Origin of the sequence: Streptomyces sp. (assembly GCF_035645055.1) — a bacterium.
GTDB lineage: Bacteria > Actinomycetota > Actinomycetes > Streptomycetales > Streptomycetaceae > Streptomyces.
The window spans coordinates 1-49,803 of sequence record NZ_DASQNH010000071.1 but is presented as its reverse complement, the minus strand read 5'-3'; the positions used below and the strand labels follow the sequence as shown (position 1 = coordinate 49,803).

The 49,803-nt window shown below is 72.2% G+C and carries 40 protein-coding genes, 1 tRNA gene and 1 pseudogene; 19 read left to right on the top strand and 23 right to left on the bottom strand.

Translation table 11 applies throughout. The features are described from left to right. The 3 genes from VE614_RS23360 to VE614_RS23350 all read right to left on the bottom strand — a co-directional run. The coding region (locus tag VE614_RS23360; protein WP_324940514.1) for a transcription-repair coupling factor at nt 1-2,570 on the bottom strand (2,570 nt) is incomplete at its 3' end. Nucleotides 2,571-2,845: 275 nt separating this feature from the next. Continuing rightward, nucleotides 2,846-5,425: an ABC transporter permease gene (locus tag VE614_RS23355; RefSeq protein WP_324940511.1), complete on the bottom strand. Its 2,580-nt coding sequence runs from the start codon at nt 5,423-5,425 to the stop codon at nt 2,846-2,848. Then, nucleotides 5,422-6,210: an ABC transporter ATP-binding protein gene (locus VE614_RS23350; protein WP_324940508.1), complete on the bottom strand. Its 789-nt coding sequence runs from the start codon at nt 6,208-6,210 to the stop codon at nt 5,422-5,424. Before VE614_RS23350 ends, VE614_RS23355 begins: the two co-directional genes overlap by 4 nt. A gap of 410 nt (nt 6,211-6,620) precedes the next feature. Here VE614_RS23350 and VE614_RS23345 point away from each other — a divergent pair, with 410 nt between their 5' ends. Together VE614_RS23345 and VE614_RS23340 are read left to right on the top strand one after the other, a co-directional pair. Beyond that, the gene (locus tag VE614_RS23345; RefSeq protein ID WP_414719631.1) at nt 6,621-8,180 is read left to right on the top strand and encodes an MFS transporter; all 1,560 of its coding nucleotides are present in this window, start codon (nt 6,621-6,623) and stop codon (nt 8,178-8,180) included. 65 nt (nt 8,181-8,245) lie between these two features. Beyond that, on the top strand, nt 8,246-8,746 hold the full coding sequence (locus VE614_RS23340) for a GNAT family N-acetyltransferase (RefSeq protein WP_324940503.1): 501 nt from the start codon (nt 8,246-8,248) through the stop codon (nt 8,744-8,746). Between the two features lie 165 nt (nt 8,747-8,911). Here VE614_RS23340 and VE614_RS23335 read toward each other — a convergent pair whose 3' ends face one another. The 3 genes from VE614_RS23335 to VE614_RS23325 all read right to left on the bottom strand — a co-directional run bounded on the left by VE614_RS23335 (nt 8,912) and on the right by VE614_RS23325 (nt 13,886). Next, nucleotides 8,912-9,802 (bottom strand): cellulose-binding protein, encoded by an 891-nt coding sequence (locus VE614_RS23335; protein WP_324940499.1) that lies wholly within the window; start codon nt 9,800-9,802, stop codon nt 8,912-8,914. A gap of 221 nt (nt 9,803-10,023) precedes the next feature. Next, nucleotides 10,024-12,864: an SUKH-4 family immunity protein gene (locus VE614_RS23330; RefSeq protein WP_324940497.1), complete on the bottom strand. Its 2,841-nt coding sequence runs from the start codon at nt 12,862-12,864 to the stop codon at nt 10,024-10,026. 8 nt (nt 12,865-12,872) lie between these two features. Beyond that, nucleotides 12,873-13,886 (bottom strand): SMI1/KNR4 family protein, encoded by a 1,014-nt coding sequence (locus VE614_RS23325; protein WP_324940495.1) that lies wholly within the window; start codon nt 13,884-13,886, stop codon nt 12,873-12,875. Between the two features lie 419 nt (nt 13,887-14,305). Between VE614_RS23325 and VE614_RS23320 the strand changes: the two genes are divergently transcribed. Together VE614_RS23320 and VE614_RS23315 are read left to right on the top strand one after the other, a co-directional pair. Then, nucleotides 14,306-14,821, top strand: coding sequence for a YwqJ-related putative deaminase (locus VE614_RS23320; protein ID WP_324940493.1), 516 nt, complete (start codon nt 14,306-14,308; stop codon nt 14,819-14,821). A 41-nt stretch (nt 14,822-14,862) separates the two neighbouring features. Next, nucleotides 14,863-15,357, top strand: a complete 495-nt coding sequence (locus VE614_RS23315) for an SUKH-3 domain-containing protein (protein ID WP_324940491.1) — start codon at nt 14,863-14,865, stop codon at nt 15,355-15,357. Nucleotides 15,358-15,361: 4 nt separating this feature from the next. Here VE614_RS23315 and VE614_RS23310 read toward each other — a convergent pair whose 3' ends face one another. Further along, a complete protein-coding gene (locus VE614_RS23310) occupies nt 15,362-16,678 on the bottom strand; it encodes a sensor histidine kinase (RefSeq protein ID WP_324940488.1) in 1,317 nt (438 codons plus the stop codon). Between VE614_RS23310 and VE614_RS23305 the strand changes: the two genes are divergently transcribed. From VE614_RS23305 to VE614_RS23270, 8 genes are all read left to right on the top strand, one after another. Next, entirely contained in the window at nt 16,677-17,177 is a 501-nt protein-coding gene (locus tag VE614_RS23305; protein WP_324940487.1) for a hypothetical protein, read from the top strand. The genes VE614_RS23310 and VE614_RS23305 overlap by 2 nt on opposite strands. 14 nt (nt 17,178-17,191) lie before the next feature. Beyond that, nucleotides 17,192-17,267 (top strand) — tRNA-Gln (locus VE614_RS23300). A 122-nt stretch (nt 17,268-17,389) separates the two neighbouring features. Beyond that, nucleotides 17,390-18,838 carry a bifunctional UDP-N-acetylglucosamine diphosphorylase/glucosamine-1-phosphate N-acetyltransferase GlmU gene (gene glmU / locus VE614_RS23295; RefSeq protein ID WP_324940485.1) on the top strand — a complete coding sequence of 483 codons (1,449 nt, stop codon included), beginning with the start codon at nt 17,390-17,392 and terminating at the stop codon, nt 18,836-18,838. Nucleotides 18,839-18,977: 139 nt separating this feature from the next. Further along, complete coding sequence (locus VE614_RS23290; protein ID WP_324940483.1) at nt 18,978-19,958, top strand: ribose-phosphate diphosphokinase; 981 nt, start codon at nt 18,978-18,980, stop codon at nt 19,956-19,958. Nucleotides 19,959-20,166: 208 nt separating this feature from the next. Next, on the top strand, nt 20,167-20,766 hold the full coding sequence (locus VE614_RS23285; RefSeq protein WP_324940480.1) for a 50S ribosomal protein L25/general stress protein Ctc: 600 nt from the start codon (nt 20,167-20,169) through the stop codon (nt 20,764-20,766). Nucleotides 20,767-20,846: 80 nt separating this feature from the next. Then, the gene (gene pth / locus VE614_RS23280) at nt 20,847-21,449 is read left to right on the top strand and encodes an aminoacyl-tRNA hydrolase (protein WP_324940477.1); all 603 of its coding nucleotides are present in this window, start codon (nt 20,847-20,849) and stop codon (nt 21,447-21,449) included. A 54-nt stretch (nt 21,450-21,503) separates the two neighbouring features. Continuing rightward, nucleotides 21,504-21,992: a hypothetical protein gene (locus VE614_RS23275; protein WP_324940474.1), complete on the top strand. Its 489-nt coding sequence runs from the start codon at nt 21,504-21,506 to the stop codon at nt 21,990-21,992. Nucleotides 21,993-22,164: 172 nt separating this feature from the next. Beyond that, nucleotides 22,165-22,905 (top strand): LPXTG cell wall anchor domain-containing protein, encoded by a 741-nt coding sequence (locus VE614_RS23270; RefSeq protein WP_324940471.1) that lies wholly within the window; start codon nt 22,165-22,167, stop codon nt 22,903-22,905. A gap of 103 nt (nt 22,906-23,008) precedes the next feature. On the opposite strand, the gene ppc is transcribed toward VE614_RS23270, so the two are convergent. Continuing rightward, nucleotides 23,009-25,741 carry a phosphoenolpyruvate carboxylase gene (gene ppc / locus VE614_RS23265; RefSeq protein WP_324940468.1) on the bottom strand — a complete coding sequence of 911 codons (2,733 nt, stop codon included), beginning with the start codon at nt 25,739-25,741 and terminating at the stop codon, nt 23,009-23,011. 290 nt (nt 25,742-26,031) lie between these two features. Between ppc and VE614_RS23260 the strand changes: the two genes are divergently transcribed. Beyond that, nucleotides 26,032-27,045 carry an acyl-CoA desaturase gene (locus VE614_RS23260; RefSeq protein ID WP_324940465.1) on the top strand — a complete coding sequence of 338 codons (1,014 nt, stop codon included), beginning with the start codon at nt 26,032-26,034 and terminating at the stop codon, nt 27,043-27,045. Further along, the gene (locus tag VE614_RS23255; RefSeq protein WP_324940462.1) at nt 27,042-27,719 is read left to right on the top strand and encodes a TetR/AcrR family transcriptional regulator; all 678 of its coding nucleotides are present in this window, start codon (nt 27,042-27,044) and stop codon (nt 27,717-27,719) included. Before VE614_RS23260 ends, VE614_RS23255 begins: the two co-directional genes overlap by 4 nt. On the opposite strand, the gene VE614_RS23250 is transcribed toward VE614_RS23255, so the two are convergent. After that, nucleotides 27,716-28,531: a trans-aconitate 2-methyltransferase gene (locus VE614_RS23250; protein WP_324940459.1), complete on the bottom strand. Its 816-nt coding sequence runs from the start codon at nt 28,529-28,531 to the stop codon at nt 27,716-27,718. The two genes, VE614_RS23255 and VE614_RS23250, sit on opposite strands and share 4 nt — an antisense overlap. Before the next feature lie 95 nt (nt 28,532-28,626). On the opposite strand from VE614_RS23250, the gene tamR reads away from it, so the two are divergent. After that, the gene (tamR, locus tag VE614_RS23245; RefSeq protein ID WP_086171256.1) at nt 28,627-29,124 is read left to right on the top strand and encodes a MarR family transcriptional regulator TamR; all 498 of its coding nucleotides are present in this window, start codon (nt 28,627-28,629) and stop codon (nt 29,122-29,124) included. Here the strand turns inward: tamR and VE614_RS23240 are convergent. Then, nucleotides 29,083-29,862 (bottom strand): response regulator transcription factor, encoded by a 780-nt coding sequence (locus VE614_RS23240; protein WP_324940456.1) that lies wholly within the window; start codon nt 29,860-29,862, stop codon nt 29,083-29,085. The two genes, tamR and VE614_RS23240, sit on opposite strands and share 42 nt — an antisense overlap. Before the next feature lie 257 nt (nt 29,863-30,119). Between VE614_RS23240 and VE614_RS23235 the strand changes: the two genes are divergently transcribed. Next, complete coding sequence (locus tag VE614_RS23235) at nt 30,120-30,617, top strand: GNAT family N-acetyltransferase (RefSeq protein WP_324940453.1); 498 nt, start codon at nt 30,120-30,122, stop codon at nt 30,615-30,617. On the opposite strand, the gene galK is transcribed toward VE614_RS23235, so the two are convergent. Genes galK through galT form a run of 3 tightly spaced genes read right to left on the bottom strand, consistent with a single transcriptional unit; the run spans nt 30,614 to nt 33,830 of the window. Continuing rightward, on the bottom strand, nt 30,614-31,768 hold the full coding sequence (galK, locus tag VE614_RS23230) for a galactokinase (RefSeq protein ID WP_324940450.1): 1,155 nt from the start codon (nt 31,766-31,768) through the stop codon (nt 30,614-30,616). The genes VE614_RS23235 and galK overlap by 4 nt on opposite strands. Before the next feature lie 2 nt (nt 31,769-31,770). Then, nucleotides 31,771-32,748: a UDP-glucose 4-epimerase GalE gene (gene galE / locus VE614_RS23225; RefSeq protein WP_324940449.1), complete on the bottom strand. Its 978-nt coding sequence runs from the start codon at nt 32,746-32,748 to the stop codon at nt 31,771-31,773. Next, nucleotides 32,748-33,830 (bottom strand): galactose-1-phosphate uridylyltransferase, encoded by a 1,083-nt coding sequence (galT, locus tag VE614_RS23220; RefSeq protein WP_324940447.1) that lies wholly within the window; start codon nt 33,828-33,830, stop codon nt 32,748-32,750. The genes galE and galT overlap by 1 nt, the downstream gene beginning before the upstream one ends. Nucleotides 33,831-33,951: 121 nt before the next feature. Here galT and VE614_RS23215 point away from each other — a divergent pair, with 121 nt between their 5' ends. Together VE614_RS23215 and VE614_RS23210 are read left to right on the top strand one after the other, a co-directional pair. Beyond that, nucleotides 33,952-35,640 (top strand): sodium:solute symporter family protein, encoded by a 1,689-nt coding sequence (locus VE614_RS23215; RefSeq protein WP_324940444.1) that lies wholly within the window; start codon nt 33,952-33,954, stop codon nt 35,638-35,640. Nucleotides 35,641-35,660: 20 nt separating this feature from the next. After that, nucleotides 35,661-35,999, top strand: a complete 339-nt coding sequence (locus VE614_RS23210; RefSeq protein WP_324940441.1) for a hypothetical protein — start codon at nt 35,661-35,663, stop codon at nt 35,997-35,999. A 56-nt stretch (nt 36,000-36,055) separates the two neighbouring features. Here the strand turns inward: VE614_RS23210 and VE614_RS23205 are convergent, their stop codons facing one another. The 10 genes and pseudogenes from VE614_RS23205 to rsmI form a co-directional block, all read right to left on the bottom strand. Then, nucleotides 36,056-36,763: a helix-turn-helix transcriptional regulator gene (locus tag VE614_RS23205; protein WP_324940517.1), complete on the bottom strand. Its 708-nt coding sequence runs from the start codon at nt 36,761-36,763 to the stop codon at nt 36,056-36,058. 299 nt (nt 36,764-37,062) lie between these two features. Further along, nucleotides 37,063-38,973 (bottom strand): PQQ-binding-like beta-propeller repeat protein, encoded by a 1,911-nt coding sequence (locus VE614_RS23200; protein WP_324940438.1) that lies wholly within the window; start codon nt 38,971-38,973, stop codon nt 37,063-37,065. A 55-nt stretch (nt 38,974-39,028) separates the two neighbouring features. After that, complete coding sequence (locus VE614_RS23195; protein WP_324940436.1) at nt 39,029-40,864, bottom strand: PQQ-binding-like beta-propeller repeat protein; 1,836 nt, start codon at nt 40,862-40,864, stop codon at nt 39,029-39,031. A gap of 272 nt (nt 40,865-41,136) precedes the next feature. Beyond that, the gene (locus tag VE614_RS23190) at nt 41,137-42,942 is read right to left on the bottom strand and encodes an ABC-F family ATP-binding cassette domain-containing protein (RefSeq protein WP_324940433.1); all 1,806 of its coding nucleotides are present in this window, start codon (nt 42,940-42,942) and stop codon (nt 41,137-41,139) included. A gap of 269 nt (nt 42,943-43,211) precedes the next feature. Beyond that, nucleotides 43,212-44,108, bottom strand: a complete 897-nt coding sequence (locus VE614_RS23185) for a 4-(cytidine 5'-diphospho)-2-C-methyl-D-erythritol kinase (RefSeq protein ID WP_324940430.1) — start codon at nt 44,106-44,108, stop codon at nt 43,212-43,214. Continuing rightward, the gene (gene rsmA / locus VE614_RS23180) at nt 44,109-44,975 is read right to left on the bottom strand and encodes a 16S rRNA (adenine(1518)-N(6)/adenine(1519)-N(6))-dimethyltransferase RsmA (RefSeq protein WP_324940427.1); all 867 of its coding nucleotides are present in this window, start codon (nt 44,973-44,975) and stop codon (nt 44,109-44,111) included. It lies immediately after the preceding gene. Between the two features lie 139 nt (nt 44,976-45,114). Then, on the bottom strand, nt 45,115-46,566 hold the full coding sequence (locus VE614_RS23175) for a ubiquitin-like domain-containing protein (RefSeq protein ID WP_324940424.1): 1,452 nt from the start codon (nt 46,564-46,566) through the stop codon (nt 45,115-45,117). A gap of 163 nt (nt 46,567-46,729) precedes the next feature. Beyond that, nucleotides 46,730-47,599, bottom strand: a complete 870-nt coding sequence (locus VE614_RS23170; RefSeq protein ID WP_324940421.1) for a TatD family hydrolase — start codon at nt 47,597-47,599, stop codon at nt 46,730-46,732. A gap of 42 nt (nt 47,600-47,641) precedes the next feature. Continuing rightward, nucleotides 47,642-47,931, bottom strand: a pseudogene (locus tag VE614_RS23165) (hypothetical protein). Between the two features lie 178 nt (nt 47,932-48,109). After that, nucleotides 48,110-48,952 (bottom strand): 16S rRNA (cytidine(1402)-2'-O)-methyltransferase, encoded by an 843-nt coding sequence (rsmI, locus tag VE614_RS23160; protein ID WP_324940418.1) that lies wholly within the window; start codon nt 48,950-48,952, stop codon nt 48,110-48,112. Nucleotides 48,953-48,971: 19 nt separating this feature from the next. Here rsmI and VE614_RS23155 point away from each other — a divergent pair. After that, the coding region (locus VE614_RS23155; protein ID WP_324940415.1) for a phospholipid carrier-dependent glycosyltransferase at nt 48,972-49,803 on the top strand (832 nt) is incomplete at its 3' end.

Below are 49,803 nucleotides of genomic sequence, written 5' to 3'. Positions count from 1 at the left end.
CGCAGCCGGGCCGCCGCGCGGTCGATCGACTCGACCCGGTTGTGGATGTAGAAGACCTGGCCCTCGCGCAGCAGCTCACGGCGGATGGCGGCGCCGATCTGCTTCTCCTCGTACGGCCCGACGAAGGTGAGCACCGGGTGCCGCTCCTCCGGCGGGGTCGTGATCGTGGACATCTCGCGGATGCCGGTCACGGCCATCTCCAGGGTGCGCGGGATCGGCGTCGCCGACATCGTCAGCACGTCCACGTTGGCCCGCAGCTTCTTCAGCTGCTCCTTGTGCTCGACGCCGAAGCGCTGCTCCTCGTCGACGATGACCAGGCCGAGGTCCTTGAACTTGGTCTCCGAGGAGAACAGCCGGTGGGTGCCGATGACCACGTCCACCGAGCCGTCCTTCAGGCCCTCCAGGACCGCCTTGGCCTCGGTGTCGGTCTGGAAGCGGGAGAGGGCCTTCACCTTCACCGGGAACTGCGCGTACCGCTCGCTGAAGGTGCCGTAGTGCTGCTGCACCAGCAGCGTGGTCGGCACCAGTACCGCGACCTGCTTGCCGTCCTGGACGGCCTTGAAGGCGGCGCGGACGGCGATCTCCGTCTTGCCGTAGCCGACGTCGCCGCAGATCAGGCGGTCCATGGGGATGGTCTTCTCCATGTCCTCCTTGACCTCGGCGATGGTGGTGAGCTGGTCGGGGGTCTCCGCGTACGGGAAGGCGTCCTCCAGCTCGCGCTGCCAGGGGGTGTCCGGCGCGAAGGAGTGCCCGGGGGCGGCCATCCGGGCGCTGTAGAGCTTGATCAGGTCGGCGGCGATCTCCTTGACCGCCTTCTTGGCGCGCGCCTTGGTCTTGGTCCAGTCGGCGCCGCCCAGGCGGTGCAGGGTGGGTGCCTCGCCGCCCACGTACTTGGTGATCTGCTCCAGCTGGTCGGTCGGGATGTACAGCCGGTCGCCGGGCTGGCCGCGCTTGGCGGGGGCGTACTCCACCACCAGGTACTCGCGGGTGGCGCCCTGCACGGTGCGCTGGACCATCTCGATGTAGCGGCCGACGCCGTGCTGCTCGTGGACGATGTAGTCGCCCGGCTCCAGGGTGAGCGGGTCGATCGTCTTGCGGCGCCGCGCGGGCATGCGGGCGCCGTCCCGGCCGGCCGCCTTCTGCCCGGACAGGTCGGTCTCGGTGAGCACCGCGAGCCGGAGGCGGGGGTCGACGAAGCCGTGGTCGATCGAGCCGCACGCCACGTGCACGACCGACGGGGTGATCTCGGTGAGGTCCCCGTCCAGGCGCGCGGCGATGCCCTCACCGCCCAGTACCTCGGTGGTGCGGGCGGCCGGGCCGTGGCCCTCGGTGACGTAGACGGTCCGCCAGCCGTCGGCGAGCCAGCCCTTGGTGTCGGCGAGTGCCTTCGCGGTGTCCCCGCGGTAGGTCTCGGGGGCGCGCATGCCGAGCTTGAGGGTGTCGGCCTCCTCCGCCTCGTCGTCCGCGGCGAACGGCGACACCGACCACCACATGATGTCCAGCTCGCGCGCGCGCTCGCGGACGTCGGCGATGGACCACAGGGAGGCCGCGCCGACGTCGATGGGTGCCTCGCCGCCACCGGCGGTGGCCGCCCAGGACGCCTGGAGGAACTCCTGCGAGGTCGCGACGAGGTCGGAGGCACGGGTGCGCACCCGCTCGGGGTCGCAGACGACGGCCATCGAGCCCTTGGGCAGCACGTCGAGCAGCAGCTCCATGTCGTCGACGAGGACCGGCGCCAGTGACTCCATGCCCTCCACGGCGATGCCCTCGGCGATCTTGCCGAGGAGTTCGCCCAGCTCCGGGTGCTGCTCGGCGAGGGCGGCGGCGCGCTCCCGCACCTCCCGCGTCAGCAGCAGTTCACGGCAGGGCGGGGCCCACAGACCGTGCTCGGCGACCTCCAGGGAGCGCTGGTCGGCGACCTTGAAGTAGCGGATCTCCTCGACGTCGTCGCCCCAGAACTCGATGCGCAGGGGGTGTTCCTCGGTCGGCGGGAACACGTCGAGGATGCCGCCGCGCACGGCGAACTCGCCGCGCTTCTCGACCAGCTCCACGCGCGTGTAGGCGGCAGCGGCGAGGGCTTCCACGATCTCGTTCAGATCGGCCGTCTCGCCTGACCTCAGAGCCACCGGCTCCAGGTCGCCGAGGCCCTTGACCTGCGGCTGGAGCACGGACCGCACGGGCGAGACGACGACCGAGACCGGGCCGGTCTCCGGGTCGTCGGGGCGGGGGTGGGCCAGGCGGCGCAGCACGGCGAGCCGACGGCCCACGGTGTCGCTGCGCGGGGAGAGGCGCTCGTGCGGCAGGGTTTCCCAGGAGGGGTACTCCACCACGCCGTCCGGCGGCAGCAGGGAGCGCAGGGCCGCCGCCAGGTCCTCGGCCTCGCGGCCCGTCGCCGTGACCGCGAGCACGGGGCGGCCGGACTCGCGGGCCAGCGCGGCGATCGCGAAGGGGCGGGCCGCCGGGGGGCCGACCAGGTCGACGTGCATCCGGTTGCCGTCCGCGGCCGCCTTGATCGCTTCCGCGAGTGCGGCGTCCTTGACGACGGCGTCGAGCAGACCGTGCAAGCTCATGGAGGGGCTATCCGTTCCGGTGGTGGGCAACGCGAATCGCCCGACGCGTGATACGGCCGGGGGGTCTCCAGCCTACGACGGCGCGCCGACAGCCGCGGGGCCTGTGGACGACGGGCCCCCTGTGGAGAGCGCCGTCCCCCGAACGGGGCCCGCCGCCGCCCCGCCGCTCCCCCGCGAAAACGCCCGGTGCCGGGAAGCGGATCTCCGCTCCCCGGCACCGGGCGTACCCCCGCGACCCCCGTACGCGAGGGCTGGCCGGTGGGCCGGTCGGTGGCCTAGTCGGTGGCGATGGCGTTCAGGACGTTCATCCGGCCCGCGCGGAACGCCGGGATCAGTGCCGCGAACAGGCCCACGAAGGCCGATCCGATGAACACCCCGCCGATCGTCGGCCACGGGATGTCGAGGACCTTCAGGCCCTCCAGGGCGAGCAGCTGCTGCGCGGTGGCGCCCCAGACCATGCCGAGGCCGAGGCCGAGCAGCGCACCGAACAGGGCGATCACGACCGACTCCAGGCGGATCATCCGGCGCAGCTGGCGGCGCGAGAGGCCGATCGCCCGCATCAGGCCGATCTCCCGGGTGCGCTCGACGACCGACAGCGCCAGGGTGTTCACCACACCCAGGATCGCGACGATGATCGCCAGGCCCAGCAGGCCGTAGATCATGTTCAGCAGCTGTCCGACCTGGTCCTTCAGGGCCTCCTTGTAGTCGGTCTGGTCCCGGACCTGGTACTGCGGGAAGTCGTCCAGCGCCGTCTTGAGCGCCTGGTACGCCGCCTCCTGCTGGCCCTCCTTCGCCGTGGCGAAGACGAGGATGTCGAGCGGCATGTCCTCGGCCGGCACGTACTTGGCGACGGTGGTGATCGAGGCGTACATCGCGCCCTTGTCGACGACGACCTCGTCACTGGTGATCGCGCGGACCGTGAGGGTCGCGGTGGTGCCGTCCTTGAAGTCGACCTTGACCGGCGAGCCGATCTCGATGCCGTGCTCCTCGGCGAAGCCCTCGAAGACGGACATCGAGTCGGGCCGGTAGGCGTCGGCGAGGTCGCCGGCCACCGTCTTGGTGCGCACGTCCTCGGCGTAGGACGGGTCGGCGGCGTTGATCGTCTCGTTCTTCACCCGCTCGCCGTCGGGGGTGATCAGATCGGCGTCGAGGACCTTGTACTCGGTGACCCGCTCCAGCCCGTCCACCGACTTCACGGCCCGCACGGCCTGCTCGGTGATCGGCTGGGTCTGGTCGTTCTGGATGATGAAGTCGGTGCCGACGGTCTTGTCGAGCTGGTCGGTCGCCGAGGCGACCATGGAGGAGCCGACCACCGACAGGCAGGCCACCAGCGCGAGGCCGATCATCAGCGCGGCACCCGTGGCGCCGGTGCGCCGCGGGTTGCGCAGCGCGTTGCGTTCGGCCATCCGCCCGACCGGTCCGAAGACCCGCAGCAGGACGGCACCCAGCACCCGCACCACACCGCCGGCGAGCACCGGTCCGACGACCACGAACCCGATCAGCGTGGCCACCACGCCCAGCCCCAGCCAGAGCGAGCCGTCGCTCGCCTTGTCGGCGGCGGCCGAGAGGTAGAGGGCGTAGCCGCCCGCGCCGGTCAGCAGCAGCCCGAGCACGGCGCGTACGGCGCCGGCCTTGGCGTCGGCCGGGGTGCCCGCGTCACGCAGCGCGGCCATCGGGGAGATCCGGCCCGCCCGGCGGGCCGGGAGGTAGGCGGCGAGGACGGTGACGACGATGCCGAGGACCAGGCCGAGCACCGGGGTCGTCCAGGCGATCGTCAGGTCGTCGGTGGACAGCTCCATGCCCATCTGGCCCATGAGCTTCATCAGCCCGACCGCCAGTCCGACGCCCGCGGCCACGCCGAGCACCGAGCCGACGACGCCGAGCAGCAGCGCCTCGACCAGCACCGACCGGTTGACCTGCTGACGGCTGGAGCCGATGGCCCGCATCAGGCCGATCTCGCGGGTGCGCTGGGCGACCAGCATGGAGAAGGTGTTGATGATCAGGAAGATGCCGACGAGGAAGGCGATCCCGGCGAAGCCGAGCAGCGCGTACTTCAGGACGCCCATGAAGTCGCCGACCTCCTCGGCGTTGGCGTCGGCGACCTCCTTCGCGGTCTGCACCTTGTAGGCGCCGTCCAGCGCGGCGGAGACGTCCTTCTTCAGCCGGTCGTCGGTGACGCCGCTCGCGGCGGTGACGTTGACGTTGGTGTAGACGCCCGTCTCGCCGACCAGGGTCCGCTGGGCGGTCTCCGTGTCCAGGTAGAACATCGCGGCACCGGGGTTGGTGACCGTGAAGTCGGCGATGCCGGTGATCTTCGCCCGGTGGGTGCCGACGGCCGTGAGGACGCCCAGCTCGTCACCGAGCTTCAGGCCGTGCTTGTCGGCGGTGTCCGCGTCGACCATGATCTGGTCGGCGCTCTTGGGCGCCGCGCCGGAGGTGATCTCCATGGTGCGGGCGTCGTTGCCGTTCCAGTTGCCGACGATGGTCGGGGCGCCGCTGGACGGCGAGAGGCTGTCCTTGTCGGCGTCGACGACGGTCACCGAGGTCGAGAAGACGGTCCCCTCCGCCGACTTCACGCCCCGCACGCTCCGCACCTCGTCGAGAACGGAGGCGGGCATCACCGGCGGCTTGCCGTTGCCGGAGGTGGTCTCGCCGGTGTCCGAGGACTTCTTGGCGCTGACGGTGACATCGGAGGCGGTGGCGGCGAACAGCTTGTCGAACGTCGTGTTCATGGTGTCCGTGAACACCAGCGTGCCGCACACGAACGCCACCGACAGCAGCACCGCCACGGCCGACAGGGCCATGCGTCCCTTGTGCGCGAGGAAGTTGCGCATCGAGGTCTTCAGCACGGTCATGACGTACGCCCCCGCGCGTCGAAGTCCTTCATGCGGTCCAGGACCTGCTCGGCGGTCGGGTTGTACATCTCGTCGACGATCCGGCCGTCGGCGAGGTACAGCACGCGGTCGGCGTAGGAGGCGGCCACCGGGTCGTGGGTGACCATCACGATGGTCTGGCCCAGCTCGCTCACCGAGCGGCGCAGGAAGCCGAGGACTTCGGCGCCCGCGCGGGAGTCGAGGTTTCCGGTCGGCTCGTCACCGAAGATGATCTCGGGGCGGGCGGCCAGGGCACGGGCCACGGCGACACGCTGCTGCTGGCCGCCGGAGAGCTGGTTCGGCCGGTGCTTGAGCCGCCCGGCGAGACCGACGGTGTCCACCACGCGGGCGAGCCACTCCTTGTCGGGCTTGCGGCCGGCGATGTCCATGGGGAGCGTGATGTTCTCGATCGCGTTCAGCGTCGGCAGCAGATTGAACGCCTGGAAGATGAACCCGATCCGGTCCCGCCGCAACTGGGTGAGCTTCTTGTCCTTCAGCCCGGTGATCTCGGTCTCGTCCAGGTAGATCTGACCGGCCGTCACGGTGTCGAGCCCGGCGAGGCAGTGCATCAGGGTGGACTTGCCGGACCCGGAGGGGCCCATGATCGCGGTGAACTGGCCGCGGGCGATGTCCACGTCGACATGGTCGAGGGCGACGACGCGGGTCTCCCCGGCTCCGTAGGCCTTGACGACCTGCCGCGCCCGCGCGGCAACGGCCGTACGCCCTCCAGTGCCCCCGTGCCTGGGAATGGTCACAGCCGATGTCACGGTATGTCTCCTATGTCGGTCAACTAGTGGTCACGCTGCTCCGTCGACCCGTTGGCCCCTCGGCCCGTCGGACTCGCACGAAGTGGTTACGCGAATGAGTCTCGCGGTCGGAGGGGGCGCGGTTCGATGGTGCTCGGCCCCCTCCTGTGCGGGGGAAAACCCCACCCCCCGAGCTGCGGTACGCCGGTGCCGGCGGCGCCCTCAGCGGCGTAAAGCCAGGTTAAGGACGGCCCCCGCCCCCTCTCGTCCTCCGCCGGGACGAAGCCTCCCCGAGCCGTTGTACGGAGGAACCCCTAGGGGCCCTCCACCGGCAGGCGTACTCCGCCTCGGGGTCGCCGTCCGCCCTTCGGACCACCCAGGCTGCACCCTCCCGCTGCGTCAGGGGCAAATGCGAAGCTGTCCCGCGGCAGATGGATGCAAGGGGAAGGAATCCCGTGAGCCAGGGGGACACCGAGCCGGCGAGCCGGCGCACCGGCGCACGCGCGGCGGGCGCGGCCGGCCGCACGCACGACACCCGGGGCCGCGGCGCCGTCGTCGCCGCGCTGATGCTCTCCATGGCGCTCGCCGCGCTCGACTCCACCATCGTCTCCACCGCCGTGCCCCAGATCGTCGGCGACCTCGGCGGCTTCTCCGTCTTCTCCTGGCTGTTCTCCGGCTATCTGCTCGCCGTCACCGTCAGCCTCCCGGTCTACGGCAAGCTGTCCGACACCTTCGGCCGCAAGCCGGTGCTCATCGTCGGGGCGTGCGTCTTCCTGCTCGGCTCGCTGCTGTGCGCGCTGGCCTGGAACATGGCCGCGCTCATCGCCTTCCGCGTCGTCCAGGGCCTGGGCGGCGGCGCCCTCCAGGGCACGGTCCAGACCCTCGCCGCCGACCTCTACCCGCTCAAGGAGCGCCCGAAGATCCAGTCCAAGCTGTCCACCGTGTGGGCGGTCTCCGCGGTCGCGGGCCCCGGAGTGGGCGGCCTGCTCGCCGCGTACGCCGACTGGCGCTGGATCTTCCTCGTCAACCTGCCCATCGGCGGGCTCGCCCTCTGGCTGATCGTCCGTCACCTCCACGAGCCCCGGCGCGAAACGGCCGCTCCACACGCGCGCGTGGACTGGGCGGGCGCCCTCGCGGTGTTCGCCAGCGGCGGGGTGCTGCTCACCGCGCTGGTGCAGGGCGGGGTGGCCTGGCCGTGGCTGTCGGCGCCCTCCCTGGCACTCTTCGGCACCGGGCTCGCGCTGGTGGCGGTCGTGGTGCTGGTGGAGCGCCGGGCGGCCGAGCCGATCATCCCCGGCTGGGTCTGGCGGCGCCGCACCATCGCGGCCGTCAACCTGGCCCTGGGCGCCCTGGGCCTGCTGATGGTGGCCCCCGCCGTGTTCCTGCCCACGTACGCCCAGTCGGTGCTCGGCCTCGGCCCCGTCGCCGCCGGATTCGTGCTCTCCGTGTGGACGCTCAGCTGGCCGGTGTCGGCCGCGCTCAGCCAGCACGTGTACCGCAGGATCGGCTTCCGCCACACGGCCATGCTGGGCATCGGCACCGCCACGCTGATCCTCGCCGCGTTCCCGCTGCTGCCCTACCCGGGCGAGGCCTGGCAGCCGACGTTGCTGATGCTGCTGCTCGGGGCCGCCCTCGGCCTCTTCCAGCTGCCGCTGATCGTCGGCGTGCAGTCGACGGTCGGCTGGGCCGAGCGCGGCACCACCACCGCGTCCGTGCTGTTCTGCCGCCAGACCGGCCAGACCCTCGGCGCCGCCCTCTTCGGCGCGGTCGCCAACGGTGTGCTGGCCGCACGCCTCGGCGGCGCCGGCGACCTCGACACCGTCGCCCGGGGCCTGGACAACGGCGCCGCCACCGAGACCACCCGCCGGGCGATCGCCGACGCGGTGCACACCGTGTACCTGGGCGCGGCGGGAGCGGCGGCACTGGCCTTCCTGGTCCTGCTGCTCCTCGCCCCCCGCCGCTTCCCGGTCCGCACGGAGGACCCGGCCTGAGCGCAACCCCGCCCGCCGGAAACCAGGTACGCCGCGGCGACGTCCGGTCATACGCTCGGCACACGGTGACCTTGGAGCGGCTGCGGGCCGGGCACGCGGAGGCGTTGCCGGGCTTCGAGCGGGAGAACCGGGAGTACTTCGCCCGCGCGGTGCCCGACCGCGGTGACGCGTACTTCGCCGAGTCCACCGACCGGCACCACGCGCTGCTCGCCGAACGGGCCGCAGGGATCCGCCACTTCCACGTCGTCCTGGACGCGGACGGGCAGCTGGTGGGCCGGGTCAACCTGGTCGACGTCGCGGACGGGACGGCCGAACTCGGCTACCGCGTGGCGGAACGCGCCGCGGGCCGGGGTGTCGCCACCGCGGCGGTACGGCTGGTGTGCGAGAAGGCGGCCACGGAGTACGGGCTGCGCGCGCTCACCGCGGTCACCACGCTGGACAACGCCGCCTCCCGGGCCGTACCGCGGCGCTGCGGGTTCACCGAGGCGGGCCCCCTGGCCGTCGACAGCCGCCCCGGACTCCGCCACCGGCGCGAACTCCTGCTCCAGGGGGCGAGACGCCCTTAGGACCCGCCCTCGGGGCGGAAAGCCGGACTCTTCCTGGCCGCCTCGGCGCCGGAGCCACCCTGATGGCCTCACCGGTGTCGTACCGGCGCTCACAGCACCGTGAGCGACGGCCGCCCGGCGGTCCCGCGGCGCCGCGGAGGCGATTCCGCGGCGCCGCGGCCCGCGTCACTCCGTCGGCGCGTGCCCGCCCGTGAGCGCCGCCAGGCTGTCCCGCACCTGGTCCATGTGCGCCTGTACGTCGTCCCAGCGCTCCCCGTGCTCCCGCAGCACCCGCTCCGTCTCGCGGGCGACGCGCTCCTCCCGCAGACGCGCCTCGGCGACGATCTCGGCGGCCCGCGCCTGAGCCTCCTCCTGCCGGCACCGGGCGGACTCCTCGGCGTCGGCGAAGGCCTCCTCGGCCTCGGCGAGCGCGGCCTCGGCCCGCGCCGCCAGTTCGGCGTGGCGGGCGTCCAGCGCGGCGGCGCGAGCGGCCTGGGCACGCTCGGCGGCCTCCCACCGCTCCGCGTGGTCCTTCTCCTGGCCGGCGAGGAGAGCGGCGGTGCGCCGGCGCACCTCGCGCAGGGCGGCCAGCGCCTCGGTGCGGCGTTCCTTCACCTCCCGCCGGGCCGTGACCCGGATCTCGTCGGCCTCGGCACGGGCCGCGAGCAACCGCTGCCGGGTCCGCTCCTCGGCGTCCGCGCGCAGCGCGTCGGCGTCCTCCTGCGCCGCCCGGCGCACCTCCAGCGCTCGCTCCTCGGCCCGCGCGACCCGCTCGTGCGCCTCGCGCCGCGCCCGCTCCCGCACGTCCGCCGCCTCTTCCTCCCCGAGCTGGAACAGGCGCCGGGCACGCTCCCCCAGCGCCTCGTACGTCTGCGGCGCGAGCCGTGTCACCGCCGCCCGCAGCAGTTCCGCCTCCGCCTCCATCTCCCTGGCGAGCACGGTGAGCCGGGCCGCCCGTTCCCAGGCGGCGTCCCGGTCCCGGCAGAGCGCCGTGGCGAACGCGTCGACCTGTCCGGGACGGTAACCGCGCCCCCGGACGGTCGCGAAGCCGTACGGGGACACCGGTGCGCTGCTCATCCTGGGGCCCCTTTCACCGACCACGTGATGTCGTGCTCGTGCACATCTTGATGGATCGACAGGAATCACCCGGAACCCGACACTCCGCGCGGAAGGTGCACACAAAAGGGCCTGGCCCGGTCGGGAACGACCGGGCCAGACCCCTTCTCACACTCCGTCAGGACGGCGCACCGTCAGGACGGCACGTCGTCAGGACGGCACACCGCCACCACGGGCCGACGTCACAGCAACCCGTCCCACATCTGCTCCAGCAGCACCGACCACCAGCTCTCCGGCGAACCGAGCGCCGCCGGGTCGAGCGCGGCCAGCTGGGCCTGGAAATCGACGGTCCAGCGGCCCGCCTGCTCCTGGTTCAGCCCGAACCGCAGCCGCCACATCCGGCCCAGCAGCGCCATGCAGCGCGCGAACTCCGGCAGACCGGTGTTCACGAACTGCGGCGGCACCGGCGCCCCGCCCGGCCCGGCCTCCACCGGGACCGCGACGATGTTCGCCGTGCCGTACTGCACACAGATCGCCTTGCCGAAGTCGCTGCCCATGACGAGGTAGGAACCCGCGTCCGCCGCGGGCTGCACCCCCCGCTCCTGCGCCAGCTCCGCCAGCGTCGGCACCGGACGCCCCGGCTGCGCCTGCGCCCAGAAGAACGGCCCCATGTCGACCGGCAGACCGGCCACCACCAGGGTGTGCGCCACGATCGGCGGCACACCCTGCCGCGACACCGCGGCCTGCTCGAACCGGAAGACGCCCGGCCCGAACGCCGCCGCCAGCTCCTGCGCCACGGCCTCCGGCGGAACCGGCGGAACCGGCTGCACCGGCGGCAGCGGCGCCCGCACCGGAGCGGGACGCGCGGGACCGTCCGCGACCTGGTGCAACTCGCCCTGGTGGGCCAGCAGCTGCCGCATGCCCTGCTGCCGGCTGGCGTGGTCCGTGCCGTACGGCGCGATAGACGTGATCCGCGCCTGCGGCCACTGCTCGCGGATCATCCGCGCGCAGTACGCGCCCGGCAGCTCGCACGACTCCAGTTCCGTGTGCAGCTCCAGCACCTGGTCCGGCGGCACGTTCATCGCCCGCAGCTCGTGGAAGATCTGCCACTCCGGGTGCGGGGTGCCCGGCGCCGAACGCCGGATCAGCTGCTGCTCCGAACCGTCCTGGGCGCGGTAGCGCAGCACGGCCTGGTAGCCCGGACCGACCGTCGGCTGCCCCTGCTGCGGATAGCCGTACGCCGGCGGCTGCGCACCCGGCATGGGCTGACCCGGCACGGGCTGACCCGGAAGCGGCCGGCCCGGCGCGGGAGGCATCGGCTGCGGGGCGCCCGGGGGCATGCCAGGGGCACCCGGGACACCCGGGGCCTGCGGCGGCGGGGGCACGCCCGGAGCGCCGACCGGCGGCGCGGCCAGCATGGTCTCCGCGTGATGCACCGCCCCGGGCGCACCCGGAGCACCGGGAACACCCGGAGGCTGGGGCGGGCCGGGGACACCCGGAGGACCCGGAGGCTGCGGCGCGCCCGGCCCCATCTGCGACGGGTCGGCCAGCATGGTGGCCGCGTGGTGGACACCGCCCGGAGGCGTGCCGCCAGGGGTGTTCGGCGCACCCGGAGGCTGCGGCGCGCCCGGGCCGGCCGGGCCCCCGGGACCGTCAGGGCCGAGGGCGGACACGAGCTGGGTGGGCACGTAGGCACCGCCCGGCGGCGTGCCCGGCGCGGGCGCCGGAGGAGGCGTACTGCCCGGCCGCGCGCCCGGGGTGCCCGGCGCCCCCGGCGGAGGCGGCGGCGTCGCGCCCCCGCCCCGGCCACGACGCGGCGGCGGGGCCGCTTTGCTGGTGGCGGCGTCGGCGATGTCCCCGGGGTCCGACGGCATCGGCTGGGCACCGCCCGCCTGCGGGTAACCGTAGGACGGCGCACCCGGCACGGGCGGCGGCGTACTGCCCGGCGGGGCCGGAGGCGGCGTACTGCCCGGCGGCGCGGGCGGCGGCATGCTCCCCGGCGGCGCGGGCGGCGGCATGCTCCCCGGCGGGGCCGGAGGCGGGGTACTCCCCTGCGGGGCACCCGGGATCGGCGCACCCGGCACCGGCGGTACGGAGGGAGGCGGCGGCGTGCCCGGGGCACCCGGCGCCGCGGGGGCGGCCTGCGCACCCGGCATCCCCGGCGCGCCCGGACCACCGGCGGCACCAGCCGCCGCACCCTGCGCGCCCTGCGAGCCCGGGTCGTTCAGCGCGGGAGCGATCGCCGTGGGAGGGAGCCGGCTGCCCCCCTGGATCAGCGCCGTCTTCGCCTCCGGCACCACCGCCTGCGGGACCTCGTCGTCCACACCGCTCAGCGGCGGCGCGAACACGGTCTCCGGCAGCGGCACCGAACGGTCCTCACCGGCATCCGCGTTGGTGTCGGTCCCGGCCCAGGGAGTGGCCCCCGCGGGCACCCCCGGCGAACCGCTCAACGCGGCACCCGGCACGGCACCCGGCGTGCCACCAGGCACCGCCGCGCCCGGAGCGCCCGGAGCGTCCGCCGCACCCGCCGGAATCCCCGCCTGCGTCTCCGGCAGCGCCGAACCACCGGCCGGAGCCGCCGGCCCCGGCACCGCGTCCTCGGGCCCGTCCGGCCCGGACACCGCATCCCTCGGCTCAGCGCCCAGCGGCTCAGCGTCGCGCGGCTGCGCGTCCCGCTGCGCCCCGCCCCGCGACTCCCGCCGATCCGGAATACCCAGCTTGTCCGCCGCGTCCTGCAACCACTCCGGCGGAGTCAGCAGGAACGACGTCTGATTCAGGTCGACCCGGGCCGCGGGCGCCGGCGCCGGCTCCGGTGCCGCCCCCTCACGGCCGTACTCCTCCTCGTACCGGCGGATCACCTCGCCCACCGGCAGCGACGGCCACAGCGTGGCCTCCCCGCTGTCCCGGGCGATCACCAGCCGCTGCGCGCCACCGTCCGACCGCGGCCCGTCCTCCCGGTCCTCGGCCCACACCACGAAGCCCAGCTCGAACTCCCGCACCCGCACCTCACGATGCTGGTACGACGGCACATCGCCGTTGATCCACTCTTCCGCGCGCTCCTGCGCCTGCGCGAACGTCACCATCGGTCAGCTCACTCCCCGGACACCGGCACGGACCGCGCGAAACCGCCGTCCACCATCAAGTTCGCCACCGTCTCCAGCTCCGGCGGACTGCCCGCCAACCGCGACAGGAACACGTCGAAGTCGTCCCCGCACGGCAGCAGCAGCCGCTCCACGCGCTCGGCGGGCGGCACCGCCGGATCCACGTCCCGCGCGTCGTCGTACGCGCAGAACCACACCGAACCGACCCGCTCGCCCTTCACCTTCACCGCGAGCAGACCGCCCTGCACGAACCCGACCCCCAGATAGTCCTTGGTCAGGTGATCCCGCAGACACTTGTTGACATACACCAGGTCGTTCACCGCGGCCTCGTCCCGCACCGTGAAGAACGGCTGGTCGATCAGCAGCCCCAGCTCCGCGTCCAGCGCGGTACCCACCGGCGCGCACCCGCCCGCCGCCTTCAGGAACGACCGGTAGGCGCCCGGCAGCCGGTAGCCGAGATCCTCCTCGACCCCCTGCACCTGCGCCTCGCTCACCGCCACACCCGACTTCGGCAGCCCGAAATGCGCCGGACGCGTCTCCTGCAACGGCCGCGTGCCCCGCTTGCCCTGGTCCACCGGCGCCGTCGCGATCCCGCCGTGATGCCGCAGCAACGCCTTCACCTCGACCGGCACCAGCTCAAGCCGCCGCGACCCCACCACGTGATGCCAGGTCCAGCCGTGCGGCGTCGCCACCGCCGGGATCGTGTCCCACAACTCGTGCCCGGACGCCGCCAGCGCCGCGTTCGCCGAGACGTAGTCGGTCAGCCGCAGCTCGTCGACACCGAAACCCTCCGGCGGTTCCGCGATCTCCGCCGCCGCCCGCGCGTACGGCGAGAAGTCGGGATAGCCGCGCTCGTCCACCCGCACCCCTCTCGGATGACGGGCCGCCCGGACCGGATCCGGAAAATGCACGACCTGCCCGGCGTAGGCCGCGTTCGGCGGCGCGGCTCCTCCCCCGGCCTGGCGGCCGGGAGGTGCCCCCAGCCCGAGCCCACCTGTCGTCATGGCGGTTGCCCCCTGCGGCACTCTGTACGACACGTAACGACCGACTCCGGCCACTACGCCCCGTATCGACTTCTCTGCTCCGACGGCGCCCCTCGGTCCAGCACGCCGACCGCGCGCGACGCGGTGCCGACAGCCTATGCGGTACCGGGAAACCGGTCACCGGCGCCGGTCACGCCCACCCCACACCACCGGAACGACACCTTCCGCACCCCCGGACCACCACCCCGCCCCCTCGCACACCACCCGCCCGGAACACCGCAGCCCACCCCCCGACGCTGACACACCGTCACCATCACGTCACCACCACGTGACAGCCCACCCCCGACCGTGCGTCTCCACCCCGCCCCAGCTTCCGCAGCAGCCACGGCATTTGGCACTCTGTGTCCGCCGGGGGGATGCACGCGAGGGGAAACACCACCATGAACGCCACACAAACAGGACCGCACACCAGCGCCTCCGGCGACCCCCGCGTCGGCTGGAGCGCCCCCGACGACCGCCCCGCCCCCACCCTGCGCCACCGCCGCGACGGCATACTCCCCACCGTCGCCGCCGCCCTCTCCGTCCGCGGCACCACCCTCACCGGAACCGCCGCCCGCGGCGACCAGCCCCCCGCCCTCCACCCCCTCGTGAAGGACTTCCTCGACACCCTCACCAGCGCCCAGCGCGACCGCTTCACCGGCCGCTGCGCCGAAACCATCCTCATCTCCCGCCACCTCACCACCGCCGACGCCGCCCGCAGCAAGCGCGCCGCCCGCCGGCCCATGACCAACGGCGAAGCCCGCAAAGCCCTCAAACAGGCCAAACTCACCGCCCGCCGCATCCGCGAGGACGGCGACCCCCTACACGGCAGCTTCGCCGCCCCCTGCCGCGCCTGCACCGCCCTCAGCGCCCACTTCGGCGTCCGCGTCGTCGACCCCACCGCCACCGACGACTGACCCCCACAGCCGCCCCACCACCACACGACCGAACAGGGCAGATGCACACCGACCGCACCTCAACCACCCGCTTCTCCGTCCCCGTCGACGCCGCCCTGCGCGCCGCCGGCTGGCAACCCGGCCGCTGGGACATCAAACAAGCGGAGATCTGGGCCGACGCCCTGCGCGAACACACCTCACCCAACGGACACCGGCACGCCGTCTTCCCCGCCGCCGTGGAAGCCTGGGCCGAATTCGGCGGTCTCCACATCAACCCCACCGGCCCCGGCCGCCAGCTCGCCCCCGCCGCCCTCCACCTCGACCCGCTGCACGGCCTCCACCTGGCCCGCACCCTCGGCGACCTCGGCCGCGCGCTCGACACCCAGGTCAGCCCCCTCGGCACCGAAACCGACACCCAGGCCATCCTCGCCATCGACTCCGAAGGCCGCGTCTACGCCCTCGACCACACCGGCGACTGGTACCTCGGCCCCGACATCGACCACGCCCTCACCACCCTCGTGGCAGGCCTGGAACCCGTACGACTGACGGCCGGCTGAGCCCCTACGACGCCGGGATCACCGCCGACACCCGGAAACCCCCCGCATCCGTCGGCCCCGACACGAACACCCCGCCCAGCCCGACGACCCGCTCCTTCATCCCCACCAGCCCGTTACCCCCCGACGGCAACCGGGCCGACGACGCCGACGACGACTCCGACGGGGGCTCGTTCTCCACCTGCATCGCGATCTCCGACGCCCGATGCGCCAACCGCACATACGTCTTCGCCCCGGCCGCATGCTTGTGGACGTTCGTCAGCGCCTCCTGCACCACCCGATACGCCGTCTGCTCCACCTCCGGCGCGTACGCCCGCGCCTCCCCCTCCACCGACAGGTCCACCACCAGCCCCGTCGCCGCCGACTGCCCGATCAACTCGTCCAGCTCCGACAGACAGGGCCCCTCCCCCGACTCGTCCTCCGCCCGCGACGCCGCAGCGGCCGCCGCCGCGCCCACCGCCGCCAGCGGCACCGACGCCCCCGAACGCCGCCCCGCGCCCTCCCCCGAACGCAGCACCCCCAGCATCTCCCGCAACTCGGTCAGCGCCTGCCGCCCCATGTCCCCGACCAGTACGGCATTCTTCACCGCCTTCTCGGGATCCTTCCGCGCCACCGCCTGCAACGCCGCCGCGTGCACCACCATCAGACTCACCCGATGCGCGACCACGTCATGCATCTCCCGAGCGATCCGCGTCCGCTCCTCGCTCCGCGCCCACTCGGCCCGCTCCTCCGCCCGCTCCGCGAGCAACTGAAGCTCCCGCTCCAGCGAATCCGCCCGCTCCCGCAGACTCTCCATCAGCCGCCGCCGCGCCCCCACATACAGCCCCAGCAGCAACGGCGGCGCCGTCACCCCCAGCGACGCGGTGATCGAGATGAACGGGACGAACCAGTCCCCCACACTCAGCTCCACCTCGCCCCGCGCCATGTCCTGCTGCGCCCGCACCAGCGTCACCACCAGCGTCCCCGCCAGCGACATCCCCGCCAGCGCGGCGATGATCCGGCGCGGCAGCTCCGACGCGGCCAGCGTGTACAGGCCGACGACCGTCAGCAGCAGGCCCATCTGCGCCGGCGAGATCGCGATCGACACCAGCACGACGGCGATCGGCCACCTGCGACGCCACAGCAACGTCGAACCGGCCACCACACCGAACGCGACCCCCGCCGCCTCCGGAATCCCCGCGTCCTGCGCGAAGGGATACCCCTCCACCGAACACTCCAGCGCCGACAGCAGCGCGAGGCTCCAGTCGAGCACCGCACCGCGCCGTCTCTCCCACCACCACGGCCCCGACCGGGCCTCCGTGTGTTCGTCCCCCGTCGTGGTCATGCCTCCAGCCTACGGGCGGCGGGGCGGCCTTTTCCGGCGAGTTTCGACGACTGGCCTACACCACACCTCCTCATCGAATACCAACGAAACCCGCGAGTGCGCCGACTTCGAGGGACTGCGCGAACAGGCGGTCGCCCTGCGCCGCCGGCACCCGAACGCCAAGGACGACCTCCGCGAGAGGGCGCGCGAACTGCGCAGGCAAGGGTGGACGTACGACCAGATCCAGCTTGAGCTGGGTTGCTCCAGGAGCTCAGTCATCCACGAGTCCGCGGACGTGGACGCCGCCCAACGCCGCTGGGCGGACATCTCGGACGTCGACTCGTCCGTCTTCCAGGAGGCGACGCTCAAGAAACACAATCCGAAGACCGTCCGGAAGAACACCGGCGACGACTACCACGGCTGCCTGGTCGTCTCGGTGCCGCAGAGCGCTGATCCGTACACCCGCGTCGATGGCTGGTGGGACGGAATCGTGGCCCAGGCGCAGGCACGTCTCCGGTAAGGTCTGAAGCGCTGTCCCCCGTGGTGTAACTGGCAGCACACTAGATTTTGGATCTAGCAGGACAAGGTTCGAATCCTTGCGGGGGAGCCACAGCTCACAAGACCTAGGTTCGGGTCCTGACTGCCACGTCAGGACCCGCTCTCGTCTCCCCCCGAAACGCCCCCGGTATCCTGCGGTTGTCCACACCCCACTCCACAGCCGAAGGGCATCCCGTGAGCGCCATTCGCCCGGCAGCCGTCGTCGTTCTCGCAGCGGGTGAGGGCACCCGTATGAAGTCGGCCACACCCAAGGTCCTGCACGAGCTCTGCGGACGCAGTCTCGTGGGGCATGTGCTGGCCGCGGCCGGTGAATTGAAGCCGGAGCATCTCGTCGTCGTGGTCGGGCACGCCCGCGAGCAGGTCACCGCGCATCTCGCGGAGGTCGCCCCCGGCGTCCGCACCGCCGTGCAGGCGGAGCAGAACGGCACCGGGCACGCCGTCCGGATGGGCCTGGAGGAGCTGGGCGGCGGCGTCGACGGCACGGTCGTGGTGGTGTGCGGGGACACTCCGCTGCTGACCGGCGACACGCTCCGGCAGCTCGCGGACACGCATGCCGCGGACGGCAACGCGGTGACCGTGCTGACCGCGGAGGTCCCGGACGCGACCGGTTACGGCCGGATCATCCGGGACGAGGCGACGGGTGCCGTCACCGCGATCGTCGAGCACAAGGACGCGACCGAGGCGCAGCGGGTGATCCGGGAGATCAACTCCGGGGTGTTCGCGTTCGACGGCCGGCTGCTGGCGGAGGCGCTGGGGAAGGTCCGCACGGACAACAGCCAGGGCGAGGAGTACCTGACGGACGTCCTGGGGATCCTGCGGGAGGCCGGGCACCGGGTGGGTGCGTCGGTGGCGGGTGATCACCGGGAGATCGCGGGGATCAACAACCGGGTGCAGCTGGCGGAGGCGCGGCGGATCCTGAACGACCGGCTGCTGACGCGGGCGATGCTGGCGGGGGTCACGGTGGTGGATCCGGCGTCGACGTGGGTGGATGTCACGGTGACGTTCGGGCAGGACGTGGTGGTGCATCCGGGTACGCAGTTGCAGGGCGCCACGCATCTCGCGGAGGGGTGCGAGGTGGGTCCGAACAGCCGGCTGAGGGACACCAGGGTCGGCGCGGGGGCGCGGGTGGACAACACGGTGGCCGAGGGCGCGACGGTGGGGGCGGAGGCGACGGTGGGTCCGTTCGCGTATCTGCGGCCGGGAACGCGGCTGGGCCGTAAGGGCAAGATCGGGACGTACGTCGAGACGAAGAACGCGTCGATCGGTGAGGGCACGAAGGTGCCGCATCTGTCGTATGTGGGGGACGCGACGATCGGTGAGTACACGAACATCGGTGCGGCGAGCGTGTTCGTGAACTACGACGGTCAGGAGAAGCACCACACGACCGTCGGGTCGCACTGCCGTACCGGTTCGGACAACATGTTTGTGGCTCCTGTCACGATCGGGGACGGTGCCTATACGGCTGCCGGCTCTGTGATCACCAAGGATGTGCCGCCCGGCTCGCTCGCTGTGGCCCGTGGTCAGCAGCGGAATATCGAGGGTTGGGTGGCGCGCAAGCGTCCGGGGAGTGCTGCGGCGAAGGCGGCCGAGGCGGCTTCCCGGGAGCCGGATGGCGAAGGCTGACCGGAAACAGGTGCGTCTGTAACGGCGTACCGTGATAAGTGCACACCCGCACCCCACCAGCTGAGACGACGTTTCTCGCGCCCCAGCTGCAAGACGTCGTGTCAACATCCAGCTGAGACACCTCTGAGGAGAAAGTGCTGTGACCGGGATCAAGACGACCGGCGAGAAGAAGATGATGTTCTTCTCCGGCCGCGCCCACCCCGAGCTTGCCGAGGAGGTCGCCCACCAGCTGGGTGTCGGGGTAGTCCCGACGAAGGCCTTCGACTTCGCGAACGGCGAGATCTACGTCCGCTATCAGGAGTCGGCGCGTGGCGCGGACTGCTTCCTGATCCAGAGCCACACGGCTCCGATCAACAAGTGGATCATGGAGCAGCTGATCATGATCGACGCGCTGAAGCGGGCGTCGGCGCGTTCCATCACGGTGATCGTGCCGTTCTACGGTTACGCGCGGCAGGACAAGAAGCACCGTGGTCGTGAACCGATCTCGGCGCGTCTGATCGCGGATCTGATGAAGACGGCTGGTGCGCACCGGATTCTCACGGTCGACCTGCACACGGATCAGATCCAGGGTTTCTTCGACGGTCCGGTGGACCACCTGTTCGCGCTGCCGCTGCTGGCGGACTACGTGGGCCGGAAGGTGGACCGGGAGAAGCTGACGGTGGTGTCGCCGGACGCGGGCCGGGTGCGGGTCGCGGACCGCTGGTGCGACCGGCTGGGTGCGCCGCTGGCGATCGTGCACAAGCGGCGCGACAAGGACGTGGCGAACCAGGTGACGGTCCACGAGGTCGTGGGTGAGGTCAAGGGCCGGGTGTGTGTCCTGGTCGACGACATGATCGACACGGGTGGGACGATCTGTGCCGCGGCGGACGCGCTGTTCGCGCACGGTGCGGAGGATGTGATCGTGACGGCGACGCACGGCGTGCTGTCGGGTCCGGCGGCGGACCGGCTGAAGAATTCGCGGGTGAGTGAGTTCGTGTTCACGAACACGCTGCCGACGCCGGGTGAGCTGAGCCAGGATCTGGACAAGCTGACGGTGCTGTCGATCGCTCCGACGATCGCGCGGGCGGTGCGTGAGGTGTTCGAGGACGGTTCGGTGACGAGCCTGTTCGACGAGCAGTAGGTCTTCCGCGTCAGGTTCCGGGTCAGGTCTTCCGGGCTCAGCCTGATCGATTTTTCTGCGGCCTCCCTCGCCGAGTACTCTGTTGCAGTTGCTCGGCGAGGGAGGCCGTACGCGTGTGTACGGCGGTCCGTTATCGACGCGCTCTTCGTAGCAGGCCGTTCGTGGCCGGGTGACCCGTCCGTTCCGCTTTCTACGAGGAGTGATCATCATGTCCGAGGTGAAGCTCACCGCCGAGACCCGTACCGAGTTCGGTAAGGGTGCCGCCCGTCGTATCCGCCGTGACAACAAGGTTCCGGGTGTGCTGTACGGCCACGGCTCCGACCCGCTGCACCTGACCTTCCCGGGTCACGACCTGCTGCTGGCGCTGCGTACGCCGAACGTCCTGATCTCGCTGGACATCGACGGCAAGTCGCAGGAGCTGGCGATCCCGAAGTCCGTGCAGCGTGACCCGCTGAAGGGCTTCCTGGAGCACGTCGACCTGCAGCTGGTCCAGCGGGGCGAGCAGGTCACGGTCGAGATCCCGGTCGTCGCCGAGGGCGAGCTGGCCGCGGGTGGCAACCTGCTGGAGCACGTGCTGAACGCGCTGCCGGTCGAGGCCGAGGCCACGCACATCCCGGAGCAGCTGACCGTGTCCGTGGAGGGTCTGGCGGCCGGTGCCTCGATCCAGGCCAAGGACATCGCGCTGCCGAACGGTGTGACCCTGGCCGTCGAGGAGGACACTGTCGTCCTGCAGATCCTGGCCGCGCAGGCCGAGGAGCCGGCGGAGGGTGAGCAGGCCGAGGGCGGCGAAGAGTCCGCCGAAGCCTGATCCTCAGTTCTGTCGTCGTCAGCCGCTGTTTCCCCGGGGTTTTCCGTGGGGGACGGCGGCTGGCGCGTATCCAAGGAGAGATGGACGTGACGACCGATGCGGGTGCGCCCTGGCTGATCGTGGGGCTGGGGAATCCGGGGCCGGAGTACGCGATGAACCGGCACAACGTCGGCTTCATGGTGGTGGATCTGCTGGCGGAGCGGATGGGGGGCAGGTTCAAGCGGGCGGGCAAGGCGCAGGCGCAGGTGGTGGAGGGCCGGATCGGTCCGCCGGGGCCGGCGAACCGGCGCGTGATTCTGGCGAAGCCGATGTCCTTCATGAATCTGTCGGGTGGTCCGGTCAACGCGCTGCGGGATTTCTACAAGGTTCCGGTGGCGCACATCGTGGCGGTGCATGACGAGCTGGACATCGATTACGGGGCGCTGCGGCTGAAGCTGGGCGGCGGTGACAACGGGCACAACGGGCTGAAGTCCATGACGAAGGCGATGGGTTCGGACTATCACCGGGTGCGGTGCGGGATCGGGCGGCCGCCGGGGCGGATGCAGGTGGCGGATTTCGTGCTGAAGGATTTCTCCTCGGCGGAGCGCAAGGAGCTGGACTGGTTCGTGGACCGGGCGGCGGACGCGGTGGAGTGCCTGGTGATCGAGGGGCTGGAGCGGGCGCAGGGCACGTACAACTCGTGACGTATCCCCCGGTGAAGTTGACCTGAGGTGCAGGCATGGCCAAGGATCGCGGCCATGCCTTCTGCGGTCGTCTCCCGTCAGGGTGCCGTCGCCGTGCTGCGCTTCGGCCGGTGCGCGGCGATGAGTGCCGTCACGGCGCTGATCCTGGTCGCCGGGGTGTGGGCCTCGTGGGGGTCCGCCCAGTACGTGATGCTGACCAAGGGGCGGGAGCGCGGGACCGTCGAGCTGGCCGATTGCGGCGGCGGTGTCTGCGTGGGGCCGTACACGCCGTTGTCGCAGGGTTCGCCGCCCCGGGAGCGGGTGGTCGTCGAGGACTCGGCCGCGGTGCGCGAGGGGCGTACGTACACCGTCGTCATGAAGCCGGACGGTGACGAGGCCGTGCGCTCCGGGCCCGCCGGGGTGCTCCACTCCTGGGTGCCGCTGGGCGGGGCGCTGCTGCTGGCGTCGGTGGTGGTGGCGGGTGGTCTGCGCCGGACGCGGGCGGCGTGGGTGCTGGCGGGGTCGGGGGTCGCCCTGATCACCGGGGCGTTCCTGGCCGTCTGACCGCCGATTTTCCGCTCACCCGACACGTGCGGTCCCATTTCGCCGTTCTCCACACCGTGGAGACTCTGTGCGTTGCCTGATCGTGCTTGATCCGTGATCGGAACCTGCCGGAAGCTGAACCGCCCCCTCCACATCTTCCCCGTTCGTCACTCGAAGATGGACTGACTGCTTCATGCGAACCCTCACTCGCGCCGGCGCCGTGTCCGCCGTCGCCGCGGCAGCGCTGCTGCTGTCCCCCGCCGCCCACGCCACCCCGCCGGGTGACAACGGCACCGTCAAGATCCATGACGCGGCCACCGGCGAGGAGCTGCGCAAGAACGAGCCGCACGTCTGCACCTTCTACCTGGACGCGTTCGGCTTCGACGCGGGCCAGCAGGTGGACTGGCACATCGAGTCCTGGGCGCCGACCGCCGGCGTCAAGGGCGAGACGGTGAAGTCCGGCTCCCTGACCCTGGACGGCGAGGGCCACGGCCGCACCGGCGACCTGTCCCTGCCCGACGGCCACTACAAGCTGTTCTGGAATTTCGACGGCGAGAAGGGCGCCGCCAAGCACAAGGTGTTCTGGACGGACTGCGAGGAGGACAAGGGCGGACAGCCCGCTGCGACGCCGTCGGCCACACCGTCGCAGTCCTCCGGTGCCTCGCAGGCGCCGTCGGCCGCACCGAGCGCGTCCGCTCCGGCGGGTGCCGCGGGGAGCGGTTCGGCGGGGGCGTCGGCGAGCGCTCCGGCGGGCGGCGAGGCCGCTCCGGCCGGGTCGTCGTCCCCGTCCGCGCAGGGCGGTGGCGGTGCGCAGGGCGACCTCGCCGAGACCGGCAGCAGCGCCCCCGTCGGCCTGCTGGCGGGCATCGCCGCCGCGCTGGTCGGTGCGGGCGGCTTCCTGCTGACGCGCCGCCGCCGGGCCCGGCAGGGCTGACGTACGGCGTCGGCCGCCGCGTGGAACGAAACGGCGCCCCCGGACTCGCAGTGAGCCCGGGGGCGCCGTCGTGTGCCCGGGAGGTCCTGGACCGGGCCGGGGGTCAGCCGGTGTTGCGCAGGCCCGCGGCCACGCCGTTGACGGTGAGCAGCAGGGCGCGGGCGAGCAGCGGGTCGGGCTGTTCGCCGGCGGCCGCGGCGTCGCGCTGGCGCTTGAGGAGGGCGACCTGGAGGTAGGAGATCGGGTCCAGGTAGGCGTCGCGGATGGTGAAGGTCTGCTTGAGGACGGGCTGGGCGTCGAGGAGTTCGTCCTCGCCGGTGATGCGCAGGACCTCGGCGACGGTCAGCTCGTGTTCGGCCCTGATGGTGTCGAAGACGTGCTTGAGCTCGTCGGGGACGAGGGTGTCGACGTAGTGGCGGGCGATCCTCAGGTCCGTCTTGGCGAGGGTCATCTCGACGTTGGAGACGAAGTTCCGGAAGAAGTGCCACTGCCCGTACATCTCGTCGAGCACGCTGTCCAGGCCTGCCTCGCGCAGCGCCTTCAGGCCGGAGCCGACGCCGAACCAGCCGGGGACGATCTGCCGGGACTGGGTCCAGCCGAACACCCATGGGATGGCGCGCAGGCCGTCGAGTCCGGCGCCGGAGTCGGGGCGGCGGGACGGCCGGGAGCCCAGGTGCAGGTCGGCGAGCTGGTCGACGGGGGTGGAGGCGAAGAAGTACGCGGGCAGGTCGGGGTCCTCGACCAGGCGCCGGTAGGCGCCGTGGGCGGCGTCGGAGACGACGTCCATGGCGGCGTCCCAGCGGGCGAGGGCCTCGTCGGACTGGCGGGGGGCGGTGTGCAGGGCGGAGGCCTGGAGGGTGGCCGCGACGGTCAGCTCCAGGTTCTCCCTGGCCAGGGAGGGGATGAGGTACTTGTCGGAGATGACCTCGCCCTGCTCGGTGACCTTGATCTCGCCCTCCAGGGTGCCCCAGGGCTGGGCGAGGATCGCGTCGTGGGTGGGGCCGCCGCCGCGGCCGACGGTGCCGCCGCGGCCGTGGAAGAGGCGCAGGCGGACGCCGTAGCGGTGGGCGACGTCGCGCAGGCGGCGCTGGGCGCGGTGGATCTCCCACTGGCTGGTGGTGATGCCGCCGAACTTCGAGGAGTCGGAGTAGCCGAGCATGACCTCCTGGACGTCGCCCCGCAGCGCGACCAGGCGCCGGTAGGACGGGTCGGAGAGCATGTCCTCCAGGATGGTGTCGGCGGCCTTCAGCTCGTCGGTGGTCTCCAGCAGCGGCACGATGCCGATCTTGGCCCAGCCGGCGTGCAGGTCGATCAGTCCGGCCTCGCGGGCGAGGACGGCGGCGGCGAAGACGTCGTCGGCGCCCTGGCACATGGAGATGATGTACGACTCGATGACCTCGGGTCCGAAGACCTCCAGGGCCTTCCTGACGGTCTGGAAGACACCGAGGGTCTTCTCGCCGGCCGCGTCGACGGGCGCGGGGCTGGGGGCGAGCGGGCGCCGGGAGCGCAGTTCCTTGGCGAGCAGCTTGGTGCGGTAGTCGCGCGGCATGTCGGCGTACCGCCAGGACTCCTCGCCGAGCCGGTCGAAGAGCTGGCCGAGGGCGTGGTGGTGGGCGTCGGCGTGCTCGCGGACGTCCATGGTGGCGAGCTGGAGGCCGAAGGCGGCCAGGGTGCGGATGGTGCGGTCCATCCGCCCGTCGGCGAACAGGGCACCGCGGTGCTCACGCAGGGAGGTCTGGATGAGCGTCAGGTCCTGGAGCAGCTGGCCGGTGCCGAGGTAGTCGCGGCCGGGCTCGTGCGGGGTGCCCTTGGCGAGGCGCTGCTTGGTGTTCTCCAGCTTCTGCCGGATGCAGGTGGCCTTGAGCCGGTAGGGCTCCTCGGCGTTGAGCCGCTTGTAGCGGGGGCTGATCTCGGGCAGGTTCTCCAGGTCGGTCTGGAGGGAGGTCAGCAGTTCCTCGGTGGCTCCGGCGTAGCGGATGGAGTTGGAGAGGAAGCCGCGCAGCTCGTCGATCATCTCCAGGGCGTCGTTGATGCCGTGTTCGTGCTGGAGGATGAGGACGTCCCAGGTGACCTGGGGGGTGACGTTGGGGTTGCCGTCGCGGTCGCCGCCGATCCAGGTGCCGAAGGTGAGCGGGCGGGTGTCGTCGGGGAGCTTGACGCCGACGCGCTCCAGTTCGGCGGTGAGGTCCTCCAGGACGTCGCCGACGGCGTTCGCGTGCAGCTCGTCCAGGTAGTAGATGGCGTTGCGGGCCTCGTCGGCGGGCTCCGGACGCACCACGCGCAGTTCGTCGGTCTGCCAGACGAGGTCGATGTTCTCGGCGAGCCGGACGTCGTGGCGGCGCCGGTCGGAGTCGAGGACCGGGGTGTCCAGCAGGGCGGCGATGCGGCGGAGCTTGTTGAGGACCGAGCGGCGGGCGGCCTCGGTGGGGTGCGCGGTGAAGACGGGGCGCACGTTGAGGTGGCGGACCGTCTCGCGCAGGTGCTCGGGGTCGGCGTCCTTCAGCCGGTCGGCCGTACGGGAGAGCAAGCCGCCCTCGGCGGCGCGCTTGGCGCGCAGCTCACGGCCGCGGTGCACCTGCTCGGTGACGTTGGCCAGGTGGAAGTAGGTGGAGAAGGCGCGGACCAGCTTGGCCGCGGTCTCCAGTTCCGTGCCGCGCAGCAGCTCGGCGGCGGCCTCGCCGTCCTCGCGGGTGAGGCGGCGTACCTTCTCGACGAGTTCCAGCAGCTCCGGGCCCTCCTGCCGCACCAGGGTCTCACCGAGGAGATCACCCAGTCGGCGGATGTCGGCGCGCAGCGCGCTGCTGTTCGTCGTGGTCTGGTCGTCGGCACTGCTCACAGGTGCGGCTCCTTGCAGTGTTGAAGCTCGTCTGGGAGGGAACCCGGACGGCGTCTCGCTGCGGCGGCTGCCGCATACGGTCCGGACATCCGGGAAGTAAACAGAGCGGACCGCGCTGTCCGACCGACTCCAAGGATAGGTGTCCACACGGATGCGCAGGCTCTCGGGCCCTTGCCGCCCGGCGACGCGCTGCCATACTTACGACGCCGTAGGTTACGGAACCGTAGGTCTTGTCCACGGTTCCGGGCCCCGGCGCCCCGTCACGACCCTCGACCCCACAGGGGACGCCCATGACCCCAAGCTCCGATGTGATCGACAACGCCACGAAGTCGACCTCCGAGACCGCGACGACGCCTTCCGCCACCCTGGGTGGCGAGAAGAAGCGGTCCGTCGAGCAGATCACTCTGCTCCTGTTCATCATCGTCCCGTTCCTCGCGCTGCTCGCGGCCGTGCCGCTGGCGTGGGGCTGGGGGGTGAGCTGGCTGGATCTCGGCCTGCTGGTCTTCTTCTACTACCTCGGCTGTCACGGCATCACGATCGGCTTCCACCGGCACTTCACCCACGGTTCGTTCAAGGCCAAGCGCCCGTTGAAGATCGCGCTGGCGATCGCCGGGTCGATGGCGGTGGAGGGCCCGCTCGTGCGCTGGGTCGCCGACCACCGCAAGCACCACAAGTTCTCCGACGCGGAGGGCGACCCGCACTCCCCGTGGAAGTACGGCGAGACCGTGCCGGCGCTGATCAAGGGCCTGTGGTGGGCTCACATCGGATGGATGTTCGATGAGGAGCAGACCCCGCAGGACAAGTACGCCCCGGACCTGATCAAGGACAAGACGCTGCGGACGATCTCCCGCACGTTCGTGCTGTGGACGGTCGTCTCCCTGGGCCTGCCCCCGCTGATCGGCGGTCTGGTGACGATGTCCTGGTGGGGCGCGTTCACCGCGTTCTTCTGGGGTTCACTCGTGCGGGTGGCGCTCTTGCACCATGTGACGTGGTCGATCAACTCGATCTGCCACGCGGTGGGCAAGCGTCCGTTCAAGTCCCGGGACCGCTCGGGCAACGTGTGGTGGCTGGCGATCCTGTCCTGCGGCGAGTCCTGGCACAACATGCACCACGCGGACCCCACCTCGGCGCGCCACGGCGTGTTGCGCGGCCAGCTCGACTCCTCCGCCCGGCTGATCCGCTGGTTCGAACAGCTCGGCTGGGCGTATGACGTGCGGTGGCCGTCACGCTCGCGTATCGATTCCCGGCGGGACACCGGGGAAGACCGCTCCCGGCGCCGGAAGGAAACCGCCGAGGCGGCATGATTGACGCCGTGGCGACCGACTCCAGCAGTACCTCGAGCAGTGACAAGCCGCGGCGTACGCGCCGTACCCGAATGACCGGTGCGGAGCGTCGCCAGCAGCTGCTGGAGATCGGTCGCACCCTCTTCGCCGCGAAGGGCTTCGAGGGCACGTCGGTGGAGGAGATCGCCGCGAAGGCGGGGGTCTCGAAGCCGGTGGTGTACGAGCACTTCGGTGGCAAGGAGGGGCTGTACGCGGTCGTCGTCGACCGCGAGATGCGACGCCTGCTGGACATGGTGACCGGGTCGCTGACGGCCGGGCACCCCCGCGAACTCCTCGAACAGGCGGCGTTCGCCCTGCTGGACTACATCGAGGAGTACACGGACGGCTTCCGGATCCTCGTCCGCGACTCCCCCATCCCCCAGTCGACGGGCTCCTTCGCCTCGCTGATCTCCGACATCGCCACCCAGGTGGAGGACATCCTCGGCAAGGAGTTCAAGAGCCGCGGTTTCGACCCCAAGCTGGCCCCTCTCTACGCCCAGGCCCTGGTCGGCATGGTCGCCCTGACCGGCCAGTGGTGGCTGGAGGTCCGCCGCCCGAAGAAGGCGGAGGTCGCGGCGCATCTGGTGAACCTGGCGTGGCACGGCCTGGACGGGCTGGAGCCGAAGCCGCGGCTGATCGGGCACCGCAAGAGCTAGCGTCCGCCTGGGCCCTCCTTGCGGGCCACCGCGAAGATCCGGCGGAACGGGAACGGGGTGCCGTGCCCGCTCGCCGGATACGCCTTCCGCAGGGCCTCACGGTAGTCGCGTACGAACTCCTCCCGCGCCCGGGGATCACCGGCGAGCGCCGTGAGGACCGGGCGCAGGGCGGTGCCCTTCACCCAGTCCAGGACCGGGTCCTCGCCGGGCAGCAGGTGGACGTACGTCGTCTCCCAGGCGTCGGTGTCGCAGCCGAGGGCCGTCAGGCGGTTCAGGTACTCCACCGGTGTGCGCACGGCGTTCTCGTGGCGCAGGACTCCGGACAGTCGGTTCCGCCAGCGCGGCGAGTCCGCCAGGTCCCGCAGCAGGCGGTGGCTGGGGGCGTCGAAGTTGCCGGGGATCTGGAAGGCCAGGGTGCCGCCGGGGGCGAGCGCGGCGATCCAGTCGGGGAAGCGGTCGGTGTGCCCGGGGACCCAGTGCAGGGTGGCGTTGCTGATGATCAGATCGTGCGGCTCGGTGGGCGTCCAGGTGCGGACGTCGGCGTGGGCGAAGTCCAGCCGGCCGCCGTCCCCGGTCGGTCCGGCGCAGGCCTTCGCGAGCATCTCGGGCGCGTTGTCGTAGCCGGTGACGCGGGCGGTGGGCCAGCGGCGGGCGAGCAGCGCGGTGACATTGCCGGGGCCGCAGCCGAGGTCGGCGATGCGCGGCGGGTCCCCGGGGAGGTCGGGAACGCGGGCGAGGAGGTCGGTGAAGGGGCGGGCGCGGTGGCCGGCGTGGCGCAGGTACTGGGCCGGGTCCCAGGTCGGGGTGGGCATGCGGGGCCTCCTGTCGTCGACGGTGTCCAGGCTGCCCCCCGCAATCTCTTGACGTCAAGAGACTTCATGTCGACACAACCACTACACTGATCGTCATGGAGGACGAGGTCGATCGGCTGGTCGCAGCGTGGCGCCGGGAGCGCCCTGACCTCGACGTGGAACCGCTCGAGGTGCTCAGCCGGGTGAGCAGGCTCGCCCGGCATCTGGACCGCGCCCGCCGGCTGGCCTTCTCCGAGCACAGCCTGGAGCCCTGGGAGTTCGACGTGCTCACCGCGCTGCGGCGCGCGGGCACGCCCTATCAGCTCTCGCCGGGCCAGCTGCTGACCCAGACCCTGGTCACGTCCGGCACGATGACCAACCGGATCGACCGGCTCGCCAAGAAGGGCCTGGTCGAGCGGCTGCCCGACCCCAGTGACCGACGCGGCGTGCTGGTCCGGCTCACCGCCGAGGGCCGCGACCGCGCCGACCAGGCACTGGCCGGACTGCTGGACCAGGAGCGCGCCATCCTGGCCGAGCTGTCCCGCGCCCAGCGCGGCGAACTCGCCGCCCTGCTACGCCAGCTGACCGCCCCGTTCGACAACATCCCCGGTTAGGTCGGCCGGCCCCACCCCGGCCCGCCGGGCGAGTGCGACGGCGGCCAGCGTGGAGTGCACGCCCAGCTTGCCCAGCACGTTCTGCATATGCGTCCGCACCGTGTGCGGGCTGAGGAACAGCCGCTCGGCGACCGCCTTGCGGCCCAGCCCGGCCACCATGCAGCGCAGCACCTCCCGCTCCCGCGGGGTCAGCGACTCCACCAGCCGCTCGCTCTCGGTGCGGTGCCGGCGGGCGGCGGTCAGCTCGCGCAGCACCCCGGTGAGCAGCGCCGGCGGCAGATGCGTCTCGTCCCGCAGCACCCCGCGGATCACGGTGAGCAGCCGGGACAGCGAGCAGTCCTTGGCGACCCATCCGGAGGCGCCCGCCTGAAGCGCCAGCGCCGCCCGGCGGGGGTCGTCCTTCTCCGCGAGCACCACGATCCGTACCCCGGGCTGCGCCGCGCGCACCCCGGCGACCAGGGAGATCCCGTCGACGACGCCGTCCTCGCCGCTCTCCCGCTGCGGGGGCACGGCCGCCACCGCGGGCCGTATGCCGGGGCCGCCTCCGCCCAGGTCGGCGTCGACGAGCAGCACGTCGAACCGCCGGCCCTCGGCCGCGGCCCGCTCCAGGCAGCGCAGCGCGGCCGGGCCGCTGCCCGCCGCGGACACCTCGACGTCCGGCTCCGCGGCCAGGGCCGCCGCCAGCGACTCGGCGAAGATGCGGTGGTCGTCGACGACCAGGACTCGGATGCGAACCACTGAAACCCCCACTGGTCCGGACAGACCCGGAGAACACAACACCGGCGCGGTACGACGCGCGGGTACGACGCCCTGGGGCTTCGCAACCGCCACCGCACGGCCGCCGCCGTGCCTGACTGCTGCCCCCGCGCCGGGCGCCGTACCCGACTTTGTCTCGCCCCCTGAACAGCACCGGCCCCCACCGGTGCCGATCCTCAGAGTACGGGCGGGGGGCCGCGACGGAAGGTTATTTGCAGAACTGGCGGTCGGGCACGTTTATGGTGAGCCGCATGTTTCGTCTTGAGACAGAAATCGACAAGGCCCGGCGCGATCTTCTCCGTTCACGGCTGGCCGACACCAACGCCGCGGCCTCACCGGTCGTGGCGGCGCTTCGGGGCACGCCGGGGGAGCGCGAAGCCCCGCTGCACGTCTGGGCGTTGGACGCGGAGGGGGAGCTGGCGGGCGGGCTCGTCGGGCACACCTGGGCGACCTGGCTTCAGGTGACGTACCTGTGGGTGGACGAACGCCACCGGGGAGCGGGCCTGGGCGGCCGGCTGCTGGCGGAGGCGGAGCGGATCGCCCGCGACGAACGCGACTGCGGGGCGGCGCGGCTGGAGACCTGGGACTTCCAGGCCCCGGAGTTCTACAAGAAGCAGGGCTACGAGGTGGTGTGCGTGATCCCCGACTATCCGCCGGGGATCACGGAGTACACCCTGGTGAAACGGTTCCGGACGAAGGGGTTCCGGATGAACCCGCTCCGGGCGGGGCGGCGCTAGCCGATCCGTCGCGCCCCCGGCGACGGCACCGCCTCGAACACCCGCGGGGCCGTGAAACCGGCCGCCGCGAAGGCCTCTTCGACCGCCTTGGTGATGGTGTCGACGTCCGCCGCCTCGGCGAGCACGATCGCCGAGCCGCCGAAACCGCCGCCGGTCATCCGGGCGCCGAGCGCACCGGAGGCCAGCGCCGTGTCGACCACCAGGTCCAGCTCCGGGCAGGAGATACGGAAGTCGTCGCGCAGCGAGGCGTGGCCCTCCGTCAGCACCGGGCCGATGGCCCGCGTCTCGCCCGACTCCAGCAGGCCGACCACCCGCTCGACGCGCTCGTCCTCGGTCACCACGTGGCGGACCAGGCGGCGCACCTCCTCGTCGTCGCCGAGCCGTCCCAGTGCCGCGTCCAGCTCCCCGTACGGGATGTCCCGCAGGGCGTCCACGCCGAGCAGGGCCGCGCCCTTCTCGCAGCCCGCGCGGCGCCTGCCGTACTCGCCGGTGCTGTGCGCGTGCTTGACCTGGGTGTCGACGACCAGCAGCCGCATGCCCTCGGCCGCCAGGTCGAAGGGGATCTGCCGCTGCGACAGGTCCCGGGTGTCCAGGAACAGGGCGTGGCCTTCGGTGCAGCAGGCGGCGGCCGTCTGGTCCATGATGCCGACCGGTGCGCCGACGTAGACGTTCTCGGCGCGCTGGCACAGGCGGGCCAGCTGCCAGCCCTTCAGGCCCAGCTCGTACAGGTCGTTCAGGGCGAGCGCGACCACCACCTCCAGGGCCGCCGACGAGGACAGGCCGGCGCCCGCCGGGACGGTGGCGGCGAGGTGGATGTCCGCGCCGGTCACCGCGTGCCCGGCCTGGCGCAGCGCCCAGACCACGCCCGCCGGGTAGGCCGTCCAGTCCTGGTCCGACTCGGGGGCCAGCTCGTCGGCCCGCAGTTCGACGACGCCGCCCTCGACGTCGGCGGAGTGCAGCCGCAGACGGCCGTCGGTGCGCCGCGAGACCGCCGCGAGCGCGGTGTGCGGCAGCGCGAAGGGCATCACGAAGCCGTCGTTGTAGTCGGTGTGCTCACCGATGAGGTTGACGCGGCCGGGAGCCGCCCAGACACCCTCGGGTTCGGCTCCGTACAGCTCGGCGAAGCCGTCCCGCACCTGCTGTGCGCCCACTCTCACTGCTCCCTTGCGATGCTTGCGTTGTGCCGCGCGAACTCCCACGCGTCCGCCACGATGCCCGCGAGGTCCGCGCGGGACGGGTTCCAGCCCAGCTTCTCGCGGGCCGCGTCCGCGGAGGCCACCAGGACCGCGGGGTCGCCGCCCCGGCGGGGGGCCGGGACCTCCGGGATGGGGTGGCCGGTGACCCGGCGGGCCGTCTCGATGACCTCGCGCACGGAGAAGCCGTTGCCGTTGCCGAGGTTGCAGATCAGGTGCTCGCCGGGGCTTGCGGCCTTCAGGGCCAGCAGGTGGGCCTCGGCCAGGTCGGCGACGTGGATGTAGTCACGGACGCAGGTGCCGTCCGGGGTCGGGTAGTCGTCGCCGTAGACGGAGATGGCGTCGCGGCGGCCCTGGGCGACCTGGAGGACCAGCGGGATGAGGTGGGACTCGGGGTCGTGGCGCTCGCCGTACCTCCCGTAGGCGCCGGCCACGTTGAAGTAGCGCAGCGAGACCGCGCCGAGGCCGTGGGCCTTCGCCTCGCCGGTGATCATGTGGTCGACGGCGAGCTTGGACGCCCCGTAGGGGGAGGTGGGGGCGGTCGGGTCGGTCTCGGTGATCGGCGTGCTGACGGGCTCGCCGTAGGTGGCCGCCGTGGAGGAGAAGACGAGCGTGCGCACGCCCGCCTCGCGCATGGCGCCGAGCAGGGCGAGGGTGCCGCCGACGTTGTTGTCCCAGTACTTCTCCGGATGCACCACCGACTCGCCGACCTGGGAGAAGGCGGCGAAGTGCAGGACGGCGTCGTAGGAGGGGTCGAGCCACTTGGCGGCGTCGCGGATGTCGCCCTCGATGAAAGCGGCCCCGGCGGGCACGCCCTCGCGGAAGCCGGTGGAGAGGTTGTCCAGGACGGTGACCTCGGCGCCCGCCTCCAGCAGATGCTGGGCGACCACACTGCCGACGTATCCCGCGCCACCGGTGACCAGGTACTTACCGCTCATCAACTCGCTACCTCTCGCAGTCGCTCGGCCGCGCGCTCCGGCGGCACGTCGTTGATGAACACGTTCATGCCGGACTCGGAACCCGCGAGAAACTTCAGCTTGCCGGAAGTCCTTCGGATGGTGAAAAGCTCCAGGTGGAGGGCGAAGTCGTCACGGGTGACGCCCTCAAAATCCGCCAGCTGGCCGAACGGAGCCTGGTGCCAGGCCGCGATGTACGGCGTCGGAGGCTCTCCCGCGGCACCCTCCCCTCCCTCCCGCCCGTCGAAGATCCGGTCGAAGCGCCTCAAGAGTTCCAGATAAACCTGGGGGAACTCTGAGCGCGCGTCCTCGTCGAGGGCGAGCAGATCGGGCACGCGGCGCTTCGGGTACAGGTGGACCTCGTACGGCCAGTGCGCGGCGTACGGCACGAAGGCCGCCCAGTGTTCACCCTCAAGGACGACCCGCTCGCCGGCCAGCTCGCGCTCCAGGACCGAGTCGAACAGGTTCTCCCCGCCGGTGGCCTCCTTGTGGGCGGCGAGCGAACGCAGCATCAGGGCGGTGCGCGGGGTGGTGAACGGGTAGGCGTAGATCTGGCCGTGCGGGTGCTGGAGCGTGACCCCGATCTCGGCTCCGCGGTTCTCGAAGCAGAACACCTGTTCCACGGAGGGCAGATGGGAGAGCTCCGACGTCCGGTCGGTCCAGGCGTCCAGGACCAGCCGCGCCTGCTCCTCGCCGAGATCGGCGAAGGAGGAGGTGTGGTCCGAGGTGAAGCAGACGACCTCGCACCGGCCGGAGTCGCCGGCCAGGGAGGGGAAACGATTCTCGAAGACGACGACGTCGTACGAGGAGTCGGGGATCTCGCTCAGCCGCTCGCCCTCGGACGGGCACAGGGGGCATTCGTCGGCCGGCGGGTGGTAGGTGCGGCCCTGCCGGTGCGAGGCGATGGCGACGGAGTCCCCGAGCAGGGGGTCGCGGCGCACCTCCGAAGCGGTGACGGTCGGCTCCAGCGGGCGGCGGTCCACCGCGTCGCGCACGGCGTCGTCCCGCAGGTCGTAGTAGATGAGCTCACGACCGTCCGCCAAGCGGGTCGAGGTCTTCTTCACCGCCACGCTCCATCCGTACACCCGGCAACGCTTCCAACAGAACCGAACACATCAAAGCACAAACCCCCACGCCGGTCACCATCACAACCGAACAAAGAACCCCAAGCAAGGTGAGGCCCGGATGCAGATCCCCCCACAGCACGTCCACCTCGCGGCCGAGCTTCGACTCCCTACGAACTGGCTCGACTACACCATCCTCGGCATCTACTTCGTCGTGGTCCTCGGCATCGGCTTCGCCGCCCGCCGCTCGGTCAAGACCAGCCTCGACTTCTTCCTCTCCGGCCGCTCCCTGCCCGCCTGGGTCACCGGACTCGCGTTCATCGCCGCCAACCTCGGCGCCACCGAGATCCTGGGCATGGCCGCCAACAGCGCCCAGTACGGCGTCTACACCACCCACTGGTACTGGATCGGCGCCATCCCGGCCATGGTCTTCCTCGGCCTGGTGATGATGCCCTTCTACTACGGCTCCAAGGTCCGCTCGGTCCCCGAGTTCCTGCTGCTGCGCTTCGACAAGGCCGCGCACCTGCTCAGCTCGATCCTGTTCGCCTTCGCCGCCGTCCTCATCGCCGGCGTCAACCTCTACGCGCTCGCCATCGTCGTCGAGGCGCTGCTGGGCTGGCCCGAGTGGGTGGCGATCGTGGTCGCCGGATTCTTCGTCCTCGCCTACATCACCCTGGGCGGCCTGTCCTCGGCGATCTACAACGAGGTGCTCCAGTTCTTCGTGATCCTCGCGGCGCTCATCCCCATCACCGTGCTCGGCCTGAAGTCGGTCGGCGGCTGGGACGGGCTGTCCGGCAAGCTCACCGCGCAGCACGGTGGTGACTTCATGACCTCCTGGGGCGGCACCGGCATCGGCAGCGACAACCCGCTGGGCGCCAACTGGCTGACCATCGTCCTCGGCCTCGGCTTCGTGCTGTCCTTCGGCTACTGGACGACGAACTTCGCCGAGGTGCAGCGCGCGCTGTCCGCGAAGAACCTCTCCGCCGCCCAGCGCACCCCGCTGATCGCCGCCTTCCCGAAGATCTTCATCGTCTTCCTGGTGATGATCCCGGGCCTGGTCGCCGCCGCCCTGGTGCCGAGGATCGGCACCTCCGGCTCGGACCTCCAGTACAACGACGCCATCCCGTACCTGATGGAAGCGCTGCTGCCCAACGGTGTGCTCGGCATCGCGGTCACCGGTCTGCTGGCGGCCTTCATGGCCGGCATGGCGGCCAATGTGTCGTCCTTCAACACCGTTTTCACCACCGACATCTGGGCGAAGTACGTGGTCCGCGACCGCGAGGACGCCTACTACGTGCGGTTCGGCCGGCTGATCACCGCGATCGGCGTGCTCGCCTCGATCGGCACGGCGTTCCTCGCGTCGTCGTTCTCGAACATCATGAGCTACCTCCAGACGCTCTTCTCCTTCTTCAACGTGCCGATGTTCGTGGTCTTCATCATCGGCATGTTCTGGAAGCGGGCGTCGATGAAGTCCGGCTTCTGGGGCCTGGCCGCGGGCACCACCGCCGCGATGGTGAACTACTTCGTCCTCTACAAGCAGGACATCGTCGACATCCCCTCCGACCAGGGCGCCAACTTCGTCTCCGCGATCGCGGGCTTCGTCGCCGGCGCGGTCGTCATGGTCGCGGTCTCGCTCTTCACCGAGCCGAAGCCGGCCGGGGAGCTGCAGGGCCTGGTCTACGGCACCCGCTCCCCCGGCATGTCCGAGCCGCCCGCCGAGGGCGACGACGCCTGGTACCGCAAGCCGGCGCTGCTCGGCTGGGGCGCCGTCGTCCTGGCCGCCCTCTGCTACATCCCGTTCTCGTTCTGACGCGGGAGGATGGAAAGACCATGTCCGAACACCCCGAGCACTCCCCCCACGGCTTCACCGAGAAGGACGTCCAGCGGGAAGTCACCGAGCTGCAGGGCAAGTCCGCGACGGCCGCCCGGCTCTTCGACATCCGCCGCATCATCGGCGGCCTCTTCGTGATCTACGGCGTCATCGTCACGATCACCGGCCTGACGGACGGCGACGCCGCGATCGACAAGGCCCAGGGCGTCAACATCAACCTGTGGACCGGTCTCGGCATGCTGGCCCTCGGCCTGTTCTTCCTGATCTGGCTGAAGCTCCGCCCCGCCGCTCCCCCGCCCCTGGAGGCCATCCCGGAGGAGCGGCCCGGGACGGAATGACTCACACGACCGGGTGACCGCCACCGGACACGTCCCGGGGCCGGGGCCGGGGCCGCTCAGTGCTCCGGGTCCGTCTCCGGGGCGCTGCCGTACCGGCGCACGGGGCCCGCGCGGTCCAGCAGGCCCGTGCGGGCCGCCAGGGCCGCCGCTTCCAGGCGGGAGCCGACGCCCAGCTTCATCAGGACCCGCTGGACATGGGTGCGGGCCGTCGAGGGGGCGATGCCCATGCCGGCGGCGATCAGGCGGGTGTCCTCGCCGTCGGCGACCCGGACCAGGACCTCGATCTCGCGCGGGGTCAGCATCTCCAGCAGGCGCTGGCCCTCGTCGTCGGGCTGGGCTGCCGGGTTGAGCAGTTCCGCGAAGGCGCCCTGGAGCAGGGCCGGGGCGACGGCCGCCTCGCCCGCCCTGGCCTTCATGATGGCCCGCTCGACCCCCTCTATGCGCTCGTCGTGGCGGACGTACCCGGAGGCCCCCGCCGCGAACGCCGCCGCGATGCCCCGCGGGGACGGCACCGGCCCCAGCACCAGGACCGCCACCTGCGGGCGCTCCCGCTTGATCCGCACCACCGGATCGAAGGCGCCCGGCTCCGCCGGCTGTGCCGTGCCCAGCAGGCACACCTCCGGCGCCCGGGTGATCACCAGCTCCGCCGCCCCCGCGGCGGGAGCCGCGGCGGCCAGCACCCGGTGCCCGCGCAGCTTCAGCGCCGAGGCCAGCGCCTCGGCGAGCAGACGGTGGTCGTCGACCACCATGAGCCGCACTCCCACGAGCAACCCCCAGTCCCCCCTGTGGACGCCTCTATGGCTGCCCACGAGATCACTCGGACAGACCCTGGAACCCCCGGCGCGGGGCCCCCCGGCTCCCACGTCCTTTTCATGCCCCCGGAAGCTACACGCTTGTTCGACGTTGCGCTGCCCCCTCCTGATGAGAAGTGCCCCGGAACGCCGAAATTCCGCTCATTCGAGGGTGTTGGCGGGGTTGGGAGTTACGCGCACGGCCCCGTCCCTGAGCAGGGACGGGGCCGTGCGCTCCGGCGCGTGCGCCGGGTCGGTCGGTCGCTCGCCGGTCAGCCGGTCGCGCCGAACGCGATCGCCAGGTACTCGTCGCTGTAGGACGACGAGCTGGCGAACGTCTCGGACATGTACAGACGGCCCTGGGAGTACAGCAGCTCCGCGTAGTCCGGCAGCATGCTGGTCTCCACGCCGCGGACCGTCTCGTCGGAGGGGTTCTCCAGCAGCTTGGTCTCCTTGAAGCTGCCGCCGTCCAGGCTGACGACCTGCCCGCCCTTGTCGTAGGGCGGCGACTTGTAGGCGATCACATTGCCGCCGTCCATGCGCAGCGGGGTGATCGTGTAGCCGTCCCCGGCGTCGCCGCGCTGGCCGGTCTGCTTGCCGGTGGCCAGGTCGAAGACGACGATCTCGTTGGTGGAGCCGTACTCGCCGGTGCTGTCGTGCTCCTCGGTCGGCAGGTACAGCCGGTCGTTGCCGACCGCGATGCCCGAGCAGTCCTCGATCCGGGAGATGCCGTCGCACTTGGCGGCGTAGTCGTCACCGGGCGCGGAGATCCGGGTGCGCAGCTGGCCGGTCTTGTTGTCGACCGAGAAGAAGTCGGAGATGCCGGAGCCGTCGCCCGCGGCGTCGCCGACGTCGGCGGCCACCACCAGCGGGTCGGTCGACACCACGCTGGCGTACTCGATGCCCTGGGTCATCTTGTACTCGGAGATCACCTTCCCGGACTTCGGGTCGATGGTCTGGATGTGCAGCTGCCGCGCGCCGTACTGGCCGCACTTGCGTACCGCGACGAGCTTGGCGCCGCCGCCGTAGCCCGCGTCGTAGCAGGTGTCGGTCGGCTTGGGGGACCACAGCGACTCGCCGGTGGTCAGGTCGAACGCGGCGCCGCCGCTGGTGCTGCCCACGGCGACGGTGTTCGCGCTGACCGTGATGTTGTCGAAGCTGATCGGCCGGTCGCCGGACATGGCGGTCTTCTGCCACAGCTTCTTGCCCGCGGCGAGGTCGATCGCCGCGACCTGGCTGCATCCCTCGGAGGAGTTCTTCGCCGGCATCTTCGGCTGGAAGACCACCGCGGTCCTGCCGTCCTCGGTGGCGTGGCGGCTGGCGTGGCAGACCGGGCCGGGCAGCTTGATCGACCAGGTCTTGGTGCCCTTGTCGACGTCGTAGCCGACGATCTCGGCGACGCCGCTCTTGGCGTACACCTCGTCGGTGAGCCAGGAGCCCTCCACGACGACGCTGTCGTCCTTGGCCACCTTCGGCATCGGCACCTGGAACAGCACCGTGGAGGCGGGGTTGGCGGGGACCTTCTCCGATCCCTTGGAGGAGGTGCCGCCGGAGCCGCCGGAGCCGCCCTTGTCGTCACCGCCGCCGGTGCCGCCGGAGCTCGCGGTGTTGGTCTTGTCGTCGTCCTTGCCGGACGAGGCGTACCAGACGCCGCCGCCGACGATCAGCGCGATTGCCACGACCGCGGCGACGATGATCGCCAGCTGCGGGTTGATCCGCCGGCCGCCGCCGGCCGGCGTGGCCGCCTGCGGCTGGAGCGGCGCGGTCGGCGGCGGGAAGCCGTAACCGGGCTGCTGGCCGTAAGCGCTGGGCTGCTGGCCGTACGGGCCCGGCGGCGGGGTGCCCGGCGCGCCGTAGGGCCCGGGCGGGGTGTTCGGACCGCCGTACGGGCCGGGGGTGCCCGGCGCGCCGCCGTACGGGCCCGGCTGTCCGCCGGGGTAGCCGTAGCCGGACTGCGGGGGCTGCGGCGGGCCCTGCGGAGCGGGCGGGGTGGCCGGGGCGCCCTGGGGCGGCTGGGGCGCCTGCGGGTAGCCGTAGCCCGGCTGCGGGGCCGGGGCGGGCGGCGTCTGCGGGGCGCCGAAGCCGGGCTGCTGCTGCGGCTGCTGCGGGGGCTGGTCCTGGGGTGCGCCGAACCCTCCCCCCTGCGGGGGCTGGCTGGGCGGCGGGGGCGGCGGCTGGGTCATGGTCCTGGATACCTCGGGGACGGATCGACGAAGCGGAGTCTGCGGGCGGGACGCGTCACTTGCCGTAGGCGAGCATCAGCTTCTCCTTCGTTTCGTCGTCGCCGCTCAGCCGCGTGGTGGAGAGGTACAGCCGGCCGTCCGCCCAGGCGATGTCGCGGGAGAAGAAGCCGTTCTCGACCTCCGCGGCGCTCGCCGGGTTCTTCAGCAGCGTGACCGGCGTGTGGCTGCTTCCGGCGGTCGCGACGGACACCACCTGGCCGCCCGCGTCGTACGACGGCTCGACGTAGGCGACGAGCTTTCCGCCCTCGGCCCGCAGCGGCAGGATCGTCTGGTCCGTCGGGGACTTCACCCGCCACTTCTCCCTGCCCTTGGCCAGGTCGATCGCGACGACCTCGTTGGCGCCGGTGGTGGCCTCGGTGGGCAGGTACAGGGTGTCGGCGTCGACGGCCACGCCGAGGCAGCCGGTCAGGTCACGCTGGAGGATGGCCCAGCCGCACTCGGGGGCGATGGCGTCCTTGATGTCGACCTGGGAGCGGATCTTCCCGGCCGGGGTGAACGTGGCGATGTTCCACGTGTCCTTGTCCTCGTTGGTGCTGTAGACGACCAACGGGTCCACGGAGAAGGTGCGGCCGATCCGCCAGCCCTTCTCGTACGCGAACGTCCACTTGACCTTGCCGGTCTTCGGGTCCAGCTCCTGGATCTCGTCGTGCTCCTTGTCGGTGGCGGCACCGCAGGAGGCGACCTGGATCAGCCGGGTGCCGCCCGCGAAGGCGGCCGGGAAGCAGGCGTCGCCGTACTTCTTCTTGTCGTAGAGCTTCTTGCCGGTGGTGACGTCGTACGCCGTGCCGGACTGCGAGCGGCCCACCATCAGGGTGTCGCCGGCGATGGACAGCTCGACGGTGATGGCGCTGTCGAAGAGCGCGCCGTCGGCGATCTCGCCGCTCCAGCCCTTCTTCCCGGTGTTCAGGTCGATCTGCTGGAGCTGGTTGCACTTGGCGCGGTCGCTGGCGCCGCTCATGTACGCCACGACGATCTTGTCGTCGGCCGTCTTCTGGGAGGTGGCCGCGCAGATCTTCTGCGGGAAGGTGATCGTGTCCCAGGTCGGGGCGCCGTCCCCGACGTCGTAGCCGGCCAGTTCCTTGTACGCCGCCTTCACGGCCGTCTTGTCGGTGATCCACATGCCGTTGGCCTCGGCGCCGGAACCGGGCGCGTCGGGCGCCTCCTTGTACCAGAGCACCTTCGACTCGCCGGCCTGGCGGCCCTCGTTGAGGTTGTCCGGGTCGGCGCCGCCGTCGCCGCTGCCGTCACCCGGGTTGACCGGGGCCTCGGTGGCGGTGGGCTTGGCGTCGTCGCTCTTCTCGGCGACCGGCTCCTTCTTGCCGCCGTCGTCGCCGCCGCTCGTGACCGCGTACACGCTGCCGCCGATCACCAGCAGCGCCGCCACGGCGGCGCCGATCGCGAGCGCGGGCTTGCCCTTGAACGGGTTGCGGGAACCGGAGCCGCCGGGCGGCGGGGTGCCGGGGGCGCCCGGGAACTGGGCCTGCGGATAGCCGTAGCCGGGCTGCTGGCCGGGCTGTCCGTACGGGCCGGGCTGCTGCGGGGCGCCGTACGGGCCGGGCTGCTGCGGGGCGCCGTAGGGGCCGGGCTGCGGCTGGCCGTACGGGCCGGGCTGCTGGCCGGGCTGGCCGTACGGGCCGGGCTGCTGCGGAGCGCCGTACGGGCCGGGCTGCTGCGGGTAACCGTAGCCCGGCTGCGGGGCGCCCGGGGGCTGGGCGGGCGGTGGAGGCGTGCCCGGTCCCGGGTTCTGGGGAGCGCCGAAACCGCCCGGCTGCGGGTCCTGCGGAGCGCCGAAACCGCCCGGCTGCGGCGGCTGGTTGGGCGGCTGGGTCATCTGCGGTTCCCCCTTGTGACCGATGTGGCGCCGCGCCCGATGGCGCTGCGTTTCCGCCACACCCGTGATTTCTCAGACGTTTTCAGACGGTTCTCAGACGGCTCTTTCTATCACCCGGGACCGACAGGACAGCGGGCCGGATCCTCCCCTGTTCCCAAGGGAGGACCGGCCCGTGATGCCGTCGTTACGCGCCTTCACGCCCCCTTCACGCGAACCGCGCGCCTGTGCGCGCCGGGGAGCGCACGCCGTGCGAAGGCCCCGGCCGGAAGGACTCAGGCGTCCTCGGCGAGTTCCAGCCAGCGCAGCTCCAGCTCCTCGCGCTGCCCCGCCAGGTCCCGCAGCTCGGCGTCCAGTTCGGCCACCTTCGCGAAGTCCGTGGCGTCCTCGGCGATCCGCGCGTGCAGCTTGGTCTCCTTCTCGGAGATCTTGTCCAACTGCCGCTCGATCTTCTGGAGTTCCTTCTTCGCGGCGCGCTGGTCGGCGGCGCTCCTCTCCGCCGTCGCGGGCTTCTGCGCCACGGGCGCGGCGGCCGCGGCCGCCTCCTCCATCCTCTGCCGCCGCTCCAGGTACTCGTCGATCCCGCGCGGCAGCATCCGCAGCGTGCCGTCGCCGAGCAGGGCGAACACACGGTCCGTGGTGCGCTCGACGAAGAACCGGTCGTGGGAGATGACGATCATCGAGCCGGGCCAGCCGTCGAGCAGGTCCTCCAGCTGGGTCAGGGTCTCGATGTCGAGGTCGTTGGTGGGCTCGTCGAGGAAGAGCACGTTCGGCTCGTCCATGAGCAGGCGCAGCAGCTGGAGGCGGCGCCGCTCACCGCCGGAGAGGTCGCCGACCGGCGTCCACTGCTTCTCCTTGTTGAAGCCGAACGTCTCGCACAGCTGCCCCGCCGTCATCTCCCGGCCCTTGCCCAGGTCGACGCGCTCGCGGACCTGCTGGACCGCTTCCAGGACCCGCCACGCGGGGTCGAGTTCGGCGACCTCCTGGGAGAGGTACGCCAGTTTGACCGTCCTGCCCACGTTGATCCGGCCGGCGGCGGGCTGGGTCTCGCCCTCGGTCCGCGCGGCCTCGGCCATCGCGCGCAGCAGGGTGGTCTTACCGGCGCCGTTGACGCCGACCAGGCCGATGCGGTCGCCGGGGCCGAGGTGCCAGGTCACATGCTTGAGCAGCACCTTGGGCCCGGCCTGGACGGTGATGTCCTCCAGGTCGAACACGGTCTTGCCGAGCCGGGAGGAGGCGAACTTCATCAGCTCGCTGCTGTCCCGGGGCGGCGGCACGTCCGCGATCAGCTCGTTGGCGGCCTCCACGCGGAAGCGCGGCTTCGACGTCCGCGCGGGCGCGCCGCGGCGCAGCCAGGCCAGCTCCTTGCGGACCAGGTTCTGCCGCTTGACCTCCTCCGTCGCCGCGATCCGCTCCCGCTCGGCGCGGGCGAAGACGTAGTCGGAGTAGCCGCCCTCGTACTCGTGGACGTCACCGCGCTGCACGTCCCACATACGGGTGCAGACCTGGTCGAGGAACCAGCGGTCGTGGGTGACGCAGACGAGCGCCGAGCGCCGCTCGCGCAGATGCCCGGCCAGCCAGGCGATGCCCTCGACGTCCAGGTGGTTGGTGGGCTCGTCGAGGATGATCAGGTCCTGCTCGTCGATCAGCAGCTTCGCCAGCGCGATACGGCGCCGCTCACCGCCGGAGAGCGGCCCGATGACGGTGTCCAGGCCCTGCGGGAACCCCGGCAGGTCCAGTCCGCCGAACAGCCCGGTCAGCACGTCCCGGATCTTGGCGTTGCCCGCCCACTCGTGGTCGGCCAGGTCCCGGATGACCTCGTGCCGGACGGTCGCCTCGGGATCGAGGGAGTCGTGCTGGGTGAGCACGCCCATGCGCAGCCCGCCGGAGTGCGTGACCCGCCCGGAGTCCGCCTCCTCCTGCTTGGCCAGCATCCGGATCAGCGTCGTCTTGCCGTCGCCGTTGCGGCCCACGACACCGATCCGGTCCCCTTCCGAGACACCCAGGGAGATGCCGTCGAGGAGGGTACGGGTGCCGTACACCTTGCTGACGTTCTCGACATTGACCAGGTTGACGGCCATTTTTCTCCTGCGTGCGGGGGACGGTCAGCCTTCTAGCGTAGGGCCTCGGGGGTGAGGGGCGGGGCGCGAGGGGTTCGTCACTCTCCGTGGTGACGGTGGCTGGCGGAGGGGGCGGGCCAGGACGACCACCCGGTGGTCCAGGTGTACGAACGCGGCGAGGCCACCGGCACGTACGCGCTGACCGGCATCCACCACGACCCGTCAAGGTCGGCGTGCCCTACGACATCGACATCGACCTGACCGCGATCACCAGGCGGCACCGAGCCCCCTCAGAGCACCGTGGCCCCCGCCACCGGCCCCGACGCCACCCGCACGCCCCGGCACGTGCCCGACGCGCGCAGGGCCTCCGCCACCTTCTCCGCCGACCCCGCGTCCCGCGTGAGGAACGCCGTCGTCGGCCCCGACCCCGACACCAGTCCGGTCAGCGCGCCCGCCGCGCGGCCCGCCGCCAGGGTGTCCGCAAGCTCGGGGAAGAGGGAGAGCGCGGCGGGCTGGAGGTCGTTGGAGACGGTCGCGGCCAGCGCCTCGGCGTCGCCCTTGACGAGGGCGTCCAGAAGGTCACGGGAGGCGACCGGCTCGGGGATGTCCCGGCCCTCGGCGAGCCGGTCGAACTCGCGGAAGACGGCCGGGGTGGACAGCCCGCGCGAGGCCATCGCGAACACCCAGTGGAAGGTGCCGCCGACCTCCAGGGCCGTCAGCCTCTCGCCCCGCCCGGTACCCAGCGCCGCACCGCCGACCAGGCTGAACGGCACATCGCTGCCCAGCTCGGCGCAGATCTCCAGCAGTTCCTCGCGGGAGGCGTTCGTGCCCCACAGCGCGTCGCAGGCGAGCAGCGCGCCCGCGCCGTCCGCGCTGCCGCCCGCCATGCCGCCCGCGACGGGGATGTCCTTGGCGATGTGGACGTGCACGCCGGGGTTACGGCCGTGGCGCGCGGCCAGCGCCTCCGCCGCGCGGGCCGCCAGGTTCGTGCGGTCCAGCGGGACCTGGGCGGCGTCGGGGCCCTCGCAGGTGACGCGCAGCCCGTCGGCCGAGGGGGTGACGGTGATCTCGTCGTACAGGCCGACCGCCAGGAAGACGTTGGCGAGGTCGTGGAAGCCGTCGGGGCGGGCGGCGCCGACCGCGAGCTGGACGTTGACCTTGGCCGGGACGCGGACGGTGACGCTCACTTACGCGCGCTCCTTGTGCTCGGCGATCCGGGCGAACTCCTCGACGGTCAGTGACTCGCCGCGCGCCTGCGGGGAGACACCGGCGGCGACCAGGGCGGCCTCCGCCGCCGCCGCCGAACCGGCCCAGCCGGCGAGCGCGGCCCGCAGCGTCTTGCGCCGCTGGGCGAACGCCGCGTCGACGACCGCGAAGACCTCCCGCTTGGAGGCGGACGTCTTGACCGGCTCGGTGCGCCGGACCAGCGAGACGAGTCCGCTGTCGACGTTCGGCGCGGGCCAGAACACGTTGCGGCCGATGGCACCGGCCCGCTTGACCTCGGCGTACCAGTTCGCCTTCACCGACGGCACGCCGTACACCTTCGAGCCGGGCGCCGCGGCCAGCCGGTCGGCGACCTCCGCCTGCACCATCACCAGGGTGCGCTCGATGGTCGGGAAGGTGTCGAGCATGTGCAGCAGCACGGGCACGGCGACGTTGTACGGCAGGTTCGCGACGAGCGCGGTCGGCGCCGGGCCGGGCAGCTCGGCGACGTGCATCGCGTCCGAGTGCACCAGCGCGAACCGGTCGGCGCGGGCCGGCATCCGCGCGGCGATCGTCGCGGGCAGCGCGGCGGCGAGCACGTCGTCGATCTCGACCGCCGTGACCCGGTCGGCGACCTCCAGCAGCGCCAGGGTGAGCGAGCCGAGCCCCGGCCCGACCTCGACGACCACGTCGTGGGGGCGCACCTCGGCGGTACGGACGATTCGGCGGACCGTGTTCGCGTCGATCACGAAGTTCTGACCGCGCTGCTTGGTGGGACGCACACCGAGGGCCGCCGCCAGTTCACGAACGTCGGCGGGACCCAGCAGGGCATCGGGGGTGGGGCTGCTCACGGCACAAGGGTACGGGGGCGCGCGGACCTGATCGGTCGCGAGGGGACTCGGCCGCCTCCGGGAGCGGGAGGGCGGGCGCGGGCACTGGCCGGGGACGGCGGACGGCGGGGCGTGGGGCCGCTGCCCGCCACCCCGTCGATCAGTCGTGGAGGCGGGAGCCGCAGTGGGGCCAGGGGCTCGCGCCGCGTTGGGTGTACAGCTTCTTCGCGCGGAAGGTCTGTTCCTCCGCGGGGGCGTCCTGGGGACGGCCGGAGCCGCCGAGGGCGTGCCAGGTCTGGGTGTCGAACTGGTAGAGGCCCCCGTAGGTCCCCGAGGCGTCGACCGCGTCCGGCCGGCCGCCCGACTCGCAGGCCGCGAGCCCCTGCCAGTTCAGGTGGTCCGCGCCCCGCACCGAGTCGGGCAGCGGCTTCGTGCCCACCTTGACCACCTGCGCGCGCGGCTCGCGCACCACCTCGCTGCGCAGCAGACGCGGCTTCTGCCGGACCCCGTTGACCGTGCGCACGGAGTACGTGACCCGGCGCAGCCCCGGCTGCCCGGCCTGCTCCACGACCTCCGTGCCCTGGAACACCGTGGGGTCGTCGACCCGCCGCACCGCGAACGGGATCTGCTCCTCGCGCACCTCCCGGGTGCCGGTGATCCGCAGCACGGTGACGGTCTGCCCGTCGCGCGGGAAGCTGCCGGGCGGGACGGAGGTGGTGTCCTGGCCGCGCAGGGTGATTCCGGCCTGCTCGACGGCCTCGCGGACGGTCGCCGCGTTGGTGCGGACGGTGCGGGCGCGGCCGTCGGCCATGATCGTGAGGGAGCGCTCGGTGCGGACGTCCAGCGTGAGGCCCTCGCGGCCGATCCGCCGGAAGCGCGAGGTGGACAGGTACGCGCCCTCCGCTCGCACCCCCAGCTGTCTGAGCGCCCCGTCCACCGTGCGGGCCGTCGTCCACACCTCGTGCCGGTGTCCGTCGAGCGTGAGCCGGAGCGGGCGCCCGTAGTGCACCTCGACCTCGTCGCCGCTGGTGAGCCCCGTGCCGGGGGCGGGGGCGACCACGTCGTGCGCGCCCACCCGGACGCCCTCGTCGGCGAGGAGTTCGGTCACGTCGTCGGCGTAGGTGTGCAGGGTGCGGGGCCGGCCGTCGACGCTCAGCTCGATCGCCTTGTCCTTGGCGACGAACGCGGTGGTGCCGCCCGCGAGGAAGGCCACGACCAGCGCCTGCGGGAGCAGGCGGCGCATGGAGCCGTCCGAGCGCTCGGCGTACCGCGCCCTGCGTCGGCGCGCGCCTCGCCCGCCGACGCCAGGGCCCGCTCCGGGAGCCGCTCCGGCGCGCGCCGCGGGCACGGGCGCCGGTGCGGAGACGGGGCCCGGCGCGGGCGCGGTCGCGTACGCGTCCTCCACGACGCGCTCCCCCGCCCGTTCATAAGCCGGCGCGTATGTGTCCCCGTATCCCAGCGTCTCCGCGCTGTGCGGATCGAAGGCGCTGTGCGGATCGAAGGCGCTGTGCGGGTCGAAGGCGGTGTGCGGGTCGATGGCGGTGGGCGGGTCGATGGCGGTGGGCGCGTACTCGGCGCCGTACCCGTACCGCGCGTACTGCGAACTGCTCACGCCGACACACTCCAGGGGGCCAGAGGTCCTCAAGGGAGCCCAAGGGTCCGATCGGGCCCCAGAACCTAGCGGAGCGCCGGTCACTCTCCCAAGCGACGCGGCTACGCACGGTCGCGATCGGGCCCGGGGTGAACCCATGTGAGCGTTATCGACGAGTTATGTGTCAGTAGCCGAAGGCATGTGCCGTGTTGGCCGCGAGGGCCGTCGCCAGCGCGTCCTCCTCGATCCCGCGCACGGCGGCCATCGCGCGCACCGTGATCGGAATGAGATACGGCGCGTTGGGCCGTCCGCGGTAGGGATCCGGCGTCAGGAAGGGCGCGTCGGTCTCCACGAGCAGCAGTTCCAGCGGAGCCACCGCCACCGCGTCCCGCAGATTCCGCGCGTTCTTGAAGGTGACGTTGCCGGCGAAGGACATGTAGTACCCCGCGCGGGCGCAGATCTCCGCCATCTCGGCGTCCCCGGAGTAGCAGTGGAACACCGTCCGCTCCGGCGCGCCCTCCTCCTTCAGGACGCGCAGCACGTCCGCGTGGGCCTCACGGTCGTGGATGACGAGCGCCTTGCCGTGCCGCTTGGCGATCTCGATGTGGGCGCGGAACGAGGTCTCCTGCGCCTCCTTGCCCTCCGGCCCGGTGCGGAAGTAGTCCAGGCCGGTCTCGCCGACGCCTTTCACCTGCGGCAGCGCGGCCAGCCGGTCGATCTCGGCCAGCGCCGTGTCGAGGGCCGCCGGCCCGCCCGGCTCCCGGGCCCCCTGCCGGGACCAGCCGTCGGGGTCGCCGTGCACGATGCGCGGTGCCTCGTTCGGGTGCAGCGCGACGGCCGCGTGTACGTCGTCGTACGCGGCGGCGGTGTCGGCCGCCCACTGCGAGCCGCGCACGTCGCAGCCCACCTGCACCACCGTCGTCACACCCACGGACGCCGCCTTGCGCAGGGCCTCGTCGACCGTGCCGGACTGCATGTCGAGGTGGGTGTGGGAGTCGGCGACCGGCACCCGGAGGGGCTGGGGCGGCGGCGGGACTTCGGCGTGGGAGGACATGCCCCGATCCTACGAAAGGGCCGGCCCCCGCAGCACGCCCGCTCAGCCGGCCCGGCGCCGCGCCGGGTGTGCCGCGTGCGCCGGGTGCAGCGCGCTCAGCGCCGACGCCACCTGCCCGGCCCGCATGATCCGCACGAGGTGCCCTTCGCAGTTGCGGCACTCGGGCCGCCGCAGCGGCGACGGCACGACCTGTCCGTCCGCGACGTACAGAACGAACTCGCGCCTCTCGGCGTCGACTGGTGCTCTGTCTCGTACGCCTGCTCCCCCGCGTGCCCGCGGCGCGTGCAGGCGAAGGAGTACGACTCGTGAACGACGGCGGTCGGCTGGCGCATGGCAGCTCCTGGTGTCCTCGGGAGGACGGGTCTCGCCCCTCACCAGTGGACTCCCGCAGGACGGCGAAGGCACGCCGACTGTCCAGAGTCGAACTGAACGGCTTTTGGCGGATCCTTGCCGAAACGCCGGTACCGCTCTGCCGCGATGAGAAACAGGCGTGAGGGACGCGAACCGCCCTCAGCCCGCAGCCGACCGCTTGTCGGCGACCACCGCGTCGAAGACCACCCGCTTCGGAACCCCCGCCTCCACGGCCACCGCCGCGATCGCCTCCTTGCGGCGCTCCCCCGCTTCCTCCCGCACCCGCACCCGCCGCACCAGCTCCTCCGCGCTCAGCTCCGCGGGCTCCCGCTCGGGCGCGCCCTCGACCACGACGGTGATCTCGCCGCGCACGCCCTCCGCCGCCCACTCGGCCAGCTCGGCAAGCGGCCCGCGCCGGACCTCCTCGTAGGTCTTGGTCAGTTCGCGGCAGACCGCGGCCCGCCGCTCGCCGCCGAACACCTCGGCCATCGCGGCGAGGGTGTCGTCGAGCCGGTGCGGGGCCTCGAAGTAGACGAGGGTGCGCCGCTCGCCGGCGACCTCGCGCAGCCGGCCCAGCCGCTCGCCCGCCTTGCGCGGCAGGAACCCCTCGAAGCAGAAGCGGTCGACGGGGAGCCCCGAGACGGCGAGCGCCGTCAACACCGCCGACGGCCCGGGTACGGCGACCACCTCGACACCCGCTTCCAGTGCTGCCGACACCAGCCGGTAGCCGGGGTCGGAGACGCTCGGCATGCCCGCGTCGGTGACGAGCAGCACCCGCTCGCCGGCCAGCATCGCCTCGACGAGCGACGGCGTACGGGCCGACTCGTTGCCCTCGAAGTACGACACCACCCGGCCACCGACGCTCACGCCCAGATCGCGCGCGAGCCGCGCCAGGCGGCGGGTGTCCTCGGCGGCGACGACATCGGCCGTCGCGAGCTCGGTGGCGAGGCGCGGCGAGGCGTCGTCGACGCGTCCGATCGGAGTCGCAGCGAGCACCAGCACGCCCGTAGTCTTGCCGACCGTGACGACCGCTGCGCCGGAGCGAGCGCCCGAGGGCGCCGGCAGCCCGGCCGACGACCGGGTGGTGGGGCTCTCCCGGACCGCCGACGGTCGCCCGGTCCCCTCGGCGAGCAGGCGCGCACGCCGGCGCGGCCGCGTCGAGGACCCGTTCGTCGGCTGGGTGGCCGCGGTCTCGGTCGGACTGCTGGCGCTGTTCCTGCGCTTGTGGAAGCTCGGCACTCCGCACGAGTTCCTCTTCGACGAGACCTACTACGCCGAGGACGCCTGGTCGCTGCTGCACTTCGGGGCGGAGCAGGAGTACCGCCAGGGAGCCGACGCGCGCATCCTCGCCGGCGACCTCGAGCAGTGGACCGGCAACCCGGCGTACGTCGTGCACCCGCCGGGCGGCAAGTGGATGATCGCCGCGGGCGAGGCGGTGTTCGGGTTCGACCCCACGGGCTGGCGGGTCGCCGTCGCGGTGCTCGGCACGCTGTCCGTGCTCGTCGTCGCCCGCATCGCGCGGCGGATGTTCGGCTCGACGGTCCTCGGCTGCGTCGCGGGCCTGCTGCTCGCCCTCGACGGGCTGCACTTCGTGTCGAGCCGGACGGCGCTGCTCGACCTGATCCTCATGTTCTGGGCCCTGCTCGCCTTCGGGTGCCTCGTCCTCGACCGCGACGCCACGCGGTCCCGGCTCGCGTCGTGGCGCGCTCGGCGCCGGGTGCCGCTGGAGGGCTACGGACCCGCGCTCGGCCTGCGCCCGTGGCGGCTGGCGGCAGGCGTCTGCCTCGGCCTCGCCTGCGCCACGAAGTGGAGCGGGCTGTGGTTCGTCGTCGCCTTCGGGCTGCTGTCCTACG

What these genes read in the sequence shown, in the direction of transcription:
- VE614_RS23260 (WP_324940465.1), top strand. Translation starts at nt 26,032, where the DNA reads ATGACCCCAAGCTCCGATGTGATCGACAACGCCACGAAGTCGACCTCC.
- VE614_RS23275 (WP_324940474.1), top strand. Translation starts at nt 21,504, where the DNA reads ATGCCTTCTGCGGTCGTCTCCCGTCAGGGTGCCGTCGCCGTGCTGCGC.
- VE614_RS23315 (WP_324940491.1), top strand. Translation starts at nt 14,863, where the DNA reads ATGCACACCGACCGCACCTCAACCACCCGCTTCTCCGTCCCCGTCGAC.
- VE614_RS23285 (WP_324940480.1), top strand. Translation starts at nt 20,167, where the DNA reads ATGTCCGAGGTGAAGCTCACCGCCGAGACCCGTACCGAGTTCGGTAAG.
- tamR (WP_086171256.1), top strand. Translation starts at nt 28,627, where the DNA reads ATGGAGGACGAGGTCGATCGGCTGGTCGCAGCGTGGCGCCGGGAGCGC.
- VE614_RS23200 (WP_324940438.1), bottom strand. Translation starts at nt 38,973, where the DNA reads ATGACCCAGCCGCCGCCCCCGCCGCCCAGCCAGCCCCCGCAGGGGGGA.
- VE614_RS23235 (WP_324940453.1), top strand. Translation starts at nt 30,120, where the DNA reads ATGGTGAGCCGCATGTTTCGTCTTGAGACAGAAATCGACAAGGCCCGG.
- VE614_RS23250 (WP_324940459.1), bottom strand. Translation starts at nt 28,531, where the DNA reads ATGCCCACCCCGACCTGGGACCCGGCCCAGTACCTGCGCCACGCCGGC.
- VE614_RS23190 (WP_324940433.1), bottom strand. Translation starts at nt 42,942, where the DNA reads ATGGCCGTCAACCTGGTCAATGTCGAGAACGTCAGCAAGGTGTACGGC.
- VE614_RS23195 (WP_324940436.1), bottom strand. Translation starts at nt 40,864, where the DNA reads ATGACCCAGCCGCCCAACCAGCCGCCGCAGCCGGGCGGTTTCGGCGCT.
- VE614_RS23330 (WP_324940497.1), bottom strand. Translation starts at nt 12,864, where the DNA reads ATGGTGACGTTCGCGCAGGCGCAGGAGCGCGCGGAAGAGTGGATCAAC.
- VE614_RS23305 (WP_324940487.1), top strand. Translation starts at nt 16,677, where the DNA reads ATGCCTCCAGCCTACGGGCGGCGGGGCGGCCTTTTCCGGCGAGTTTCG.
- VE614_RS23270 (WP_324940471.1), top strand. Translation starts at nt 22,165, where the DNA reads ATGCGAACCCTCACTCGCGCCGGCGCCGTGTCCGCCGTCGCCGCGGCA.
- VE614_RS23355 (WP_324940511.1), bottom strand. Translation starts at nt 5,425, where the DNA reads ATGACCGTGCTGAAGACCTCGATGCGCAACTTCCTCGCGCACAAGGGA.
- VE614_RS23255 (WP_324940462.1), top strand. Translation starts at nt 27,042, where the DNA reads ATGATTGACGCCGTGGCGACCGACTCCAGCAGTACCTCGAGCAGTGAC.
- VE614_RS23345 (WP_414719631.1), top strand. Translation starts at nt 6,621, where the DNA reads ATGGATGCAAGGGGAAGGAATCCCGTGAGCCAGGGGGACACCGAGCCG.
- VE614_RS23210 (WP_324940441.1), top strand. Translation starts at nt 35,661, where the DNA reads ATGTCCGAACACCCCGAGCACTCCCCCCACGGCTTCACCGAGAAGGAC.
- VE614_RS23335 (WP_324940499.1), bottom strand. Translation starts at nt 9,802, where the DNA reads ATGAGCAGCGCACCGGTGTCCCCGTACGGCTTCGCGACCGTCCGGGGG.
- VE614_RS23325 (WP_324940495.1), bottom strand. Translation starts at nt 13,886, where the DNA reads ATGACGACAGGTGGGCTCGGGCTGGGGGCACCTCCCGGCCGCCAGGCC.
- VE614_RS23310 (WP_324940488.1), bottom strand. Translation starts at nt 16,678, where the DNA reads ATGACCACGACGGGGGACGAACACACGGAGGCCCGGTCGGGGCCGTGG.
- VE614_RS23320 (WP_324940493.1), top strand. Translation starts at nt 14,306, where the DNA reads ATGAACGCCACACAAACAGGACCGCACACCAGCGCCTCCGGCGACCCC.
- pth (WP_324940477.1), top strand. Translation starts at nt 20,847, where the DNA reads ATGGACGTGACGACCGATGCGGGTGCGCCCTGGCTGATCGTGGGGCTG.
- galE (WP_324940449.1), bottom strand. Translation starts at nt 32,748, where the DNA reads ATGAGCGGTAAGTACCTGGTCACCGGTGGCGCGGGATACGTCGGCAGT.
- VE614_RS23215 (WP_324940444.1), top strand. Translation starts at nt 33,952, where the DNA reads ATGCAGATCCCCCCACAGCACGTCCACCTCGCGGCCGAGCTTCGACTC.
- VE614_RS23170 (WP_324940421.1), bottom strand. Translation starts at nt 47,599, where the DNA reads ATGTCCTCCCACGCCGAAGTCCCGCCGCCGCCCCAGCCCCTCCGGGTG.